General features: G+C 62.2%; 51 protein-coding genes (2 of these 51 cut by a window edge). 24 read left to right on the forward strand and 27 right to left on the reverse strand.

Going from position 1 to position 49,383, the window contains the following annotated elements:
• Positions 1-500: the 5' portion of a KpsF/GutQ family sugar-phosphate isomerase gene (locus R3F07_04710; GenBank protein ID MEZ5275663.1), read on the reverse strand. Its footprint begins 490 nt before the window's first position; 500 of the gene's 990 nt are visible here — the first part of the coding sequence; its start codon is at positions 498-500; the stop codon falls past the left edge of the window.
• An 81-nt stretch (positions 501-581) separates the two neighbouring features.
• Here R3F07_04710 and R3F07_04715 point away from each other — a divergent pair, with 81 nt between their 5' ends.
• Entirely contained in the window at positions 582-1,346 is a 765-nt protein-coding gene (locus R3F07_04715) for a LysM peptidoglycan-binding domain-containing protein (GenBank protein ID MEZ5275664.1), read from the forward strand.
• Between the two features lie 32 nt (positions 1,347-1,378).
• Here the strand turns inward: R3F07_04715 and R3F07_04720 are convergent, their stop codons facing one another.
• From R3F07_04720 to R3F07_04745, 6 genes are all read right to left on the reverse strand, one after another.
• Complete coding sequence (locus tag R3F07_04720) at positions 1,379-2,794, reverse strand: hypothetical protein (GenBank protein ID MEZ5275665.1); 1,416 nt, start codon at positions 2,792-2,794, stop codon at positions 1,379-1,381.
• Complete coding sequence (locus tag R3F07_04725) at positions 2,791-3,084, reverse strand: hypothetical protein (protein ID MEZ5275666.1); 294 nt, start codon at positions 3,082-3,084, stop codon at positions 2,791-2,793. Before R3F07_04725 ends, R3F07_04720 begins: the two co-directional genes overlap by 4 nt.
• A gap of 13 nt (positions 3,085-3,097) precedes the next feature.
• Positions 3,098-4,147 (reverse strand): Gfo/Idh/MocA family oxidoreductase, encoded by a 1,050-nt coding sequence (locus tag R3F07_04730; protein ID MEZ5275667.1) that lies wholly within the window; start codon positions 4,145-4,147, stop codon positions 3,098-3,100.
• A gap of 4 nt (positions 4,148-4,151) precedes the next feature.
• Positions 4,152-5,180, reverse strand: a complete 1,029-nt coding sequence (locus R3F07_04735) for a cobalamin-independent methionine synthase II family protein (protein ID MEZ5275668.1) — start codon at positions 5,178-5,180, stop codon at positions 4,152-4,154.
• A gap of 31 nt (positions 5,181-5,211) precedes the next feature.
• A complete protein-coding gene (locus R3F07_04740) occupies positions 5,212-5,397 on the reverse strand; it encodes a hypothetical protein (GenBank protein ID MEZ5275669.1) in 186 nt (61 codons plus the stop codon).
• 73 nt (positions 5,398-5,470) lie between these two features.
• A complete protein-coding gene (locus R3F07_04745) occupies positions 5,471-6,130 on the reverse strand; it encodes an arylesterase (GenBank protein MEZ5275670.1) in 660 nt (219 codons plus the stop codon).
• Positions 6,131-6,158: 28 nt separating this feature from the next.
• Here R3F07_04745 and R3F07_04750 point away from each other — a divergent pair, with 28 nt between their 5' ends.
• Both R3F07_04750 and R3F07_04755 read left to right on the forward strand, forming a co-directional pair.
• On the forward strand, positions 6,159-6,839 hold the full coding sequence (locus tag R3F07_04750; GenBank protein ID MEZ5275671.1) for an ABC transporter ATP-binding protein: 681 nt from the start codon (positions 6,159-6,161) through the stop codon (positions 6,837-6,839).
• Complete coding sequence (locus tag R3F07_04755; GenBank protein ID MEZ5275672.1) at positions 6,836-9,373, forward strand: FtsX-like permease family protein; 2,538 nt, start codon at positions 6,836-6,838, stop codon at positions 9,371-9,373. The genes R3F07_04750 and R3F07_04755 overlap by 4 nt, the downstream gene beginning before the upstream one ends.
• A 432-nt stretch (positions 9,374-9,805) precedes the next feature.
• Here the strand turns inward: R3F07_04755 and R3F07_04760 are convergent, their stop codons facing one another.
• The 3 genes from R3F07_04760 to R3F07_04770 form a co-directional block, all read right to left on the reverse strand.
• Positions 9,806-10,354, reverse strand: coding sequence for an NUDIX hydrolase (locus tag R3F07_04760; GenBank protein ID MEZ5275673.1), 549 nt, complete (start codon positions 10,352-10,354; stop codon positions 9,806-9,808).
• A gap of 53 nt (positions 10,355-10,407) precedes the next feature.
• Positions 10,408-11,472: a DNA polymerase IV gene (gene dinB, locus R3F07_04765; protein ID MEZ5275674.1), complete on the reverse strand. Its 1,065-nt coding sequence runs from the start codon at positions 11,470-11,472 to the stop codon at positions 10,408-10,410.
• Between the two features lie 79 nt (positions 11,473-11,551).
• Positions 11,552-12,082, reverse strand: coding sequence for a PAS domain S-box protein (locus R3F07_04770; GenBank protein ID MEZ5275675.1), 531 nt, complete (start codon positions 12,080-12,082; stop codon positions 11,552-11,554).
• 48 nt (positions 12,083-12,130) lie between these two features.
• Here R3F07_04770 and R3F07_04775 point away from each other — a divergent pair, with 48 nt between their 5' ends.
• The 4 genes from R3F07_04775 to R3F07_04790 all read left to right on the forward strand — a co-directional run bounded on the left by R3F07_04775 (position 12,131) and on the right by R3F07_04790 (position 14,939).
• Positions 12,131-12,952, forward strand: coding sequence for an RNA methyltransferase (locus R3F07_04775; GenBank protein ID MEZ5275676.1), 822 nt, complete (start codon positions 12,131-12,133; stop codon positions 12,950-12,952).
• A gap of 107 nt (positions 12,953-13,059) precedes the next feature.
• Positions 13,060-13,572 carry a sigma-70 family RNA polymerase sigma factor gene (locus tag R3F07_04780; protein MEZ5275677.1) on the forward strand — a complete coding sequence of 171 codons (513 nt, stop codon included), beginning with the start codon at positions 13,060-13,062 and terminating at the stop codon, positions 13,570-13,572.
• A complete protein-coding gene (locus tag R3F07_04785) occupies positions 13,559-14,035 on the forward strand; it encodes a hypothetical protein (GenBank protein MEZ5275678.1) in 477 nt (158 codons plus the stop codon). Before R3F07_04780 ends, R3F07_04785 begins: the two co-directional genes overlap by 14 nt.
• A gap of 16 nt (positions 14,036-14,051) precedes the next feature.
• A complete protein-coding gene (locus tag R3F07_04790) occupies positions 14,052-14,939 on the forward strand; it encodes a PDZ domain-containing protein (protein MEZ5275679.1) in 888 nt (295 codons plus the stop codon).
• 130 nt (positions 14,940-15,069) lie between these two features.
• Here R3F07_04790 and R3F07_04795 read toward each other — a convergent pair whose 3' ends face one another.
• Together R3F07_04795 and R3F07_04800 are read right to left on the reverse strand one after the other, a co-directional pair.
• Positions 15,070-15,315, reverse strand: coding sequence for a hypothetical protein (locus R3F07_04795; protein MEZ5275680.1), 246 nt, complete (start codon positions 15,313-15,315; stop codon positions 15,070-15,072).
• Between the two features lie 83 nt (positions 15,316-15,398).
• Positions 15,399-16,316 carry an aldo/keto reductase gene (locus R3F07_04800; protein MEZ5275681.1) on the reverse strand — a complete coding sequence of 306 codons (918 nt, stop codon included), beginning with the start codon at positions 16,314-16,316 and terminating at the stop codon, positions 15,399-15,401.
• A gap of 158 nt (positions 16,317-16,474) precedes the next feature.
• On the opposite strand from R3F07_04800, the gene R3F07_04805 reads away from it, so the two are divergent.
• Positions 16,475-16,795: a hypothetical protein gene (locus R3F07_04805; GenBank protein ID MEZ5275682.1), complete on the forward strand. Its 321-nt coding sequence runs from the start codon at positions 16,475-16,477 to the stop codon at positions 16,793-16,795.
• Between the two features lie 7 nt (positions 16,796-16,802).
• Positions 16,803-18,458 carry an AarF/UbiB family protein gene (locus R3F07_04810; protein MEZ5275683.1) on the forward strand — a complete coding sequence of 552 codons (1,656 nt, stop codon included), beginning with the start codon at positions 16,803-16,805 and terminating at the stop codon, positions 18,456-18,458.
• Between the two features lie 10 nt (positions 18,459-18,468).
• On the opposite strand, the gene gdhA is transcribed toward R3F07_04810, so the two are convergent.
• Entirely contained in the window at positions 18,469-19,806 is a 1,338-nt protein-coding gene (gene gdhA, locus R3F07_04815; GenBank protein MEZ5275684.1) for an NADP-specific glutamate dehydrogenase, read from the reverse strand.
• A gap of 94 nt (positions 19,807-19,900) precedes the next feature.
• Positions 19,901-20,707 (reverse strand): MBL fold metallo-hydrolase, encoded by an 807-nt coding sequence (locus R3F07_04820; protein ID MEZ5275685.1) that lies wholly within the window; start codon positions 20,705-20,707, stop codon positions 19,901-19,903.
• Positions 20,708-20,873: 166 nt separating this feature from the next.
• Between R3F07_04820 and R3F07_04825 the strand changes: the two genes are divergently transcribed.
• The 3 genes from R3F07_04825 to R3F07_04835 all read left to right on the forward strand — a co-directional run bounded on the left by R3F07_04825 (position 20,874) and on the right by R3F07_04835 (position 23,152).
• Positions 20,874-21,359 carry a 6-carboxytetrahydropterin synthase gene (locus R3F07_04825; protein ID MEZ5275686.1) on the forward strand — a complete coding sequence of 162 codons (486 nt, stop codon included), beginning with the start codon at positions 20,874-20,876 and terminating at the stop codon, positions 21,357-21,359.
• A 75-nt stretch (positions 21,360-21,434) separates the two neighbouring features.
• Complete coding sequence (folE2, locus tag R3F07_04830; GenBank protein MEZ5275687.1) at positions 21,435-22,415, forward strand: GTP cyclohydrolase FolE2; 981 nt, start codon at positions 21,435-21,437, stop codon at positions 22,413-22,415.
• A 14-nt stretch (positions 22,416-22,429) separates the two neighbouring features.
• Complete coding sequence (locus tag R3F07_04835; protein MEZ5275688.1) at positions 22,430-23,152, forward strand: SDR family oxidoreductase; 723 nt, start codon at positions 22,430-22,432, stop codon at positions 23,150-23,152.
• A 159-nt stretch (positions 23,153-23,311) separates the two neighbouring features.
• Here R3F07_04835 and R3F07_04840 read toward each other — a convergent pair whose 3' ends face one another.
• From R3F07_04840 to R3F07_04850, 3 genes are all read right to left on the reverse strand, one after another.
• The gene (locus R3F07_04840; GenBank protein ID MEZ5275689.1) at positions 23,312-24,007 is read right to left on the reverse strand and encodes a lipid-binding SYLF domain-containing protein; all 696 of its coding nucleotides are present in this window, start codon (positions 24,005-24,007) and stop codon (positions 23,312-23,314) included.
• Positions 24,008-24,205: 198 nt separating this feature from the next.
• Positions 24,206-25,990 carry a 4-hydroxy-3-methylbut-2-enyl diphosphate reductase gene (locus R3F07_04845; GenBank protein MEZ5275690.1) on the reverse strand — a complete coding sequence of 595 codons (1,785 nt, stop codon included), beginning with the start codon at positions 25,988-25,990 and terminating at the stop codon, positions 24,206-24,208.
• Between the two features lie 17 nt (positions 25,991-26,007).
• Positions 26,008-26,169, reverse strand: a complete 162-nt coding sequence (locus R3F07_04850) for a hypothetical protein (GenBank protein ID MEZ5275691.1) — start codon at positions 26,167-26,169, stop codon at positions 26,008-26,010.
• Between R3F07_04850 and R3F07_04855 the strand changes: the two genes are divergently transcribed.
• The gene (locus R3F07_04855) at positions 26,152-27,102 is read left to right on the forward strand and encodes an NAD-dependent epimerase/dehydratase family protein (GenBank protein MEZ5275692.1); all 951 of its coding nucleotides are present in this window, start codon (positions 26,152-26,154) and stop codon (positions 27,100-27,102) included. The genes R3F07_04850 and R3F07_04855 overlap by 18 nt on opposite strands.
• 19 nt (positions 27,103-27,121) lie before the next feature.
• Here R3F07_04855 and R3F07_04860 read toward each other — a convergent pair whose 3' ends face one another.
• The 4 genes from R3F07_04860 to R3F07_04875 all read right to left on the reverse strand — a co-directional run bounded on the left by R3F07_04860 (position 27,122) and on the right by R3F07_04875 (position 30,183).
• Positions 27,122-27,811, reverse strand: a complete 690-nt coding sequence (locus tag R3F07_04860; protein MEZ5275693.1) for a DUF3313 domain-containing protein — start codon at positions 27,809-27,811, stop codon at positions 27,122-27,124.
• A gap of 111 nt (positions 27,812-27,922) precedes the next feature.
• A complete protein-coding gene (locus tag R3F07_04865; protein MEZ5275694.1) occupies positions 27,923-28,162 on the reverse strand; it encodes a CDGSH iron-sulfur domain-containing protein in 240 nt (79 codons plus the stop codon).
• Positions 28,163-28,228: 66 nt separating this feature from the next.
• Entirely contained in the window at positions 28,229-29,920 is a 1,692-nt protein-coding gene (locus tag R3F07_04870) for a sodium:solute symporter family protein (protein ID MEZ5275695.1), read from the reverse strand.
• Complete coding sequence (locus tag R3F07_04875) at positions 29,917-30,183, reverse strand: DUF4212 domain-containing protein (GenBank protein MEZ5275696.1); 267 nt, start codon at positions 30,181-30,183, stop codon at positions 29,917-29,919. The genes R3F07_04870 and R3F07_04875 overlap by 4 nt, the downstream gene beginning before the upstream one ends.
• A 111-nt stretch (positions 30,184-30,294) precedes the next feature.
• Between R3F07_04875 and R3F07_04880 the strand changes: the two genes are divergently transcribed.
• The gene (locus R3F07_04880) at positions 30,295-32,079 is read left to right on the forward strand and encodes a chloride channel protein (GenBank protein MEZ5275697.1); all 1,785 of its coding nucleotides are present in this window, start codon (positions 30,295-30,297) and stop codon (positions 32,077-32,079) included.
• 32 nt (positions 32,080-32,111) lie between these two features.
• On the opposite strand, the gene R3F07_04885 is transcribed toward R3F07_04880, so the two are convergent.
• Positions 32,112-33,035 carry an aldose epimerase gene (locus R3F07_04885; protein MEZ5275698.1) on the reverse strand — a complete coding sequence of 308 codons (924 nt, stop codon included), beginning with the start codon at positions 33,033-33,035 and terminating at the stop codon, positions 32,112-32,114.
• A gap of 114 nt (positions 33,036-33,149) precedes the next feature.
• Here R3F07_04885 and R3F07_04890 point away from each other — a divergent pair, with 114 nt between their 5' ends.
• The 4 genes from R3F07_04890 to R3F07_04905 all read left to right on the forward strand — a co-directional run bounded on the left by R3F07_04890 (position 33,150) and on the right by R3F07_04905 (position 36,755).
• Complete coding sequence (locus R3F07_04890) at positions 33,150-34,610, forward strand: hypothetical protein (protein ID MEZ5275699.1); 1,461 nt, start codon at positions 33,150-33,152, stop codon at positions 34,608-34,610.
• Positions 34,607-35,071, forward strand: a complete 465-nt coding sequence (locus R3F07_04895; GenBank protein MEZ5275700.1) for an NfeD family protein — start codon at positions 34,607-34,609, stop codon at positions 35,069-35,071. The genes R3F07_04890 and R3F07_04895 overlap by 4 nt, the downstream gene beginning before the upstream one ends.
• Complete coding sequence (gene floA / locus R3F07_04900) at positions 35,068-36,075, forward strand: flotillin-like protein FloA (protein ID MEZ5275701.1); 1,008 nt, start codon at positions 35,068-35,070, stop codon at positions 36,073-36,075. Before R3F07_04895 ends, floA begins: the two co-directional genes overlap by 4 nt.
• Before the next feature lie 71 nt (positions 36,076-36,146).
• Complete coding sequence (locus R3F07_04905; protein ID MEZ5275702.1) at positions 36,147-36,755, forward strand: hypothetical protein; 609 nt, start codon at positions 36,147-36,149, stop codon at positions 36,753-36,755.
• Between the two features lie 172 nt (positions 36,756-36,927).
• Here the strand turns inward: R3F07_04905 and R3F07_04910 are convergent, their stop codons facing one another.
• Both R3F07_04910 and R3F07_04915 read right to left on the reverse strand, forming a co-directional pair.
• Positions 36,928-37,734 carry a helix-turn-helix domain-containing protein gene (locus R3F07_04910; GenBank protein MEZ5275703.1) on the reverse strand — a complete coding sequence of 269 codons (807 nt, stop codon included), beginning with the start codon at positions 37,732-37,734 and terminating at the stop codon, positions 36,928-36,930.
• A 112-nt stretch (positions 37,735-37,846) separates the two neighbouring features.
• Positions 37,847-40,258 (reverse strand): DNA translocase FtsK, encoded by a 2,412-nt coding sequence (locus R3F07_04915; GenBank protein MEZ5275704.1) that lies wholly within the window; start codon positions 40,256-40,258, stop codon positions 37,847-37,849.
• Positions 40,259-40,445: 187 nt separating this feature from the next.
• Here R3F07_04915 and R3F07_04920 point away from each other — a divergent pair, with 187 nt between their 5' ends.
• The 6 genes from R3F07_04920 to R3F07_04945 all read left to right on the forward strand — a co-directional run bounded on the left by R3F07_04920 (position 40,446) and on the right by R3F07_04945 (position 45,564).
• Positions 40,446-41,393, forward strand: coding sequence for a type I phosphomannose isomerase catalytic subunit (locus R3F07_04920; GenBank protein ID MEZ5275705.1), 948 nt, complete (start codon positions 40,446-40,448; stop codon positions 41,391-41,393).
• A complete protein-coding gene (locus R3F07_04925; protein ID MEZ5275706.1) occupies positions 41,386-42,198 on the forward strand; it encodes a hypothetical protein in 813 nt (270 codons plus the stop codon). The genes R3F07_04920 and R3F07_04925 overlap by 8 nt, the downstream gene beginning before the upstream one ends.
• A gap of 18 nt (positions 42,199-42,216) precedes the next feature.
• The gene (locus R3F07_04930) at positions 42,217-42,828 is read left to right on the forward strand and encodes a nucleotide exchange factor GrpE (GenBank protein ID MEZ5275707.1); all 612 of its coding nucleotides are present in this window, start codon (positions 42,217-42,219) and stop codon (positions 42,826-42,828) included.
• Between the two features lie 84 nt (positions 42,829-42,912).
• Positions 42,913-44,052, forward strand: coding sequence for a molecular chaperone DnaJ (gene dnaJ / locus R3F07_04935; GenBank protein ID MEZ5275708.1), 1,140 nt, complete (start codon positions 42,913-42,915; stop codon positions 44,050-44,052).
• A 56-nt stretch (positions 44,053-44,108) separates the two neighbouring features.
• A complete protein-coding gene (gene purN, locus R3F07_04940; GenBank protein ID MEZ5275709.1) occupies positions 44,109-44,681 on the forward strand; it encodes a phosphoribosylglycinamide formyltransferase in 573 nt (190 codons plus the stop codon).
• Between the two features lie 13 nt (positions 44,682-44,694).
• Positions 44,695-45,564: a 50S ribosomal protein L11 methyltransferase gene (locus R3F07_04945; GenBank protein MEZ5275710.1), complete on the forward strand. Its 870-nt coding sequence runs from the start codon at positions 44,695-44,697 to the stop codon at positions 45,562-45,564.
• Between the two features lie 64 nt (positions 45,565-45,628).
• Here the strand turns inward: R3F07_04945 and R3F07_04950 are convergent, their stop codons facing one another.
• The 3 genes from R3F07_04950 to R3F07_04960 all read right to left on the reverse strand — a co-directional run.
• Complete coding sequence (locus R3F07_04950) at positions 45,629-48,220, reverse strand: TonB-dependent receptor plug domain-containing protein (GenBank protein MEZ5275711.1); 2,592 nt, start codon at positions 48,218-48,220, stop codon at positions 45,629-45,631.
• 329 nt (positions 48,221-48,549) lie between these two features.
• Positions 48,550-49,005 (reverse strand): hypothetical protein, encoded by a 456-nt coding sequence (locus R3F07_04955; protein MEZ5275712.1) that lies wholly within the window; start codon positions 49,003-49,005, stop codon positions 48,550-48,552.
• Positions 49,006-49,051: 46 nt separating this feature from the next.
• Positions 49,052-49,383, reverse strand: partial view of an Asp23/Gls24 family envelope stress response protein gene (locus tag R3F07_04960; protein ID MEZ5275713.1) — the 3' portion only. Its footprint extends 115 nt past the window's final position; 332 of the gene's 447 nt are visible here — the last part of the coding sequence; the start codon falls outside the window, past its right edge — the gene reads right to left on this strand; its stop codon occupies positions 49,052-49,054.

The following is a 49,383-nucleotide window of genomic DNA, read 5'->3' on the forward strand; positions in this document are numbered from 1 at the left end:
ATGGCAGCCACCGTGCTGGCGGTGGGGGCGAGTGAGAGGGGGCAGGCCTCGCGCGGCACCACATAGGCGAGGACATGATCGCAGGCACCGGCCAGGGTGGATTCCGGATGCGAGGTGATCGCCACGCTGGCCAGCCCGAAGCGTTTGATCAGTGGAACGAGCCGGAGGAGTTCCTCTGATTCGCCGCTGTTGCTGAGGAGGAGGCAGATATCGCCCTCCTGACAGAGACCAAGGTCGCCGTGCAGGGCATTGACCGGGTCGAGGAAGCAGGAGGGTGCCCCGATCGAGTTGAAGGTGCCGACGCATTTTCGTGCGATATGGGCGGATTTGCCGAGCCCGGAGAAGATCAGCTTGCGTCCGGCGTCCAGGACGTGGTTGAGGGCGCCGATGATCTCGGCGAAGTGATGATCAAGGGATCGCGCGGTTGCCTCAAGAGCGAGAGCTTCGGTCGTAATACAGTCCTTTCCGCGGCGGATGGCGGATGCGGGATCGAGCGGCATCCTGGCTTTTCTATCGGGATTCTTGCACATGGAAAGGAGTTTTCGTTGTCACCCGGCACGGGAAGCGCAAGGTTGGGGTCCATGCGATTTGTTCGAGAGAGCCCCACGGCGTGGGTGTTTCTGGTAATGCTCCTGCTGCTGGCGGGATGTCGCGACCGCAGTGGATTGGAAATCACTTCTGAAACGGATGAACCGCATTATCGCCGGGGAATCCAGATGTTGCGCTCGGGCCAGAACCAGGTGGCACTGGAGGCGTTCCTCAAGGTGATTGAGAAGCGAAACGGGGATGCGCCCGAGTCCCATCTGGAGGTCGGCCAGATCTACCTGAATCATATTCAAGACCCGATCGCCGCCATCTATCATTTTCGCAAGTACCTCGAATTGAGGCCGAACAGCCCGCAATCCCCGATGGTCCGGGAGTTGATCGACACCTCGAAGAAACAGTTTGCCCGTCAGCTTCCGGGCCAACCACTCGATGACTATTACCAGCACGCCGATCTCCTGGACCTCGTCGAGAGGCTTCAACTCGAGAACAAGCAGATGAAGGCGCAACTGGCGGCCATTCAGGCGGAACCGTTGCCATCGGCCGAGCCCCCGCGGACCACGACGGGCCCGGCCCTGCGATCCGGGACAACCCGTGCGGCCGAACCGGTCCGGGCGGCCCCGACAACTCCAACCCGCGCGGGCGGGACGCGTCACGTGGTGGCCCGGGGCGACACCCTCTATTCAATTTCCAAGCGTTATTATGGAAGTGGAAACCGCTGGCGTGAGATCTACACCGCAAACCGTTCGATCATGTCGTCAGAGACGGATCTCAAGGTGGGGTCGGAACTGATCATACCCTGAAGACGCAGCGGCCGGCTCCGGGAGATCCCCGTTCAGATTGGTTCGGCGAAGGATTCCAGGTCGGGTCTGAAGGCGCAGCCGAACGGGGCGTTGAGAACGCTGCGGGTGTGGACCCGACCCGCTGAAAGGGCGAGGCGGGCGGGCTGGCCGGGCTCGCGACGATAGAGATCGCCGTGGTGGCGGATCATGTCGGCCTGGAGGGTGTCTGGAAACGCAGCCAGTCCGGCGAAGTAGTGGTGACCGTTGCGCTCAATGCTGTCGATGCCGAGGGTGGCCTGGACGGCCAGGTCCTGGAGGAGGGCGACCGGGCCGATATTGGAGAGGTCCTCGCCGCTCATCATGAGATTCGTCCGACCTTGGAGAACGTGGAATCGGATGAGGCAACGATTGGCGATGCCCTTGAAGACGCCTTTACAGTTCTTGTGACTGGTGCCGGCGTAGCCGAGCTCGAGAGCCTTGGGCAGGCTGTCGAGAGCGGCGTCGGATTCATCGATGATGATCGGGCAGGGGGTGCCGTCCGGTCGGGCGGCTTCCCGGATCGGTTCCTCGAGGGCGATGGCCCGATGAAGGGGCTGCTCGATGAAGAGCATTCTTGAAAGCAGGCCGCCGAGCGCCGGATCCTTCCGGAGGTCCGTCCAGAAACCGGCAAAGGAGGCCCCGGTTCGAAAGCTCTCGTTCCCGTCGAGCGAGGCCCGGTAGTCCGGAGAAGCGGAGCGATCGAGGATCCGTGCGATTTCCCGGAGCCGGGGGATATCCCGGTCCGGATCGCCCTGCACCTTGATCTTGAAGTGGGTCAGCCCGTAGGCGCGGATGGAGGCCTCGAGTGACTGGGGGAGCCCGTCGGAAAGGCGCTCGCCGTCAGGGATGTCGGACTCGCGGAGCGGGTCGGACAAACCGACGGTATGACGGGCATGAACGGTCTCGGGAGGATGGTCCGGCAGGAATTCCCCCGGGCTGCGTTCTGTCAGTGGATTGTGGATACGACCGAGCTCGATCCCGAGCCGGTTCTCCCGGACGGCCCGGGGGAAGGGAATACCCTGCCCGCGACACCAGGCGTCCACCAGGGCCCGCTCGACCAGGGTGACGCCGAAATGGGCAAGAAGCGGGGGAATGCCGCGGGTCGGCGCCCAGGCAGCCTGTTCCCGGTAGAGTTCCATCCAGAACGCAAAGGGAGAAGCGGCCTTCCGGCCGGCCGCCAGTCCGATGGCGTGGCGGAGGACTTCGAGCATCTCATCGATTTCCTCCAGCGGATCCCTTTCGGGGTCCTTGGTGAACCATTTTGGCGGCAGGTGGTCCGCGCTTATACCGAGGCTTCGGCCCGAGGGGGTCTCCAGATGGAGCCGGAGGAACACGTGGGGGACATCCACCATGGTGGCGATTCCATAGCGGAAGGGCATCCGCGTCCGGAGTTGCTTCCGGAAGAGCTCGATCCTGTCGACCCGTATCATGAGGCGGTTGGAGTGAAGGACGCTTCGAAGGCGCGCATGGCCTGGATCTCGCGGGGCAGGTGGACCTCGGCCGGTTCCCAATTGATCCACTCGCCGCTCAGGTACCCCGAGCAACCATCGGTGATCAATGAGCGGAAGACGGTGGCCAGATCATATTCTCCGGCCCCAAAGGGGCGGAACTCCAGTGCGTCCGGGTTGTTCATCCCGTCGTAACCGTATTCTCGGGCGAGTCCGATCATCTGCCCGAGATCGGCCGTGGGGCAGGAAAAGGACATGAAGGCGAATTTCATCGAATTGGGTCGATCAGTGAACGGGTTGTTCCAGTCCGCCCCGGGCGGCAGAGGCATAGATGGAATCGGTGATCCGGGCGGCGGTCAGAGCATGGTTGAGCGGAGTCATTGGTGGGCACCCGTTCCGGATGGAATTCACAAAGTCGGTAACCGGTCCGGCGTGCATGGCCGCGTGGTCAACCGGCTCCTCCCCGATGATCTCCGTCTTAAGCGTGCCGTCGGCGTTCGCCGTCACCAGCGAGACCTCGATGTCCTTGTCGCCGATGCGGACGGTCAGGGTGCCCTGATCTCCGCTGAAGGACCAGTCGAAGACCCGCCGTCCCGGATGAAACTCGGCCCGCTCGTAATCGAGAACCGTGCCATTTGCGCCATGGATCTGGGCGATGACATGAGTCTCGGCATCGGACCCCGGGGCAATCCACCCGGCCCATGGCGCGGGCACGCCGAAGGTCCGGGCACATGCGGTTTCCGGGCTGAAGGACCATCCGAGGACCCCGAGGACGAAATCAAGGTCGTAGGAACCCCAATTGACGAGGATGCCGCCACCGTTCAATCGGCGGATCAGCCGCCACGGCGGCGGATTTTCCGGTCGAGTGGGGGCTGGCGGAAAGAGGGCCTGAACCCGGATGGTGCGGAGTCGGCCGATCCGGCCGTTTCGCAGGGCCTCCTGCACCAGGGGAGCCGTTCGGATGAAACGGAATCGGCACGAGCAACAGGCGGCGATCCGGTCCCCCTGGAGGGCGAGCAGTTCCCGGACCTCCCCGGCATTCATGGCGACCGGCTTCTCCAGGAGGAGATGCTTGCCCTGTTCGAGGACGCGGCGGGCGAGGGCGGCGCGAACCCCGGTGGGCACGGCCAGGATGATACCGTCGATGGCCGGATCTTCAATCAGTTCATCAGCTCGGGTGGTGAAGCGGTCGACGGCAAATGCCGCGGCTGCGTCGCGGGCGAGCGTCTCGTCGAGATCGGCCACGGCGGCCACACAGGCACCGTCGAGGGCACGGGCCGCTTCCAGGTGCTTGCGACCGATTACCCCGCATCCGACCAAGCCAAGCCGTATCATGGGGTCAGCGTCCGAGGTAAAGATCGCGGCCCCGGGTGAGGGCTTCGAGTTTCCGGTCGGCGATGGAACGCTTCAACATCCAGAATCCGCAATCCGGATGGACCCAGCGGATCCGCCCCTCTCCGGCCTTCTTTTCGGCGGCCTCGATGGCGGCGGCGATTTCGTCGGCTGTTTCGATGTGGTTGACCTTGATGTCGATCACCCCGATCCCGAGCGCGATCCCGGCATCGATATCCTTGAGCGCGTTCAGGTCGCTTTTCGGCCGGTGGGCCAGCTCAAGGACGAGGTGGTTGGTGTGGAGGCTGTTCAGGAAGGCGGTCAGTGCTTTCCAGGTGCCTCCCTGAATGGTCTGCCCTCCGTAGTTGCCGAAGCAGAAGTGAACCGCACGCTCGCCATCGAACGCATCGAGAACCCGGTTCATGGCGGCGGCCGCGAGGGGTCCGTCGGATGGATTGCCCGGGATGTTGGCCTCGTCCACCTGAAGACAGTCACAGGGCAGGCCGCGGACCTGTTCGGCCAGGACATCGGCGATTGCCATGGTCAGGGCCTCGAAGTCCCCGTAGTGGCGGTCGAGCAGGGTTCGGGAGAGCATGTAGGGGCTCGTCACAGTGAACTTGAAGGGCCCTCCGGCCACATCGGCGGCTCTCTGGCAATCGGCCAGAAGGTTGAGGCTGCCGCCTTCGAGCGGTCCCGTGACCACGCCCGCGGGCTTCCGGCGAAATCCCATCGACTGCTTCCTGGTGAATTCCTCGGTATGGCTGCGACCGACCTCGGACATGACGCCTTCCATCGGTCGGATGAAGTACTCGATCATCCCATTGGTGTCGGGATGGTTGGTATCGAATCGATAGAGTTCGCCGTCAGTCGGCAGATCGACGCCGGTCTGTCGCTGCGTGTCGAAGACCACTCGGGTCGCATCGATCACGGCCTGCTCGCTGGGAAGAGCGGAAAGCCACTCCGGGACAGGATAGGATCCGACCGTTGTGGTCAGGATTCGGTTCTTGGAGGGAAGGCGGAGGTTTTTCTTCTTCATAAAGGGTCGGGGCGTTCAGGGTCCCGAGCATTCAGGTGTGGTCTTCGGAGGGCAAGCCGTCAGTCGCGGGATCGGAGCGCGGTTTCGCGTCCGTAAACAGACCGTGAATCAGCCCTTCAGGGCAGGCATGGGATTTTTCCTGATTGAAAATCAGGGTTTTCTTGCTACGGTGGAAGATCTGCAAGGCGCGTTGATTTCTTATTAGGGGAGGTATCATCGCGATTTGCTTTGCTGATGTTCGAACGAGACGGGGCGCCTTTTCGAGGGCGCCCCGTCGAGTTTTCCGGAGATCACGGTTTTTCCGTCGTCCCGGGTGCGTTTCCAAGCGAGCCGATGAGCACCGGCCAGACATTGTCTGCGACGATCGCATGTCCGTCGGGATTGGGGTGGATGCCGTCCGGCAGATTCAGTTCGGGCTCTCCCCCCACGCCTTCCAGCAGGAAGGGAATGAGTGCGACACCTGATTCGCGGGCGATTTCGGGAAAGATCTCCCGAAAGGCGGCGGTGAAGGTTGCTCCCATATTGGGTGGTGACTCCATCCCGGCCAGAATAAGGCGGGCCTTCGGGTAGCGTTCGTGGACCTTCCGGAGAATCCCTTCAAGGTTGCGGCGGCTTTCGTCTATCGGGATGCCCCGGAGGCCGTCGTTGCCGCCGAGCGCGAGGACAAAGACATCGATCGGCCGGCGGAGGAACCAGTCAATCCGCCGCAGACCGGCGGCAGTGGTCTCCCCGCTCAATCCGCCGTTGACGACCCGGTGTGGATATCCGGCTGCATGGAGCCGCGCCTCAATCAGCGCCGGATAGGCCTGGTCGGGATCCACGCCGTAGCCGGCGGTCAGGCTGTCGCCGAAAAAGAGGATGGCGGGAGCCGCCTCGTCTGCCCTCAGGTTGGGGACAATGACGAGGACGGCGTTGATAATGATGAAGAATAGGGGATGGTGGATCGTCATTCCGAACAGGGATGCGTTTTTTCAAGAGATGAATTCCATACTGAATGTCGAGTCGGTGACCAAAGTTTACCGTTCAGGCGGGCGGGACCTGGTCGTGCTGGAGGGGATCGATTTTGCCGTGGAGGCCGGTTCCTCCTGTGCCATCGTGGGTCCGTCCGGCAGCGGGAAGACCACCCTTCTGGGCATCTGTGCCGGGTTGGATGATCCCAGCGCCGGCGCGGTTTTGCTGGACGGTGTCTCCCTGGGCGGACTGAACGAGGATGGCCGGGCCGCCCTGCGCAACCGATCTGTTGGTTTCGTTTTTCAGAGCTTTCATCTCATCCCCACCTTGACTGCGCTGGAAAACGTGATGGTGCCTTTGGAACTCCGCGGTGAAGGTGGCGCGGCTGGTCGTGCCCGTGCCCTCCTGGGCGAAGTGGGACTGGGCGACCGCTGCGGTCACTTCCCGGTTCAATTGTCGGGCGGTGAGCAGCAACGGGTGGCTCTGGCGCGCGCCTTCATCAACCGCCCCCGCATCCTCTTTGCCGATGAACCGACCGGCAATCTTGATGGGGAAACGGCCGAGCGGGTGACGGAATTGCTCTTTCGTCTCAATGCGGAAGCCGGGACGACCCTGATCCTTGTCACCCACGATTTTGAGCTGGCCGGTCGGACCGACCGGACGATCCGGCTGCGCAACGGGCGGATGGAGGGTCCGCCGGCGGGATGAAGCGGCTCTGGTGGATCGCCATCATGGCCTGGCGCGATACCCGTTCATCGCGGCGGCACCTCCTCCTCTATGCCTTTGCCATCGTGCTTGGGGTGGCGGCCCTCGTCTCCATCGCCTCGTTTGGGGAGAATCTGCGCCGTGCGCTCGAGGACCAGTCGCGGGCCTTGCTGGGAGCCGACCTGGTTGTCTCTTCCAGCGATCCCTTCGATGCGGAGGACGAGGCGGTTTTCACCGCTCTCGGCGGGGAACAGGCCCGCGAGATCGCGTTCTCGTCGATGATCCTCTTCCCCGAAACCGGTCAGTCCCGATTGGTGTCGGTTCATGCGGTGGAAAAGGGTTTCCCGTTCTATGGAGTTCTGAAAACCGATCCGGAATCCGCTGCGGAAGCCTTCCGGATCGGACCCCGGGTGGTGGCGGAGGAGAGTCTGCTCCTGCAGTTCGGGGTGGGCCGCGGGAGCGAGGTGCAACTGGGTACCGGGCGGTTCCGGATCGAAGGCGCCGTCTTGAGCGTGCCGGGGGAATCTCCCGGGGCCGGGCTGGTTGCGCCCCGGGTTTTCCTTCCCCTCGATCTATTGGAACAGACCGATCTTTTGCGCAAGGGAAGCCGGGTGACTTACCGGGTCCATTTTCGTTTTGATGATGGACTGGTCATGGCGGATCGGCTGCAACCCTGGTGGCCGCGCTTGAAGGAATTGGAGTTGTCCACGCGCACGGTCAGCGACCGTCAACGCAGTCTGGGTCGATCCTATGACAACCTGAACCGCTTCCTGGAGTTGATCGGCATCGTCGCGCTCCTGTTGGGTTGTGTCGGGGTGGCCAGCGGGATCCATGTCTTTATCCGGGAAAAGCTGACCTCGGTGGCGGTCCTCCGTTGTCTGGGTGCGCCCGCTCGACTGACGGTCGCGGTCCACCTCGTCCAGGCGGCGGGGATCGGGTTGACCGGGGCGCTCCTCGGGGCGGCCCTGGCCGGGGTGGTTCTGCGGATCCTTCCCGGGGTGGTCGGAGAATTCCTGGTCGTTGAGGTTGCCGGTGGCCTTTCCGGTTCGGCGGTCCTGCAGGGTCTGCTGGTCGGCGTCGGCATGACCGTGCTCTTCGCACTCTTTCCCCTGCTCCAGGTCCGCCGGGTTTCCCCCCTTCTCGCATTGAGGGCTTCCGTCGAGCCGACGCGGCGCTTCTGGCGGGATCCGGTTTCCCTGTTCCTCGCCCTGGTCCTTCTGGCCGGGGTTTGCGGCTTCATCCTTCTGCGGGTGGAGCGGTTGCGGCATGGCGCGGCCTTCTCCGTGGGAATCCTCGTCACCTTCGGCCTGCTCACCCTGGTCGGCTGGTTGCTGATGAAGGCGGCCCGTCATCTCGTGCCGCGGCGGGCACCCTACGTCGTCCGGCAGGGACTCGCCAATCTCCACCGGCCCAATAACCGGACCCTGCTGGTCATCCTGGCCCTGGGTCTCGGCACCTTTCTCGTGACCACCCTGAGCCTCCTCCAGGGAATGCTGGTCGGACAGATCGATGGCACCGTGGCCGAAGACGAGTCGAACATGATTCTCTTCGACATCCAGCCGGATCAGCGTGACGGAGTGGCCGGGTTGCTTGAGGCAAACCGGGCGCCCCTGATCGAGGAGGCACCCGTGGTGACGATGCGGCTGACCGCGATCAACGGCCGAACGGTCGATGAAATCCGCAAGGACCGGGAGCGCGGGGTGCCGCGCTGGGTGCTCTACCGTGAATACCGATCGACCTTCCGCTCCTCCCTCAGCCCGACCGAGAAGCTTGTATCCGGAGAATGGATTCAGGAGTGGACGGGGGATCCGGTCTCGGAGCCGGTTCCGATCTCGCTGGAGGCCGGCATCGCCGAGGATATGAAGGTGGGTCTCGGCGACCGGCTGGACTTCGATCTTCAGGGGGTTCCGGTCGGGTGTGTCGTCAGGAGTCTGCGGGAGGTCGACTGGAAACGGGTCCGCCCGAATTTCTTCGTCGTCTTCCCGGTCGGCCCGATCGATGCCGCGCCCTGGTTCATGATCATGTCGACCCGGGTGGCGGACAGCCGGGCATCGGCCGACCTCCAGCGTCAACTGGTCGAGACCTACCCCAATGTTTCGGCCATCGACCTCCGGCTCATCCTCGAGACGGTCAACGGCATCCTGGAGAAGATGTCCCTTGTCTTCCGGGTCCTTTCGCTTTTCACCGTCGCGACCGGCCTCATCGTCCTGGCGGGCTCGGTCCTGGCCGGGCGGTTTCAGCGGTTGCGGGAAAACGTGCTGCTGCGGACTCTGGGAGCCTCCCGCCGGCAGGTTGGGTGGATCGAGGTGGCGGAATACGCCCTGCTCGGCCTGTTGGCCGCCGGCACCGGCTCGATGCTGGCCTGGTTTGGCGCATGGGCCGTCGGCCGCTTCGTCTTTGACCTGGGGGGCCTTCCCGGGCTCGGACCGGCTCTCGCCGCCTGCGGGATCGTGCCGGCGCTGACCGTGCTGATCGGCTGGCTGACCGGGATCCGTTCCCTCAATCACCCTCCGCTGGAAGTCCTGAGGGGAGAGTGAGACGGGGAAGGTGCGAAGCCTCCGGCTTCCATGTGGACCTGTTGTATCCGGAGATCAACAAACCGCAGGATTCCAGTATCGCGCCCCGCCGAGGGGCATGATCCTGGTTCTGTCCCGAACCCCTTTGCGGTCGGCCGGGGCCTACGGACCCGCCGTCGAAGAGCATCGATGGCGCGCCCAGCGGTCACGCCCTACCGCCAGATCGGTCACATCAGCCAGCGTGACCGCCGGGCGCGCCGTTCCCGGTTGCTGCGGTCTATCGCGGAAATGAAAACATTACGTAGTATACTACGTTTGGTTTTTGATTGAAAAACCCTACGGTTCATGCTACGGTTTGTTCGGTGTGGCCGTCGCGCTCCGCCACGGTTCCGATGGTCCGGGCCGTCCGTCGGGGGCACCGCCCTGGAATGTCTTCCCGGTGACGTCGGCTGCCTAATCCGGCAATCCCGGCGCCACCGCCAGCCATTTTGTCCGCATGCGCAGGAGGGAGGGATCGGGGTCGTAATCCTCGAGTCGATCGATGGGCGCCCAGGCGACTTCGTGGGATTCCTCGCTCACGACCAGGGATTGGTCTCCGGTCAGCCGGAAGGCGTAACGAATGTCGTAATGGTGGTGGGCGGGGGTCGTTCCGTGTCCGGGAATGGGATGGATATCCAGGTCGAAGGGCAGCGGCCCGCAACGGACCAGATCGGAGAGGCCGGTTTCTTCGAGGACTTCGCGACGGGCGCTCAGCTCGGTTTCGGCGCACCCGTCGACATGTCCGCCGGGCTGGAGCCAGCGGTCGAGTTTGCGATGATGCACCAGCAGGACCATGGACCGGGTTGAGTCGACAACCCAGGCCGAGGCGGTGACATGACCGACCTGGAGGGAGCGTTCCAGGCAGTCGGGGTGGGCCTTGACGAATCGGATGAAGCGTTCACGAATGGCCGGGTCGTCCGGGTGGGTGGGTTCGCAGGACTGGAGAAGCTCGAGCAGGGGCATGGAGTGCGGGTGGTGCGGTGGGGGCAGAGGAGGATCAGGTTCCGTCCCGAGACTCAATCCTCAAAGAGATTGTCGAATTCGAGCTGGATGGCGGTCGGTGCCGCCGGTCCGGGTTCGGCGAAGCGCACGCCGACTCCGAGCAGGCGGACGGGTTGTCCGCTGCGGCCAAAACCCTCGGCCAGAAGGTGGGCGAAAGTGTCGAGGGTGGGTTCGAGACCGGTTCGCTCCACGGTTGTCCGGCTGAAGTCGGCGAACTTGAGTTTGACGAATGCCTTGGCGACCGGTGGCCCGTCCCGGTGGTGGCGGAGGTCGTCGAGCAGCTCCTCAACCATCGGTTCAAGGCGGGTCTGACATTCCCCGAGGGTCTCCAGGTCGACCCGGAAGGTCCTTTCAGTGCTGAGGGACTTGCGTTCACGGTTGGTTTCGACCTCCCGATCGTCCCGGCCGCGACAGAGGTCATAGAGCTCGGTTCCGAACCGGCCGAAGAGCTGTTGCAGTTCGAGGGCCGTCATCTGCTGCATCTCGCCGCAAGTGGTGATGCCCAGTGATTGGAGCCGGGCGGCGGCGACCGGACCGATCCCCCAGACGCGTCTGACCGGGAGGGTCTGCATGAAGGCGGCGACATCCTCCGGCCGGATTTCATGCTGGCCGTTGGGTTTGTTCCAGTCGCTGGCAATCTTGGCGAGGAGCTTGTTCGTGGCTATTCCGGCGGAAGCGGTCAGGCCGGTGGTCCGGTAGATTCTCCGGCGGAGCTCTCCGGCCACTTCGGCGGCGGGACGAGGGAGGTGGGAGACATCGAGATAGGCCTCGTCGAGGGAAAGCGGCTCGATCAGTGAGGTGTAATCCTGCATCAGCGAACGGACCCGGCGGGATTCGTAGCGGTAGGCGTCGAAACGGACAGGGACAACGATCAGGTGGGGGCATTTCTGCAGTGCCATGAACGTCGGCATGGCCGAACGGACTCCAAAGGCCCGGGCTTCGTAATTGCAGGTCGTCAGCACGCCCCGGCGATCGCGGTCTCCCCCCACTGCTACCGGATGACCGCGAAGCTCGGGATGGTCGCGGACCTCGATAGCCGCGTAGAAACAGTCCATATCGAGGTGGATGATCTTGCGCATTCGGTCTGGTCGGCCTTTGCAGGATGACACGGCGGACCGGTGCCGATCAAGTCCGCGGACGGGCCGGCGTTGCGAGGTTTCAGACGGATTGAGGCGCCTGGGTCGGGTCGACCAGACCGATCAGGGCGGTGTAGAGCTCGGCCACCTGGTGTTCGAGAGAATGTTCCCGGTTGTGAGCCCTGGTCACTTCCCTCTCAATCGCGATGAATCCGTCGACCTCGCCGGTTTGGTTTCGCAGCGGGGTGATCCGCAGGGACACCCAGTAGGGCCTTCCATCCTGGTGGTAGTTGAGCAGTTCGGCGTTGACCGGGCGCCGTTCGCGAATGGCGGATCGGACCCGTGCCACCGTTTCCGGATCGGTCTCGGGACCCTGTAGAAAGGAACCGGGCTTGCGGTTCCTGACCGCGGAGCGGGAATGGCCGCAGAGGTCGTGAAAGGCCTGGTTGGTCCAGGTGATGCGGCCCTCGGCATCGGTCAGGACGACCGTGTCGGGCAGGTTTTCTGCGACTTCCCTGAAAGCAGTTCGCTCCAGTATGGAGGTTGTCTCCGGATGAGGGGTTCGGGTAGAACAGCTGGGATGGTAACCTTGACCCGACCGGGCTGCAACAATTTCCGAACCTTTTCGGCCGTCTTCCGGTGAACGGAGAGATTCCCTGTCATGTTGTCAAAGGCTTCGGTTCAGAAACTACGCGGTTATTCCCGCAAGAAGCTGCGGGTGGCGGAGGGACGTTGCCTGGTCGAAGGCTGGCGCTCGCTCGAGGCCGCGTTGGATGCGGGTATAGCCATCGAGTGGCTGCTGGAAACCGGGGGGCGGACGATCGAGGCAGACCGGGTGGGCCTGCTCGAGCGGCTGCGTGAACGGGCGGTCAGGGTGGAGGTTGCTTCGAGTGCGCAGATGCGCCAGATCACCCATTCGGTGACGCCCCCCGAGTTGGCGGGGTTGGTGTCCTGGTCGCCTCGTGGCCCCGTGGAGTTGGGCACCGGGATAACGACTGGTGCGGTTTCCTGCGGGGTGAGCGGACCGCTCGTCGTGGTGGTTGCGGACGGGGTGGGTGATCCGGGAAACCTGGGCACGCTTATCCGGACGGCCGACTGGTTCGGAGCAGCCGGTTTCTTCGCAGGTCCGGGATCGGTGGAGTTGACCAACCCGAAGGTGGTTCAGGCAACCATGGGGTCGCTCTTCCAGCTTCCTGTCGGAACGGGTGACTCGACGGTCGATTTCATCGAAGCCCTGCGGGTGGATGGATTTTCCGTGGCCAGCCTCGAACTGGGAGGAGCGACGGATGTTCGGTCGATCAACTGGCCGGACAAGCTGGTCCTGGTGGTGGGAAATGAGGCTCGCGGCGTGTCGCCTGAGGTCCGCGCGAGGGCTGACTTTCGGGCCATGATTCCCCGCTTTGGCCATGCGGAGTCCCTCAACGCCGCCGCTTCGGTTGCCGTCGTGCTGGGTCAGATCAGGTTGGGCGGTAGGTCCGGATAGCTGAAACCGGCCTGGAGCCGCGGATTGAAGGAACCCGACAGATCATCGGTTGGTCAGACAAATTGCGGGCTCGGCGGCGTTACAGGGGCAGTCGACGCAAATGACCAATGGCTGATCCCTACAGAAACGGAACCTGGAAGAGCTGGTTTGACGCCTACGGGTCGAAGCTGGTGCTTTATGCCCGCCAGTGGGTGCAGACGCCGGCGGATGCCGAGGACGTGGTTCAGGACGGGTTTGTCCGCTTCTGGAAATCCGACGCACGAAAGGACGTCGACGCCGTGGCGCTTCTTTACGCTTCCGTACGACGGGCCGGCCTGGACCATCTGCGCAAGAACCGCAGGAGGAGCGCCCGCGAGGAACGCTCCCAGGTCGGCGAGGATACCTGCCTTCCGGCGTCCAAGACCGGCCTCGAGGAGCGGGAGCGGGCGGATGCCGTGGAGACCGCACTCCGGGGTCTGCCCGGGGATCAGCGCGAGGTGGTCGTCCTGAAGATCTGGGGGGAACTCACCTTTCAGCAGATTGCCACCGCCATGGAGATACCTGCCAATACGGCGGCATCCCGCTACCGCTATGCCCTGACCGCCCTGCGGAAAAATCTGAACTCCGATGTCATTACCTGATCTGGACTCCGAACTTGAAGCCCAACTTCGAAGGCTTCGTCCGCCACCGGTCAGCCCTCGCCTGGAGGCGGAGATCGCGCGACGGCTGGGGCCAGTCCGCCGGTTCCCGCGTCGTCCCGGGCGCCTGGTCACCCTGGTCGCGCCCTTGGCCGCGGCCGCGGCGGTGTGGCTTTTCATGCCCCCCGATCGTTTGCCGGTGGAAGAGGCCGCGATGGGCGATCCTGCTCCGGCCGGCGACGTTTCGAAGCCCGAACCGGGAATCTTTTTGCCTGTTCGCGCCTTCAACCGTCTTTACGATGCCCGATATGTGGGGGTTGTGACCGGACCGGACGGCCAGCCTGCCCGGCAGGTTGTCTATCGCTATCTCGACACCGTGACCTGGCAGAATGATTCCACCCGGGCGACCTTCGAGATGACCGTGCCTCGGGACGAGGTCTACTTTATCGATACACCGCAAATCTGAAGACCCTGGATTAATCATGAGAACATACAAACGAACAGTCGCGGCGATCCTCGGCAGCGGGATCGTCATTACCTGGGGGCTGGCCAACGAGGATGGGGACCGGAATTCCAGCGCCTCCACCTCCTTTGATTCCAGCGCCTCAACGTCGGTCAACGCCACCGCGACTCACGACCCGGTTCCGACCGAACCGGTAACCTTCCTGGGTGTCGAAGTCCGGGAGGTCGACCCTGTCCTGGTCGACCATCTCGACCTCGACGAGGGTGTCGGACTGGTGGTGGAGCGGGTGACCGACGACAGCCCGGCCTCACGGGCCGGTCTTCAGGAGAACGATATCCTGGTGAAGATGGGCGACCAGTTGCTCATCACCCCACGTCAGTTCACCGTCCTTGTGCGCCGCGAGAGACCGGACGCTGAGGTGGCATTTGAAATCCTCCGCAAAGGCAAGCGGTCGACGATTCGGGCTGCGCTTGAGACCCGTGAGGTGCCCATCCGAAGGGCTTTCGACTGGATCCAGGGTACTCGTCTGCCGGTCTTCGACCTGCCGCTTCCGCCGGTGCCGCCTGAAGCCGGGCACTTCGAGGATATCATTAACGACGAGCTTGTTCCTTTTGAGAGCGGCGCAGGCCGCAGGATCGTCGCGATCGATCCGAGGCGGAAGATGGTCTTCAGGGACAGAGCGGGTACAGTGGAGGTGGAGATCGACGGCCCCGAGAGAGTCGTCGTGATCAAGGACGATCAGGGAAACGTGGTTTACCAAGGCGATGGTTCGCCCGACCATCACCTGCCGCCGGAGGTCAAAGCCCGTATGGAAAAACTGGATGTGCGGGTGGAGGGTGATCTGGATCGTTTGCCGCACCCGCCGATCATCGACGTGATCAAGAACCCCGCGGCCCCGACAATCTGACCCGGTCCACGGGGGACGCGTCGCCTTCTCCAGGCGATCTGGGGGATTCTCGCACCCGCCTGGCGGCAAGAAAACAGAACGGGGCGGACCCGTGTGAGTCCGCCCCGTTTGGTTTTCTGGTTTCAAGTCCCTAGCCGGCCTGCGGTGCGCGGGCGCGGATGCGGGGAGTCCGGACTCGGGTCAGCCGACCGAAGAGGCCGGCGACTGATGAACGGACCCGTGTTAGCAGGGTGTTCTCGGACGATTCTTCCGTGCGGACGGTGCGCTCTTCCCGATCAGGGGCCTGCAGGTCGGTTGCCTGGTAGGCCATGAACAGGGAGGCTCCGCCGTGATGGCTCGGAAAAACCGCCTGTATGAACGTAGTCTTCTGTTTCATTGTCAGTAAGAGGATCGACCGGCATGCGATCGGATCCTCTGCGCTGACAACGAATCAGAAGGAGGGGGAAGCTGGCCGATGAATCAGGCCAGGTCAAGTCCGGTCTTTTCCATGGCGGTCAGATCCTGACCGGAGGCTTTCACCTGCTGGAGGACCTGCTCCGGGCTCTTGGCGCCGGGGATGACGGAGGTGACAGCCGGGTGATGGAGCACGCCGACGAGGGCGGCCTCCGTCCAGGTTCGGTTCTCGGCCAGGGCGGCATACGACTTCATGGCTTCGAGCTTGCGAAGATAGCCTGCCCGGCCTTCGCCCTCGTTCCAGCCGGAACGCACGGAATCCGTAAAGACCGAATCGGAGTCGTATTTTCCGGTCAGGATGCCCTGGGCGAGGGGACCGCGGATCAGGGTGGCGATGCGATGCTCCAGACAATAGGGAAGAAGGTCCTTCTCCGGCGATCGGTTGAGCAGGCTGTAGTCGAGTTGACAGCTGGTGCATTGGCCTTCGCGGTTGAAGCGCTCGAGCACATCGAGACGATTGGTCGAGATGCCGTAAGCACGGATTTTGCCCGCCCGGGTCAGGCGTTCGAAGGCTTCGAGGAAGACGTCAGGTTCCCCGAGGTCTCCGATATGGCATTGGTAGAGGTCGATCACATCGGTCTTCAGGCGATAAAGACTGGCGTCGCAGCAGGCCACGACGTGCAGCGGGTGGGTGTAGCCGAAGGGGTGGCCGAGGCGCCGTGCCCAGTTGCCAACCTTGGTGGCGATGACGACCTCGTCGCGGACGCTGGACAGGGCTTCGCCGACGATGCTCTCGCTGGTGCCCGGTTCGAGCCCATAGGCGTCGGCGGTGTCGAAGAAATTGATTCCCTGCTCGAGGGCGGTCCTCACGGTCTTGAGCGCAGTGCCTCGGTCGACCTCCCCATACTGACCTCCAAGCCCCCAGCAGCCCAGGCCGATTTCACTGATCTTCCATCCGGTTCTGGCAATCGCACGAGTTTTCATACTCGCACCCATCCCATGACCCATTCGTGAGATGGCAAACCATTCCCGTCCTTTTGTGGGGAACTGCGCTCCGGAGCGGGTTCCTGACGGGTGGACGGGATCCGTGCAATCCGTTGTTTGCGGTTTGCGGTTGGCCGAAATTGGGTCAAGCTGATGGGATGATCGACCTAATCCGAAAGACATTTCTGGCGGGCGTGGGCGCTGTGGTCATGACGCGCGAGAAGATCGAGGAATCGATGGCCGACCTGGTCGAAAAGGGCAAGATTTCGGCCAAGGACGCCAGGGAGGTGGCTGAAAAACTCGCGGCTGACGGCAAGCGCGAGTTTGAGACGGTCTCCGATGACGTGCAGAAGCGGGTCAAGGAGATGCTCGAGCAGATGGGCGTGGGGCAAAAGGACAAGATCGGGGATCTGGAGAAGCGTCTGCTCGCTCTCGAAATCGAGGTCCAGAACCTGACCCACAAGGTCAAATCGCTGTAACGGGCGCGTGAAGCCCTTCGAGCTGTTTTCCAACGCGGTCCGGGCCAAGGAGATCGCGGCCGTTCTGGTGCGGAACGGCTTCGCCGATCTTCTGCAGCGCGCCAACCCGCCTCCGTGGTTGCTTCACCTGCTGGACTCCAGTCCGCGTCCCCGTCGCAGTATCTGGGAGCGGGTCCGCATCGTGGCGGAAGAACTGGGGCCGACTTCGGTCAAGCTCGGACAAATGATGAGCATGCGTCCGGACCTCTTTCCGGAAGAATTGGTCCATGAACTGCGCAAGCTGCAGGATGCGGTCCGGGCGGAGCCCTTTGAGGTCATGGGACCGGTCCTCGAGGAGGACCTGGGCATGCCGATCGATGAATTCTTCTCCGAATTTGACCGCACCCCGGTGGCGAGTGCCTCGATCGGTCAGGTCTACCGTGCGCGGATGCGATCCAGCGGGGTGGAAGTGGCGGTCAAGGTGCAGCGGCCGTCCATCGCCCGGCGGATCGAGGCGGATTTCGACATCCTTTACTGGTTTGCCGAGAAGGTGCACGAGGGCGTGGCGGACCTCAAACCCTACGACCTCCCGGGCATCCTCCAGGAGCTGCGCCGTGCGGTCAACCGCGAGCTCGATTACCGCAACGAGGCACGCAACGCGCTCTTCTTTAATATCCAAAATCCGGATACCGAGCATGTCTTCGCCCCGAGAGTCTACGAGGATTACTCGACCGAAACGATCCTCATCACCGAGTGGGTGGACGGGGTCCGGATCGAGGATCTGCCCGTCCCCTCGGAGCTGGCCTCGTCCATCGCCCTGCACGGTGCGCATTCACTCTTCAACCAGGTCCTCATCCAGGGTTTCTTTCACGCCGATCCGCATGCGGGGAATCTCAAGGTCACGCGTGACGGGCGGCTCTGCTTTCTCGACTGGGGCCAGGCCGGCCAGCTGACCCGGCAGATGCGGTTCGACCTGATCGACCTCTTCGGTGCTTTCCTCAAGGGCGATGCGGAGCAGGTTGCGCGGATCGCCGCCGACCTGCCGCGATCGAGCGGCCGCTTCAATCGCTCGGCCATCGAGAAGGAGATCATGTTTGCCATCCGGGAAAACTTCAATCCCGAGACGGGCAAGGGGCAGGTCGGCCGGGCCCTTCTGCGGATGTTCCACATCTTCGGCCAGAACGGGATTGCGGTGGGCCGGGACTACTCGCTCATGGCCAAGGCGATCCTCTCGATCGAGGAAGCCGGTTTGACTCTCGAGCCAGGCTTCAGTTTCAACCGGGTCTTTCAGCCGGTGCTGGCGGACGTCCATCGGGAGCGTCGCCGGCCGTTCGGCGTGCTCAAGGGGCTTCAACGCTCCTTCATGGTCGGGCTGACCCGGATGCAGGACATCCCGGCCGAGTTGCACCGCATCCTCAAGCGGATTGAGTCGGATGACATCACGGTCAATTTCCAGCATCGAGGGCTCGAGGACCTGGATGAAGCGCTCAATGAGGCTTCGAACAAAATCACGCTCGGGGTGATCCTGGCCGCCCTGCTGGTCGCTTCCTCCCTCATCATCACGACCGGGATCAAACCCCTGCTCTTCGGCTACCCGGCGCTCGGAATGGTCGGTTACCTCCTGTCCGCCATCGTGGGAATCTGGACGGTTTACGACATTCTGCGCAGCGGAAAGAAGCGCTGAAATCCGGGCGCTAGACCACGCCGTAGGCCTTGACCGCCTCGGCCACCCGGAGGAAACCGGCCACGTTGGCTCCGAAGGCGTAATCCTCCTTGCGGTGGTAGCGCAGGGCCACCCGGGCGCAGTCGTTGTGGATGGAAGCCATGATCTTCTTGAGTTGCTGGTCGACCGTGCGGAAAGTCCACTGTTCCTGGGAGGCGTTCTGGCGCATCTCGAGGGCGGAGACGGCCACGCCGCCGGCATTGGCGGCCTTGGCCGGTCCATAGAGCATGCCGGCCTTTCGGAAGACCTCGATCGCGTCCGGGGTGGAGGGCATATTGGCTCCCTCAGCCACCAGTTGGCACTTATGCCCGGCCAGGGCTTCGGCATCCTTCTGGTTGAGCTCGTTCTGGGTGGCGCAGGGGAAGGCCATGTCGCAGGGGATTTCCCAGATGCGGGCGTCCGGTCGAAACTCGGCCCGGGGGCGACGCTTGACGTATTCGCTGATCCGCAGGCGTTCGATCTCCTTGACTGCCTTGAGGATGTCGAAATCGATCCCGTCGGGATCGTAGGCGACGCCGCTCGAGTCGGAGCAGGCGACCACTCTGGCCCCGAGATCGTTCAGTTTCCGGATGCAGTAGAGGGCGACATTGCCCGAGCCGGAAACCAGGCAGGTCTTGCCCTCGATTTTCTGATTCCGGGTCTTGAGCATCTCTGCGGCAAAGTAAACGGTGCCGAAACCGGTGGCCTCCTTGCGGCCGAGCGATCCGCCCAGGCCCGGTTCCTTTCCGGTGAGGACGCCCGGTTCGAACCGGTTGGTCAGTTTCTTGTATTGGCCGAACAGATATCCGATTTCCCTTGAGCCGACCCCGATGTCGCCGGCCGGGACATCGGTCTGGAAGCCGACGTAGCGGAAGAGCTCGCTCATGAAGGCCTGGCAGAAGCGCATGATCTCACAGTCGGACTTTCCCTTGGGATCGAAGTCCGCGCCGCCCTTGCCCCCACCGATGGAGAGCCCCGTCAGGCTGTTCTTGAATATCTGCTCAAAGGCGAGGAACTTGATCGTCCCGAGATCGACGGAGGGGTGAAAGCGGAGTCCGCCCTTGTAGGGTCCGAGGGCGCTGCTGAAGCCGAGCCGATAGCCGCGATTGACCTGGATGTCCCCGTTGTCGTCCTGCCAGGCCACCCGGAAAATGATCTGCCGCTCCGGCTCGGTCAGGCGTTCCAGGATGGCGGTCTCCTCGATCTCGGGGTGTTCGGCCAGCACCGGTTCGAGTGAAGCGAGCACTTCGTGGACAGCCTGAAGGAAAAGAGGCTCCTGTGGGTTTCGTTTCCTGACGGTTTTGAAGACACTGGAGAGATAGCCTTTCATGGGATTACCTGGGGAAATTTCGCCGGCTTATGGAAGAAAGAATGGAGGTTCCGGATGCTGATTGGCAGGGAATAGTACGGCTCACTCGCTGTCGTCAGGCCAGTTGAAGCACCGGCATGACCGCACCGTCGGGTGCGACCGTGGCGAGGCTGTAGGCACGGTTCCCTGAAGTCCTCAATTCGGAAAAAGTCCGGTCGACCGCCTCCAGGCTGTTGCAGTCCCGGCTGAGGTGGGCGAGGAAGACGTGTTTCCAGGCGGGGTCGGGACAATCCCGGAGCAGGTCGCGGGCGGCCTCGTTGGAAAGGTGGCCGTGGCGTCCGGTGATTCTCTGTTTGACCGACCATGGCCGGCGGGTGTCGGCCTTGAGCATCTCGAGATCGTGATTGGATTCGAGAACGAGAATGTCGGCCTGGCGGATCCGCTCGCGGACCAGCTCGGTGGCGTAGCCGAGATCGGTCAGCCAGGCGATGCTCTGCACCGGACCGAAGAGATCCCCGTTGCCATGGCTGAAAAGGTAGCCGACTGGATCGTGGGCATCGTGGGGAACGGAAAAGCTCTCGATGGTGAGGTCTTGAAAGGTGAAGCGGGAACCGGTTTCGAAGACCCGCCAGTCCGGTCTGGCCTTGAGTTTGGGGCTGATCGCATGGGCGGTGCCTCGATTGGCGAAAACGGGTAGGGAACGCTTGCGACAGAGACCGCTCAGACCGGTCGTGTGGTCGCCATGCTCGTGGGTCAGGAAGACGGCGTCGATGGACTCGATCGATTCACCGGTCTCGGCGAGGAGGGCGGCGATGCGCCGCGCAGAAAAGCCCGCGTCGATGAGGATGCGGGTATTCTCGGTCGCGATGAAGGCGCAGTTGCCGGAACTGCTGCTGCCGAGGATACTGAATCGAAAAGGCATTGCCCGCTGACAAAACAAAGTCCAGCCGGCCAGGCAACGGAAAACGGGGAGTCCGGGCATCCCTTTCACAGTCTGGGACGAAGGATTGGGGCGGTCTCCGGGACAAAGTCCCTTCCGCGATGTCGCATTGACCGCTCCCTGATCCTGGGTATTAGTCTCTTCTTTCATGCCTTCCCGCGCACCTCAGTCCGTATCGGTCGACCATGGCCCCAGCCGTTCCCTGGAAGGGACGGTCGTGGTGACCCGGCGCGCCCATTTCAATGCCGCGCACCGGCTGGAAAACACGGAGCGGTCGGAACGGTGGAACCGCAAGACTTTCGGGCCCTGCAACCACCCGAACTGGCACGGGCACAATTACGTTCTGGAAGTCTCCGTGATCGGCCGTCCACACCCGTCGACCGGCTACGTGATTGATCTGGGCGAGTTGAAGGCGATCATCGAGCGCGAGATCACCGACAAGTGCGATCACCGCAATCTCAACCTCGATGTCGATTTTCTCCGGGGGATCATCCCCTCAGCCGAGAATCTGGCCATCGCCTTCTGGAACCAGCTTGAGCCGCAGATCCGCCAGGGCCGTCTGCACCGCGTCTGTCTCTGGGAAACCGAACGCAACCGGGCGGAATACTCCGGCCCTCACAACCCTCCAAACTGAAGAAACTCGGCTGCGAGCCGATCAGCCGAAGCGGTTATCGTCACCAACCGCGTTTGTTGAAACGAAAAACGATCGATGAAAAAGAAGCAAAAAACAATGTACCTCCACCAGACCGCCGGTGGGGCTCCGCAGCCGATCAAGCGCGCCTACGACGACGATTTCAAGGTGTCCGAATCCTATCGGGACGGATTGCCGGATATGAACGACGCGGTCGATTCGATCCAGGGCGCCCATGTGCCGATCCAGCAGGTCGGGGTATCGAATTTCAGACTCCCGCTCAAGTTTGCGGTGAAGGGTGGGGAGCCGGTTGTCCTGGAAACCAGCGTATCGGGTACGGTTTCCCTGGAGGCCAATCTCAAGGGGATCAACATGTCGCGGATCATGCGGTCCTTTTATGACTACAGGGAGAGGCTCTTTACCCCGGATACGGTCAAGGTCATCCTGACGGCCTATATCCGGAAAGTGGACGCCTTTGACGCGCGAATCCGGCTGAGTTTTTCTTATCCCATTCTGCAGAAGAGTCTGCGCAGCGAGAATCAGGGCTACCAGTATTATGACGCCGTCTTTGAGGGAGTGATGAGTCGCGACGGATCCTTTCGCCGCTTCATCCATCTGGACTTCGTCTATTCCTCGGCCTGTCCCTGTTCGGCGGAACTGGCTGAGCACGCCCGCGATACCCGGGGAGTTTACAGCATTCCACACAGCCAGCGCAGCAAAGCGCGGATCTCCGTCGAGATTGCGGAAGGTCGCAAGCTGGCGATCGAAGACCTCCAGAAGCATTGCCTGAAGGCCCTGCGGACCGAGACGCAGGTGATCGTCAAACGGGAGGATGAACAGGCCTTTGCCGAAATGAACGGTGCCTATATCAAGTTCGTCGAGGACGCCGCCCGCCTGGTTTATGAGCAGTTGGCGGCCGATTCGCGGATTCGCGATTTCCAGGTCGCCTGTTCCCACCTGGAGTCCCTCCATTCCCATGACGCGGTCTCGGTCATCTGTCGAGGGGTCCCGGGCGGATTCAAGGCGGACTTCACCGATTTTCAATCGTTGGTCTGCTGACGGCTTCCCGAACGATGTCCGACCCGAAGGAGCACCCGCCTGTCATTGTCATCACGGGCGCCAGCCAGGGTATCGGCGCGGCTCTGGCGGATGTATTTGCCCGGGAGACGGGCTGTCGTCTGGCCCTGCTGGCCCGGAATCGGGACCGCCTGGAGGTGGTGGCCGCGGCCTGTCGGTCGTTCGGCAGGGAGACCCTGGTGTTTGCATGTGACGTGACGGACGCGGCGGCGGTCGAAGCGGTCTCCCGGCAGGTTCTCGATCAATGGGGAGCGCCCCACGTCCTGATCAACAATGCCGGTCGCTTTATCGGAGCATCCTTTCTGGAAACCTCGATCGGGCAATTCGACGACTTGATCGCGGCCAATCTGCGGACCGTTTTTCTGGTATCGAAGGCCTTTGTCCCGGCGATGGTGGCGGAGGGGCGGGGCCATGTCTTCAATATGTCGTCGATCGCCGGTTTGGATGCCTATCCCGGGGGAACCGCCTATGGTGCCGCCAAGTTTGGAGTGACCGGGCTCAGCCGGGTGATGCGACGGGAATTGATGGATCACGGCATCAGGGTGACCACGGTTTTTCCCGGAGCCACCTTCACGCCTTCGTGGGATGGATCCGGAGTATCCGCGGAGGTGATGATGCCGGCGGAGGATGTGGCCCGTTCGTTCTTCGACGCGTGGAAGATGAGTTCCCGCACGGTGGTGGAGGAGATCATCCTGCGTCCGATCGGCGGCGATCTTTAGGTGGAGCGTCCTTCTCCGTCCGTCGGCTGGTGAGGGCTGAAGCCGAACTGATTTCGACACGGCGCCGAGTTGGCGTCTCCCGTGTTCATGAGGTCACCTGGACACACCAACGAGTCCTCATCCCGAGGCGACGAACCGGAGTGGACTTCCGGGTGATGCCTATTCCCGCTCGAAGGCGCGCAGGCGTGCCATCAGCGGCTGGGCCGGAGGGGGCACGCGCAGCCAGGTGCTGAGCAGGACTTCAGGTGAGGAGTAATTCGTGTTGTAGAAGGCCTTGTTCGCCTTGTCGTCGACGGAGACCCATCCACCCTTGACGGTGGCGCCGGCAAACAGGCCGGAAGCTGCGGAATAGACGAGGACTTCGGCTTTGAAGAGATCGAAATTCTCGGTGTTCTTTCCGACCGGTCCGGCGACCGCCTTGGCATCGACGCCGACATTGAACCGTCCGGTGTAGGCCCTGGTGACGGCATCGTCGGACATGAGCAGATAGATGTTATTGACTTCGGTGTAGCCGGCCTGGAGTCCGAAGCTGGCCTGTCCGGCGGTCACGAATCCGGGAGTGCCCCATTGGCCGGTCTGGGGAATGCGGATGACCATGACGCCGGTTCCTCCCTGGCCGCCGAAGATGAGACCGCCTCGATATTGGTTGAGGATGATGATGCCCTTGGCCTGGCGCAGGATCTCGCGTGGAATCGTCGTCTCGGCATTCATCATGATCAACTCGAGAACGTACTCGGCCGTGGTCATCCGGTCGGCCAGTTTTTCGGTGTACGGTTTCTTTTCACCGCCGTAGGTGACCGACGCGAGGGCGACCGAGAGGAAGATGAGGAGGAGGGAACGCAGGTTCGTCTTCATTTGAAATTGAGGATCAAGGAGTGAGGACAGTCGAATTCGACCAAAAAAGCAATGGCTAAGACCGCCTCTAGGCCGTCCCTTTTGCAGGGCCCGTCGACAGGCCATTGATGAATCGTGCCTGAAGACGGATCGTCGTAGATGGGAAGGTCTTCAGGATTTGTTCTGTCATGAAGACCTCCAGACAGATCGGCTGTTCCTTCATCCGGCATCAATCCTGCCGCCGGGCGGAAATCGTTGAGTGACTTCGCGGAGGACCTCTTCGTTCGACCGGAGTTTCCCGGGGCCGACCAGAACGTTGAGGCGTTCGATGATTTTCTGGATGATTCCGTCCGGGCAGGAAGCCCCTCCGGTGATGAGGATGGTGAGCGGTTCCGGCGCGGCGGGAAAGGTCAGGTTTTCGGTCCTGCCGCCCGCAGGATCGCCGGAATTGGCGGGGAAATGGTAGTGATCCACGGAGTCGAGGGAATGGATATCACGTTCCGACTGGATATAGACTGCCCGCGGGCCGAGTTGCCGGGTGCAGAGTCGGTAGAGCTGATAGGTATTGGAACTGTTGCGACCGCCGACGACGATCGCCCGGTCGGGCTTGAGGGCGAGAGCCTTTCCGAGGGCGTCCTGGTTGACCTGGGTGGCGTAGCAAAGGGTGTCGCCGCGGCTCTGGCCGTAGAGGTGGTCGCGAATCCGGTCCGGACCGAACTTGCGTGCAAGGATTCCCTCGAAGTAGTCGATGATGGCCACGGTTTCGTTGCGCAGAAGTGTGGTCTGATTGACCACGGCAATCCGGTTGAGGTGCCGGGTCGGGTCAAACCCGTCGGTGTGACGACCGGCGAAAAAGCTCAGTTCCTGCCGCAGAAGAGCGGGATCGGTTTCGAGGATCATCCGCCCGATCCGCCGGGCCTCGTCCAGGTTGCGGACAATCAGGGCGGGAGCGTTCTGAGCCGTATTGGAGAAAGTGGCCTTGGTTTCTTCGTGCTCTGATTTTCCGTGAATGATGACCGTATAGCCGTCGTGTCCGACCGTGCGGGCGACCTTCCATACTTTTTCCACAAGCATGCAGGTGGCGTCGTGGGCATGAACGGCAATTCCCCGGGTGATCAGGCGGCGTTTGTCCTCGTTGGTCGCGCCGAAGGCCGGGATGATGACAATATCGTCGCTCGTCAGGCTGTCCCAGTAGAGTCGGCCGGATTCGGGATCGGGCAGCGGGACGCCCCGGTCGGTCTGAAGGTAGCGCAGGCCGCGCATCCGGAGGTCCTCGTTGACGAAGGGATTATGGATGAGCTCGCTCAACATGAAGACCCGGCGGTCGGGGTATTGGCCGAGGGTTTCATAGGCGCGCTCGATTGCGTTCTGAACGCCGAGACAGAAGCCAAAGTGACTGGGCAGGATGTAGCGGATTGCGCCGAAATCGAGCAGGGCCGGTTCGGCCGAGGTGCGTTCGCGGCTGCGCTTGACCTGCTTGATCGCCTCGCAAAGCGGGCTGAGGTAAAGTCCCCGGGCCCGGGAATCGAGGAGGTAGGCATCCCGGTTGCGTTGCCGGTCGGTCCTGAAGCGATAGATGTAGTCGCGATCCGTGAGATCGAGGTATCCGATGCGGACGGCATGGGAATGCAATTCGGGGATCATCGCCTTGATCAGAGGCGAGACCGCGTCGGTCCGGGTGGAGAGGGCGGTCAGTTCGTCGATGGAGAACGAGTTTGCCTCCGATTGATCGGGGTCGCGGTGTGGCGAATGACCCGCGTAGCGGGCAAAGAAGACCTCGACCCGACCGATTTCCGGATCGGAGAAGCTGAACCCCCGGGTGACCGGGGCGGGCTGACCGCTGAAGATCTCGACCTGCCGGGCGGCCGCCATCTCCACCTCACCGGAAGGAACCCTGGATTGAAAATGAGTCGGCATCCAGGGCCCACCGGATTCGCCCTGCCGGAGGAGGAGCCGGTTCTGCGGGTCGAAGAGGAGGATAACGAGAGAGGTGTGGGTGCCCATATCCGGCATGTGTTCGGTCAGTCTGTTTCGCGGAGCGTGGTGGCGTCGAGCGAAACCATCTTGAGTGCCAGTTTGCCCAAGGCGTCTTCCGTCTCAAGTGAGGTCTCGACTTTAGGGAGGCCCTCGTCTTGGATTTCGAGTCGAAAGGCAGGGTGATTGACGTGAACAATCCGTGGCATGTCGTCCTGGGAGGCGGACCCCTGGGCATGGGGGTGGCCGATCGTCTGATTCGCCAGGGACGTCCGGTCCGGGTGGCGACTCTTTCCAGCGATCCCGATCTTCCCGGTGCGGAGTGTGTCCATCTGGACGCGTCGGATGCCGACCGGGTTCACCGGATCTGCGCGGATGCGGCCGTCCTGTATTTCTGCGCGAGTCCCCCTGGAGATGCTCCGGATGAATTGGTTCTCATGGTTCAGGGAGTGACCGCCGGGCTTGCCCGCGCCGGGTGCCGGCTGGTTTACGCTGAGTCGCTTCTGGCCTGCGGGCCGTGCGATCCTCATTTTCAGGAGACCGGCCGGCACCACCCGGTCGGACCGGAAGGGCGGGCGCGGGCTGCCGCGGTGGCGCATATCATGGAGTCCCACCGTATGGGCCGACTGGGTGTCGACGTGGTCCGATCGTCGGATTTCTTCGGTCCCAAGGTGACCCGTGGTTATCTGGGGGAGCGTGTCTTCGGGCCGGCCATTCGGGGTGGGTCGATCCTTCTCCGGGGAGATCCTGAAGCCCGACACGACTTCTCCTATGTGGACGACTTTGCCCGGGCCATGGTGGGGATTGGTGGAGAGGCCGGAGCTTTCGGTCGGATCTGGCATACCCCACCGGTGGTGCCTTCCCGGACCAATCGGGAAATGATCGACAGGATCATCGAGCTGGCGGGGTCGGGAGCGACCCGCCATTTCCTGCCTGAATGGCTGGCGTCACTGGAAGCCGGGCTCAGCCGACAGGCCCGGCGGCACCAGGAGTCGGCATTCTTGAGGAATCAGCCCGTCGTTGTGCAGGCGACCCGACTCAAGATGCGGTTCGGCTTTACCGCCACCCCGACCGACGAAGCGATCGGAGCGACCATCGAGTGGTATGGAAAACAGTGGCCGGGACGCAAATCGTCGGCCTGATCGGCTCGGCGGACCCCCGTCAGTTTTCCAAGGTCGGCGTAGCGGATTTCATGGCCCCACTCTCCATCTCACTGGATAGGCCATCAAACCAATTGATGTACATCTCCTTTTCCCTGGAGAGATCGTCCTTGGCGATGGTGAAACGTACTCCGCCCATCTGGTCGACCATGGCGAGGAAGCGGTGACCGGTCTGCGAATCGGCCAATTCGAGTTCCACAACGGCCCGGCCGATGTCGGCTACCTGCACATCGCGACTGTTGATTCCCTCCGGAGAGGAGACGTCGGTGATGGCGGTGCGGACGCGAAGCGTCTTGGGACCCGCGACGGGGACCTTCATGAACCGGTCCTTCAATTTCTGATTGAGCCACTCGTTGAGGTATTGAGTCAGCCGTTCCTTTTCCGCCGCGGTCAGATCGAGGCCGGGTTTCAGGTAGGCGAAGGAGACCGGATCAATGACCACCTTGCCGTAGTCCTTGAGGTCGGCTTCAGGATCGATGTAGATCTTGCGTCCAACAACCGCGAATTCCGGTGCCTTGGCCAGCTTGAGAGCGGAATAATCCCCAAGGAAGCCGCTCTCGGGAAGATTCGGGATCTGGTAGGTGATCTGTCCTCCGGGGACTGGATTATCCGGCGTCGTGCAACCGGAAGTGATCAGAAGCGCCGCGGCGGCCGCGGCGGAGACGATGAGGACTCGCGAAGAATGGAACATGTTAATGGCGTTTGAAGATTTGACCGTTTCTCATTTGAGCAGGCGATACCGGGCAGGCAAGCCCGGTTTTCGATTCGGAGCCGAACGAAAACGGATTCCTGGTGGCTGCCTTCAGGCCAGGTTCTTGTGACTTCCGTCACAGAGCGGGGATCCGGCGGTGTGCTTGCAGTTGCACAGGGCAACGCGTTTCTTTTCGGTCACGGTGTATTCCACCGGTTCGAAGCCGCTGCCGGCGTGGGATCCGTCGCACCAGGGCTGATCCTTGGAACGGCCGCAGGCACACCACCAATAGGTTCCGGTCTCGAGTTCGAGAACGGTCGGGCGTTTTGAAGGGATTTCAGGTTGGTTCATGAGGAAAAAGGAGGCAGGGTCGGGCTTTCGCGGTGTCGCCCGATCATGGATCAATGCGCTTCCGGATCAATGGAATTCGACACTCTCTTCATCGAGGATGGCGGCGAGCCCGGGATGGTCGGGTGAACGCAGCGATTCCACCATGTCCTGGATTTCCTGAGGCGGAGGCGTGGTCAGGCGGGAAACGGTCAGGGTGGCCGCGAAATTCAGGAGCATGCCGGCGGTGCCGATACCCTCTGCCGAAATCCCGAGCCAGGGGGTCATCCCGAAGTACTTGACTGCCGTGATGTAGAAGGTGGTGAAACCGAGTCCGACAATCATGCCGGTGATGGCGCCCGCGCGGTTGGTGCGCTTGTCGAAAATGCCGAGAACGATGATGGGGAAGAAACTGGCCGCGGCCAGGCCGAAGGCGAAGGCCACCACCTGGGCCACGAATCCCATCGGGTGAATGCCGAACCAGCCCGCGATGAAAACGGCCACGAGGATCATGAACCGGCCGACAAGGACGCGCTGCTTCTCGGTGGCCCGCGGATTGACCAGTCGATAATAGAGGTCGTGGGCGATGGAGCTAGAAATCACCAGAAGCAGGCCGGAGGCGGTTGAGAGGGCCGCGGCCAGCCCCCCCGCGGCCACCAGGGCGATGACCCACGGGGCAAGCGCCGCCACTTCGGGGGTCGACAGGACGATGATATCCCGGTCGATGGTGACTTCGCTCAGCGCGGAGTCGGCGCTCAACTGGATGCGACCATCGCCGTTCTTGTCGTCGAACTTCAGGAGCCCGGTATTCTCCCACTTGCCGACCCAATCGGTCGCCTGGATCTCTTCGATCGGCCGGTCGTGAAGGCTGGTGATGAGATTGAAGCGGGCGAAAGCGGCCAGGGCCGGTGCCGCCGTGTAGAGCAGGGCGATGAAGAGCAGGGCCCAGAAAGCCGAATAGCGTGCTGCCCGGACGGACTTGACCGTGTAAAAGCGCACGATGACGTGGGGAAGGCCGGCTGTTCCCACCATCAGGGCGATCGTGATGAAAAGGACATCCTGGATCGGCTTGTTGGCAAAGGGCGTGGTGTATTCGGCAAAGCCGAGATCGACCTGGAGCTGATTGAGCCGCTCGACGATGTCGCTGGTCGTGAAGGCGATCTGGGGCACGGGATTGCCGGTCAGCATCCAGGCGAGTGCCACTGCCGGGATGAGATAGGCGATGATCAGCACGGTGTATTGGGCGACCTGGGTCCAGGTGATCCCTTTCATGCCGCCGAGAACCGCGAAGAATGCCACGATGATCATTCCGATGATGACACCGTGGTTGATGTCGACCTGAAGAAAACGGCTGAAGACGATGCCGACCCCTCGCATCTGGCCCGCCACGTAGGTGACGGAGACAAATACGGCGCAGATGACGGCGACCACTCGCGCGACCTTCGAGTAGTAACGGTCGCCGACGAAATCGGGGACGGTGTACTTGCCGAATTTCCGCAGGAATGGGGCCAGGAGCAGGGCGAGCAGGACATACCCGCCGGTCCATCCCATCAGGTAGATCGACCCGTCGTAGCCGAGGGTCGAGATCAGGCCGGCCATCGAAATGAAGGATGCGGCCGACATCCAGTCGGCCGCCGTGGCCGCCCCATTGGCGATCGCGGGCACGCCTTGACCGGCCACATAGAAGCCCGAGGTGTCCCTGACCCTTGCCCACCAGCCGATATAGAGGTAAACGAAAAAGGTCAGGCTGACCAGGAGGTAGGTCCAGGCTTCGACTGTCATTTCTCAGCGTCCTCCCGGTCTTTGCCGTAGCGGTGGTCGAGGGTGTCCATCCGCCGGGCGAAGATGTAGATCAGCGCCACGAATACGAGGATGGATCCCTGTTGCGCCATCCAGAATCCGGCGGGCAGTCGGCCGACAGAAAAAGCGTTGAGCGGTCTGACGAAGAGGATGCCGGCTCCGATCGAGACGAGAGCCCAGATGGCGAGAAGGATGAGAATGAGGCGGATGGTGGAACGCCAGTAGCCGTTTTCGGGTGGGGGCACGGGGTAGGGGGGACAGGGAGTGGGGGGAGACCGGGACGGAGCGGAAACTTGAAAAGATTCGCGGAACGGCGCAATGCTCTTTTCTTTCTGCCGTTCAAAACCTTTCCGTTCATGCCGCACTCCCGCCGCTTCTACTACAAACAGCTCCGCCGCCGATTGGCAGAGGGGTTTGAGCGGCTGACTCTCGGGCAGTTGCGTCAGTTCTATTTTCTCGCCCTGATGGTCGGCATTTTGAGCGGTTTGTCGGCCGTGGCTTTTCACAAGTCGATCGATTGGATGGATCACCATCTGATCAAACGGGCCTCCATCGCCGACGGGCCATGGGTCTGGATCGGTTTGATCCTGTTGCCGGCGTTGGGCGGGCTGCTTGCGGGATTTCTCGTGCGCTACTGGGCGCCGGAGGCGGCGGGCAGCGGCATCCCTCAGACCAAGGCGGCCTACTACATCAAGTTCGGACGGATCCGATTCCGGACCGCGGTCAGCAAATTCGTTCTGGGCGCGCTGAGCATCGGCACGGGCAGCAGTCTGGGGCGTGAGGGACCGACCGTGCAGATCAGCGCCGCCCTCGCTTCATGGCTCGGTCGCTGGCTGGGTCTTCCGCCCAAAATCGTCATGCGCCTGATTCCCCTCGGGGCGGCCGGCGGGATCGCAGCGGCCTTCAATACGCCGCTTTCCGCCATCATGTTCGCGATCGAGGAGATCATGGGCGACCTGAAGCACCGGGCTCTTGCGGCGATCGTTCTGGTTGCGGTCATCGCCGCCGTCATCGAGCGGGGCCTGCTGGGCTCGAGTTCGCTCTTTGCGGTGCCCAGTCACGTGGATTTCCGGCCGATCGAGTTGATCTGGAGTCTCTTTCTCGGGATCCTCGCCGGGGTGTTTTCGCATCTCTTCGTCGGCTTGCTGTTGCGGATCCGACAGAGGGTGCGGCAGGTCCGGGGACGATTTACCTGGGCCTTGCCGGCTGTCGGCGGTCTCGCCACCGGATTGATCGGAACGGCGGTGTTTGCCTGGTCCGGTCATCTCGGGATCTTCGGAATCGGCTACGAGGATCTCTCGCTCGCTCTCTTCGGCAAGCTCGGGCTCGCGCTGCTCATCGTCCTTTTCATCGGCAAATTCCTCGCCACGGTCCTGTGCTACTCGACGGGAGGGGTCGGAGGCATCTTCGCCCCGACGCTTTTCCTCGGCGCCATGCTGGGTGGCGCACTGGCCACCGGGCTCGATCTGATCCCGGGGATTCCGCCGATCCAGACCGGTTCGCTTGCCCTGATCGGGATGGGGGCGATGTTTGCCGGGATCATCCGGGCTCCGGTCACCTCGATCCTCATCATTTTTGAGCTGACCGGGGATTACGCGCTCATCCTGCCGATCATGCTGGCCAATCTGATTGCCTACGCACTGGCCTCCCGCTGGCGGAAGATCCCGATCTATGAAGCCCTCCTGCTGCAGGACGGCATCAATCTCCGTCAGTTCCCGATCCTTCGCCCGACCGCCAACTGGCAGAACCTTCCGGTCAATACGATCATGACAAACGACGCGGTGACCCTGCGCAAGGACGAGATGCTGCCCGAAGCGTTTGCGGAGATCAAGGGCCGGACCTTCATGCTCTTCCCGGTGGTTGACTCAATGGGCCGCTACAGCGGCATGGTTCATCGAAAGGGAATCACCAATGTGGTGGAAGCGCATCCCGAACGGACGGTTGGTGACGTCCTGATCACGCCGGAGATTCCGATCTGCCATCCCGATCAACCCATTCGTGAGGTCGTCGGCCTTTTCGTCAAATCCGCGCACACCACGCTTCCGGTAATCAGCCGGGTCCAGCCGGGGCGCCTCCTGGGGGTGGTCACCCTCCACGACATCACCCGCCAGCAGTTCCTCAACGAATCGCAGGGGGAGTGAGGCGCACTCTTGAGACGGCCCTTGAGGCTGTCTCAGTCGATGAAGACCTCGACGCTGAAGACGCCGGTGCATCCCGGTTCAACCCAATGCAGACCGAGGCCCGTCTCGGGGCTGTTCGGGGGGCCCATCCACGGCTCGACACAGTAATAGGGGACTTCGGGGCCGCCGGTCCAGGTGACGACGGTCATTTCGCGGGTCGGTTTGGCCTGGGAGCCGATCTTCAGACGGAGGCGGCTTCCTGTTTCCGTGTCCTTCACCGTCACCCTGTCGGATGTCAGGTCGGTATGGATACGGTCGATCAGGCCGGGCGCGTCGAGGGTCTCGGGTCCCGGGTGGTGATCGGGTACGGGCTCGAGCAGGCCCCGGGTGTTCTGGCGCCACGCTTTCCGCGCGGGGACCCGGATCCGGTAGTCCTTGCGGTGTCCGCCGTCCCTCCAGGGAATGGCAAAATAGAAATGATGCCCGGCCGACCAGGGCAGTCGGCGGCTTCCGAGATTCTTCAGGCGGAACTCGACGGAGAGCGCGAGTTCCTGGAAACGGTAGGCCACGGTGAACTCGTAGTCGAAGGGGTAGGCTTCGGCGGTCTCCGCATCCGGCTCGAAAACTGCGGTGAAACCGTGTTCATCCGCGCGGGAGAGGGCGAATCTCCCCTGGCGGGCAATGCCGTGCATCGGCATGGGGCGGACGGTTCCGTCCGGGTCCTTCCATTGATGAATGGTCCCCTGGTGAAAAGTCCTCGCCGAGAAAGGGAAGAGGATGGGGTTGCCGCCGCGGGCTTGAGCGATCCCGTCGAGGGACTCCATCTCGGGCCAGTGAATAATGTCCCGGAAAGACCCGTCGGCCAGCCTCAGGTGCCAGTTCATCAGACGGGCACCGCTTTCCGGGAAAGCAAGGAAGGTCGAGTTCCCCACCTGCCATCGACCGATCCGGCGTCCGAGATAGTCAATCCTCTCCATCAAAGGGCAGGCAAACCGGATACGGGGGCCGCCGCAATCCTATTTGCGGATCAACTGATCACCTTCTCTTGCCTTTCGCATTGTTCATCCTACCATGATGCCATTCCCTCTTCAATGAAGGTTCCTGTTCTGATTCTTCTCGTCTTCCCGTTCATGTTCCTGTCCGCATTGCGGGCGGAAGAGGCCCCTGCGGAGGAGTCCCCGGCGGAATCGGTTGAACCGGTACCGGACTTGACCGAGCCCGGGGAGGTGCCGCCCAAGGTCTATGTCATCCCGATCGAAGGGCAGATCGGCAAGCCGACCCTGTATATCGTGCGCCGGGGGGTGAAGGAGGCGATAGAAGCGAAAGCGGGCACCATCATTCTTGATATGGAGACGCCGGGAGGCGATCTCGCCTCGACTCTTGAGATCATGACCATTCTCGATCGCTTCGAGGGATTGACCGTGACCTACATCAACAGCGAAGCCGTCTCGGCCGGGGCGTTCATCTCGGCCGCCACCGACGAGATCCACTTCGCCCCGGATGGTGTCATCGGAGCGGCGGCGCCGGTTCAGTCGACCGGACAGGAGATCGACGAGACCATGAAGCTGAAGATCGAGAGTTATCTCAAGGCGAAGATCCGTTCGATCACGGAGGACCACCCGATGCGTGGTGAGGTCATCTCGGCCATGGTGGATCCGGAGTTTGAATTGAAGATCGGAGACGAGATCATCAAGCCGAAGGGGGAACTCCTCAGCCTGACCGCGAACGAGGCGATGAAGGAATACGGGGATCCCCCGCTCCCCCTGCTCGGGGCGGGCATCAATCCGACGGTCGAGGATCTGATCGAGAAGCTGACCGGGACCAAAGCCTACGAAAGGCGGGATTTTGAGGTCACCTGGTCAATCAATCTGGCCCGATGGCTGACGGTGATGAGTCCGCTCTTTCTCGGATTGGGCTCACTCCTGCTCTTCATCGAGTTCAAGACGCCGGGATTCGGCGTCTTCGGGATCGGCGGTCTTCTCCTGATCGGTCTGGTCTTTTTCGGTCACCATGTCGCCGGACTTTCCGGCAATGAGGGGTTCCTCATCTTCCTGCTGGGTTTTCTCCTGGTCATCGTGGAAATCATTTTCTTCCCGGGGTTGATCGTGCCGGCCGCACTCGGCGCGATCCTCATGCTGGGAAGCCTGATCTGGGGCATGACGGACGTCTGGCCCAGCGGGAGCTTCGAACCAAGCTGGGACCTCCTGACCACACCTCTCTTCAATCTGGCAGCGGGTCTGGCCATCGCCTTGGTCTTCGGTCTTCTCTTTGCCCGGTTTCTGCCGAAATCCGTCTTCTGGAGCCGGTTGGTTCTGGCAGCGGAGAACCGCGGCAGCGCGTCCGGAGTGGCCGCCAACGAGTCACCCGCCGGCGGACCTGCTCCGGGCAGTCTGGCCACGGCGGTCACGGACCTCTTCCCGAGCGGCCAGATCGAGTTCGAGGGCCGGCGCTTTGACGCCCACCTCGAGGTGGGCACGGTCGGGCGTGGAGGGACCGTCCGGGTCATTCGGTATGCGGATTTCGCCTACATCGTGGAGGCCGCCGAATCATGAGCACCATCCTCGCCCTTTTCGCTCTCGGGAGCCTTCTCATCTTTTTCGAAATTTTCCTGCCGGGCGGAATCCTCGGAGTCGCCGGCGGCCTGGCCATTCTCGCAGGGAGCGCCATCGCCTTCATGGATTACGGATCCGACGGCGGAACGCTGGCGGTTGTCGCGGGAGTCGCCCTCTTGATCTGCAGCCTGATCATCGAGTTCAAGTTTCTCCCGAAGACGCGGCTGGGTCGGCGGCTTTTTCTCTCGAAGGCGGATTCCGGAGCATCCCAACCGCCGATTGCCTCGGACGATGTCGTCGGCCGGGAGTGCCAGGCCGAGACCACCCTGGCTCCATCCGGAGTGGTTGTCCTTGACGGGAAGCGCTATGAGGCCTTCTCTCAAGGAGGCTACGTCGAGCGGGGGAGTCTGCTCATCGTCAAGGGAATGGATAATTTTCGCCTGATTGTCTCAAAACCATGAACCTGAACCTCATCATACTTGTCGCCATCAGCGTCCTCGGCCTGGTCGTCGCGCTCTGGTTTTTCGCTTTCTTCTTTGTCTGGCTCCGGGCCGCACTGGCCGGCGCCTACGTCAGCCCGGTCACCCTGGTCGCGATGCGCCTGCGGCAGGTGCCTTACGGGGTGGTCGTCGATGCCCGGGTCACCGCGCTCAAGGCCGGGATCGACCTGACGGCCGATGAGCTGGAGGCCCATTATCTGGCCGGCGGCAGCCTCATTCCGACGGTTCAGGCGATCATTGCAGCGCAGAAGGCCCGGATCTCGCTCGATTGGACGCGGGCCTGTGCCATCGACCTGGCGACGAAGGGGTCGGGCAAATCGGTTGTTGAAGCGGTGCGTACTTCGGTTGATCCGAAGGTGATCGATTGCCCGAATCCGGAGATGGGCCGAGCGACGATCGACGGAGTGGCGAAGGACGGCATTCAGGTCAAGGTGCGGGCGCGGGTCACGGTGCGGACCAACCTCGATCGCTTTGTCGGCGGGGCCAAGGAGGAGACGATCATCGCCCGGGTGGGCGAAGGCATTGTCACCACAATCGGTTCCTCCGAGTCCTACAAGACGGTTCTCGAGAGTCCCGACTCCATTTCCAAGGTTGTCCTCAAACGCGGTCTCGATGTCGGATCGGCCTTTGAGATTCTCTCCATTGATATTGCGGACGTTGATGTCGGTGAGAACGTGGGTGCGAAGTTGCAGGAAGCCCAAGCCGAGGCGAACAAGAGAATGGCCCAGGCCCAGGCGGAAATCCGACGGGCGGCGGCGGTCGCCCTGGAGCAGGAAATGAAAGCCCGGGTTCAGGAAATGCAGGCGAAGGTGGTCGAGGCGGAGGCGCAGGTCCCGCTTGCCATGGCCGAGGCTTTCCGGTCCGGCAATCTCGGCATCATGGACTACTACCGCATGCAGAATATCCGTTCGGATACCGATATGCGCGACTCGATTGCCCGGACGGACGAAGGAGAATCCAAGTAGGATTCACGATTGACTGCCCGGCGCGTTGAAATGGGCCGGGCAGCCGGCACAATCACCTGGAAACATCCCGAATGGACTGGCTGATCGAAAACTTCGGCAAGCTGCTCCCCATCATCCTGATGGTGATCTATTTCTGGGTGAATGCGAAAAAGAAGGGCTCCGAAGAAGACGAGCCCGGCGGCGGTGAAGCCGATGCGGATCAGGCGGAACGGGCGAGAACCATCCAGGAGGAGATCCGTCGGCGGATCCTGGAGCGCCAACAGGGAGCCGCACCCAGGCCGCGGGTCGCTCCTCCGGTTCCGGTGGAAGAGGGCCTGCATCAGGCGCAGACCGCGGCGGAGCGAAGCGGGGAAACCTGGTCGGCTCAACCGGCCGGAGAAGTCTACGAACGGGCGAAGCCGCAGGGTGACTACGCCCAGGTGCTGGAGCGCCAGAGGCAATTGGCGGAGCGTCTCGAGCAGGCCCGTCGCCTGACGTCCCGCAACCTGGAGGCACGCGACCGGAGCCTTGCGGCGTCCGCGATGACAACCTCACCGGTCCGGCAGGCCCCGGAAGCGGTCGGGACAAGCGTCAACCCGCTTCGAAAGACGCTGCTCGGCGATCTGAGTGACCGGAAGGGCCTGCGTCGGGCCGTCATTCTGCGTGAAGTACTCGGGAAGCCGGTCGGGATGCGTTCCTGATAAGCGCACCGGACAGTCTCTGCCTGGTGAAAGAAGCCGCCTCAAGACCGCGGGTCTTGGGGCCTCTCGATTGAGCCGTCACGGCTGCCCGGTCGTCGGACACCACACCAGCCGGATCCGGCGCCTTCCGATGGATACGGGGAAATCTGTCGGCCTTGGACGAACCCAGGGATCAGTTGAAGGTCGATCGACCGATACCGTCGGTGGGCATCCGGAATCGCTGTCCGCCTTTCTCGACGAGCAGGTTGGCTCCGGCTGTGTAGGTGATGAGGATGGTCCCCCGCTTGGTCACCGAACGGGTTTCGCCCCGGGCGAGGGGGCCCTGGAAGAGAACGTCGCCCCCATCAATCTCGGTCACCTTGACCCGGACTTCCTCCAGGGCGATCAGGTTGATCGTCTCGCTGTCCACTGCAGTCACGGTTCCGTTTTCGTTGTCGGCCCGGGAGTTTCCTCCCGATCCCACAATCGCCTGAATGACCCAGACGAGGACGGCGATAGCCAGAATCCCGCTCAGAATGATACCGCCGATTTTGAGGTAGACCGTGTTGTCCAGACGGACAAGGTCCTTCCAATCGCCGCGGGAGCCGGCCGGAGGGCCCGGGGGCTTGGGCGCAGCGGCAGGCCGGCTTGGTTCGGGATGGGGGTCGTTCTCTTCGTGAGAATGGCTCGGCTCAGGTGGCTTTGGTCGTTCCTGAATCTCCATCCGGCCGAAGAGCTCGCGCGTTTCCTTTCTCGACTTCGTTTCGCCAAGAAGGGTGGACGTGTAGTCGGTGACGATCGTTTCCGGATTGATCCGTAGAAAGCGGGCATAATTCCGCAGGAAACCGCGCACATAGATCTCCGGAAGGTTGATGTCGAAGTTGCTCTCCTCGAAGCGCGCGAGAAAATCGCTGCGGATCTTGGTGGTTTCCGCGGCTTCGCGAATGGATATGCCCCGCCGTTTGCGGGCTTCTTCGAGACGTTCTCCGATCGATTGCATGGGTATGACTGAGAGCGGAAGTATACAGGCTTGCGGACATTAGGCGATGCCGAATTCCCACGGATTTCAATCCCGGAACGCACCCGTCGGCGCAAAAGACGCCTCTCAGGGCCTACAGCTCGTCGAGATCGATGAGGATGTCCCGCGGGGTCGATCCGTTTTCCGGTCCGACCACCCCCTTGGCTTCGAGGACCTCCATCAGACGGGCGGCGCGGTTGTAACCGATTCGCAGGCGGCGCTGAAGCATCGACGTGGACGCTCTCTTGGTCGAACGGAGAACATCGAGGGCGGGCTCGTACATTTCGTCGTCGGTCTCGAGATCACCGGCATCATCGTCGCCGGGCTCGTCGATCTGGCGTTGCACATCCTCGGCGAAATCCGGCGGACCATTCTGCTTGAGGAAGTCCACCACCCGGGTGAGTTCGTCGTCCGAGACGAGTGACCCCTGGGCACGGACAATCTTGGCGGTGCCCGGCGGCGAGAAAAGCATATCGCCCCGTCCGATGAGTTGATCGGCGCCACCCGTGTCGAGAATCGTGCGGCTGTCGACCTTGGACGCGACCTGGAATGCGATCCGGCAGGGCAGGTTGGCTTTGATCACTCCGGTGATGACATTGACCGAAGGGCGCTGGGTGGCGATGATGAGGTGGATGCCGGCGGCGCGGGCCAGCTGGGCGAGTCGGGCGATGCCGGTCTCGATGTCCGCCGGGGCGACCATCATCAGGTCGGCCAGTTCGTCGATGATGACCACGATATAGGGCATCTTCTCCGGAATCTCCAGTTCACCCGAGCGCGGCACCTCGAGCCCGAGACCGTCGCGGTCGCTCTCAAGTTCGGAGGAGGAGGGAGCAGCCGGGGTTTCCTGTTCGAGTTTCTTGCGGCCGTTGAAACCGGCGATGTTGCGAACCCCCACTTTGGCGAAAATCTGGTAGCGCTTCTCCATCTCGGTCAGAAGCCACTTGAGCGCCCCGGGCACCTTTTTCGGGTCGGTCACGACCGGAATAAGCATATGGGGGAGGTCGTTGAACTGCTTCATCTCGACGATCTTGGGATCGACCATGATGAAGCGGAGATCCTCAGGGCTGGAGTGGTAGAGGAGTGACGTAATGATACTGTTGATACAAATGGTCTTGCCGGACCCGGTCGCGCCCGCGATGAGCAGGTGGGGCATCCGGGTCAGGTCCGAGATGAGCGGCTTGCCTCCCACGTCGCGGCCAAGACCGATGGGGATTTCCGCGCCCGCATGGGCCCAGTTTTCCGACTCGATGATTTCGCGGATGCCGACGGGGGTCGGGGTCTTGTTGGGGACTTCGACGCCGACGCAGCCCTTGCCCGGGACGGGAGCGAGGATGCGGACAGACTGGGCCCGCATGCCCAGGGCAATATTCTTGTCGAGGCCGGCGATCTTTTCGACCCTCACGCCCGGGGCCGGGTAGACTTCGTAGCGGGTGATGACCGGTCCGACGTGAATCTCGCCAAGCGAGACTTCGACGCCGAATTCCCTGAGGGTGCGCTGGAGAACTTCGGCATTGGCGGAGTGTTCTTCCTCGTTATTGCCCGTGGCCAGCGGATCGACCCCTTCATTCAGCAGGTCGAGGGTGGGGAAGACGTAACTGCCCTTGCGCAGCGGTCGATTGGCGGGGGCCTTGCGGGTCTTTTCGGGCTCGACGATGATGACGCCGGGATGGCCCTTCTTCTTTCGGGGAAAATCTGCGGACTCTTCTCCCGGAGCGATCGGGGGCGGCGTGCTTTCAGCCGGCGGTTCGGGCTTTTCCCGTTTGGGCAGGCTGAATTTTCCGGCGGTGGGTGAACCGGCAAGGGAGGCGCCTTCGGCGGTCGCCGGCCGAGGTGCGGCCTTTGCCGATTGCTTTTCCCGCCGGCGCGCTTCCCTGGCCTGCCGCTTCAGCTCGCGACGTTCGGCCCGGCGCTCCTTTCGGGTCGTCCGCCACTGGTGAAAGCTTTCGAAGAAGCCGTCAACCTGGGCGCCGAAGTCCCGGGTGAAGACGAAGAACCAGGCCATGCCATAGGCGGCCAGGAAGATCGTGAATGAACCGAAGGTGCCCAGCAGGTCGGCCAGGAGGCGATTGTAGATGAGATCGCCCACCATGCCGCCGGCGTCCTGCGGATAAATGCTTCGGTCGACCAGATTCTTGGGCATCGAGGCCAGGCCGCAGGCCGCGATGATACAGACAATCATGGCCGTGATGCGGGAGAGGGCGACCCGCTTGACCCGCCGAACCAGGATCCAGCTCGTCCAGAACAGGAAGAGGGGGACCAGCCAGCTGGCGATTCCGATCAGGGAGAATGCGTAATAGGATACATCCGAGCCGAAGAGTCCGACCAGATTGGTGTCGGTCGGGGTCGTGGTGATCTGACTGCTCTGTTCGGCCCGGTAATCAATGAAGGAAACCAGCAGGAGGACAGCGACGACAAAGCAGAGGACGGCCCAGAACCACTTGGCGCGGTTGCGGGGTGCCTGAAAAGTTGGAACGCTTTTTGGGTTGGAACTCTCCTTCTTGGCCATTTGAGTAGCTTGAGGGCACTTTGGTGAACTCGCCGACTTCCTCCGATTGAATCAAAGTGCCTTCTAAATAAGTTACGGCCGCGGAGGGAAGTCAATGAAGGGCTTTAGGCCGGTCCCGCCACGTTCTCCCGGTCTCGGATGTAATCAACCCATTTCAACGTCTTCTTTTCAGTCTTTTTTTACCCGCATGTTCACGTCCATCCTACGATTCCAGCCGCTCTACCAGGAACGGGTCTGGGGAGCCCGGACCCTGGCAGACCGCATGGGGCGGTCGCTGCCTCCGGGTCGACCGATCGGTGAGAGCTGGGAGATTGTCGACCGGCCGGAAGCCCAGTCGGTCGTTGTGGACGGTCCCTTCGCCGGAATGAGCCTTCGAGCCCTGATCGAGGCGCACGGCGATCAGCTGATGGGTCCGGCCTACGATCGCGACCGGCCGTTCCCGATTCTGGTCAAATGGCTGGATTGCGCGGACCGGCTCAGTCTTCAGGTGCATCCGCCGGCCGCTGTGGCGGACCAACTCGGCGGAGAGCCGAAGACGGAAAACTGGTACATCGCGTCCGCCCGTCCCGGAGCCCACCTCATCGTTGGTTTGAAAAACGGAGTCACCCGGGAAGCATTTGAATCCGCCATGGCCAACTCCACCCTCGAGCAGGTCGTCCATCGGTTTCCGGTCTCCGAGGGCGATTCGATCTTGGTCGAAAGCGGTCGACTGCATGCGATCGATGCGGGCAACCTCATTCTGGAAATCCAACAGAACTCCGATACCACCTACCGGGTCTACGATTGGGGTCGAACCGGGCTCGATGGAAAGCCCCGCCAGTTGCATGTCGGGCAATCGATGCGGAGTATCGATTTCGGGGACTTTGAACCGCAGCCCCTGAGATTTGAGGCGGGGGATGCGGTCCTGGCCGAATGTCGGGAATTCCGGATTCGCCGATTTACCCGGAACCCGGGTTCTTTTCTTCGCCTGACAGCGGGCGAAGAGCCCAGGATCCTGAGTGTGATCGCCGGTCGGGTCCGGATCGCCGAGCGGACGCTGCGGGAGGGCGACAACGTGATTCTGCCGTGGTCGGGCGATTTTGCTCTTGAGGCTGAGGCAACCGCGACCTTCCTGCTGACTGACCATTTTGCCTAAGCTTCCACACAGTTCCACGATTCTCTCCGGCTCACCCTGCGCCGGTGGGATCCTGCGCAGTGTCGTGGTTGGGGTCGTTTTTCTTGGGGCGGTTCTGACCCTGGCCTGGATGCTCCTGGGCCGATTCGCCTTCGAACGTGAACTGGCGGTGCGGACGGGATTTCCGGTGGAAATCGAGAGGTTCTACTGCAATCCGTTCAGAGGGGAGATCCGGGCTAATGCGATTTCCTTCGGGAACCCGCCGGGATTTCCCAATTCGCTTTTTCTGCGGGTGTCCGGGCTCGATCTGACAATCAAACCGTTGTCCGTGCGTGGCGAAGCTCTTGAGATACCCGAGCTCTCACTAGTCGTCGATCAACTGAGTCTGGTTGTCACAGAGACGGGACAGATGAACACACGCGTCTTCAGTGACGCCCTGGATGGGCCGGGCACGACCGGAGACGGTGTTTCCAGTGGGCAGACGGAAAAGAGTTTCATTATTGAACACCTTCTGATTGAGATTCAAGAAGTTGATATTGAAGACCTTAGCTCCGGTTCGGTTTTTGTCCGGCGTTATCGTCCGGCCATTCGCCGCGAGTTCGAGAATGTGAGGGATCTGGACGTGGTGGTCCGAACCCTGCTGGGGGATCTCCTGCAGGCGGGCCTGGAGGCCTACGCACCGGACGTCCTGACGGTCATCCCGGCCCGGCTGGCCGGGCCGGCCGGACCGGTTTTTCTCCAGGGTGACGAAAGAATCAAGGCGACCATGGATTCGGTGATCGAGCTTTTGAAGAATCGCTTTGATTCGCCGGCCGAAGAACCGTAGAGCCTTAAAGTTTATTCGATGACGAAAGCCAAGCAAGAGCACGAACAAGAGATCGAGACCACCGGTCAGGTGGCCAAATCCACGCAGGGGGATGTCCCGGGTGATTCGGATGCGCTCGAAGTGGTCGAAGGCGCGGAACCCACGCTCGAGCAGCAACTCGAGGCAGCGCGGGCCGAGGTGGAAGCCAACCGGAATCTTCACCTTCGGGCGGTGGCGGATCTCGAGAATTACCGGCGTCGGAGCGTCCGCGAGCGGGAGGAACTGCGCCAGTTCGCCACGTCCAGCCTGGTCGAGGACCTGCTGCCGATTCTCGACAACCTGGCCCTCGGCATAGCCTCGGCCCGCCAGGAAGCGGATCCGAAGGCGGTGGCGGATGGAGTTTCCATGGTCCTGGACCAGTTCAAGGGCGTCCTCAACCGGTCGGGTCTGGTCGAAATCAATCCGGCTCCGGGCGACGCCTTCGATCCCCATCAGCACGAGTCGCTGGCCCATCAGCCCAGCGATTCGGTGGCCGCCGAAGCCATTCTCCAGGTTGTCAGGGTGGGTTATTCCCTCAACGGTCGCCTTCTCCGGGCTGCCTCCGTCATCCTGTCCAGTGGCCCGGCCGCTGGGAAGAACGACCGGTCATGACGATTCCCACTACTGAACCGGGGGGACGGGTTCCCGTTCGGCACTTGAACCGACATCTCACGGTCCGGCAGACCGAACGAACGCATGAGCAGGGTTAAGGAAGACTATTACGAACTCCTCGGGGTCAGCCGGCAGGCGACAGCCGACGAGATCAAGAAAGCCTACCGCAAGCTGGCGGTTAAGCACCATCCGGACAAGAATCCGGGAAACAAGGATGCCGAGGAGATGTTCAAGAAGATCTCCGAAGCCTACGAGGTGCTCAAGGACGAGAACAAGCGGGCGGCTTACGACCGCTACGGTCATGCCGCCTTTCAGCAGGGCGCCGGTCGCGCGGGCGGCGCCGGCGGCTTCCATGATCCCTTTGATATCTTTCGGGAGGTCTTCAACAGCGGCGGCGGGGGCGGCGGGATTTTCGATGAATTCTTCGGCGGCGGAGGGGGCGGTGGAGCCCAGCACGGTGGTGATCTCCGCTACGACCTCGAGATCGGCCTGGAGGAAGCGGCCAGCGGGGTGGAGAAGGAGATCTCCTTCCGCAAGCCGGTGGCCTGTGATGCCTGCCATGGCTCGGGTGCGGAGCCCGGGTCGCAATCCGTTCGCTGCACAACCTGCCAGGGAAGCGGGCAGGTGACCAGCTCGCGCGGCTTCTTCTCCTTTCGTCAGACATGTCCCCATTGCAACGGAGCCGGAGTGCGGATCGAGAAGCCCTGCCGGCGCTGCTCCGGTGAAGGGAGGGTCAATGCCAGTACCAAGATCAAGGTCCGGATTCCGGCCGGAGTGGATACCGGATCCAAGTTGCGCTCCGCCGGAAACGGCGAAGCGGGAGCAATGGGAGGGCCTCCCGGCGACCTCTACATCGTCCTCCATGTTGCCGATCACGACGTTTTCGAGCGGCAGGGTGACGACCTTTTCTGCGAGATCCCGATCAAGTTCACCCTTGCGACCCTCGGCGGGACCATCCAGGTGCCCACGCTCTTCGGCCGCGCAACCCTGAAGATCCCTCCAGCCACCCAGAGCGGAACCACCTTCCGTCTGAAAGGAAAGGGCATGCCCAACCTGCGGGGTGGCTACTCAGGCGACCAGCTGATCCGGGTCCACGTGGAGGTTCCGACCTCACTGAGTTCCGAACAGCGCAAGAAACTCGAGGAGTTTGCGGTGGCCTGTGGCGACGCCGATGAACCGGTCGCCAAATCCTTCATCGACAAGGCCAAGCGGTTTTTCGGCTGAACGGAACCGGGTTTGCACTCGCCAAACCGTCCGGGGATAGCAGACATTGATGCGTGATGCGTGTGGTCATTCTCGGTTCCGGTCGCGGCTCCAATGCGGAGGCCATTCTTGAGGCTCAGGCAGACGGGAGACTGGGACGGGCCCGGGTTGTCCATCTTTTCACGGATCAGGCGCAGGCGCGGATTCTGGAGCTCGGTCCCCGCTTTGGCGTGCCGGCTTCCTTCATCGATCCCGCTCCCTTCCGGACCAAGCTGGAAGGCGAAGGTGAACGCCGCTACATCGAGGCGATCGGATCCTGCCGGCCCGACCTGATTGTTCTGGCCGGTTTCATGCGGGTCCTGAAAGCGGGTTTCCTTCGAGCCTTTTCCGGCAAGATCATCAACCTGCACCCCAGCCTCCTCCCAAGCTTCCCGGGTCTCGACGGAATTGGTCAGGCTTTCCGGCACGGTGTCAAAGTGACGGGATGCACCGTTCACCGGGTCAACGAGGAGGTGGATGCGGGGCAGATCATTGATCAGACGGCGGTGCGGGTGGAGGCGAGGGACACCTTGGAGACGCTCAGCGAGAAGATCCACCGGGCCGAACACACCCTGCTGCCGGCGGTGATCGCCCGTTTGAGTGAGGGGTGAGAAATCCCTATCTATGGCCATTCACGAATGTCGAGTCGCCGTGAGAGCGGAGTTGGGAGCGGATCTGGAGGATTTCCTTAACGAGAACGAGGAGAGTGGCTGGATGTTGATCGAGGATCCGGTCGCCGGGTTGGCCGTTTTGAAGGGCTTTTTCGAGTCGAAGGACGAGGCGACCCGGGCCTGGTCCGGATTGGCCGATCGGGTGAAGCCCTTCCTGAAGCCAGGTGACCCGGTCTTCAGCGAACTGGCGGATCAGGATTGGAGACTCAGCTATCGGGAACATTTCAAAGCGTGGCATTCCGGCCCGATTCACTGGGTGCCGGTCTGGGAGAGGGAATCCTATGCGGTTCCTCCGGGCGACGTCGCCGTCTGGCTCGATCCGGGAATGGCCTTTGGGACCGGCAATCACGAGACCACCCGACTCTGCCTGAACCGGCTGATTGCCTTTGATCGATCGCGTTGGGCAGGAAGTGCAGTCATCGATGCGGGTTGTGGTTCGGGAATCCTCGCGATCTCGGCCGCCCGCCTCGGCTTTGGCCGGGTCCGCGGGTTTGACCTGGATCCGGAAGCGGTCGTCATCGCGCGCAAGAATGCGGATCTCAATGGCCTCGCGGATCGATTGGTTTTCTCTGAGGGTGATCTGGAATCCGGTCTGGCCGGCGTGCCTGCCGACGTCGTGCTGGCCAATATCCTTTCAGACGTCCTCGTGCGATTCGCGGACCGTCTGATACAGTCAGTCTTGCCCGGTGGCGTCCTCGTCCTCAGCGGCATCCTCTCGTCGGAGTTGCCCGAGGTCAGGGCGGCTTTCCGGGAACTCGCGCCCAACGCGCCGATCGAATCGGCCACCTTGGGCGAATGGGCGGACCTCCTCATCCGTCTTTGATCCCGGAAAAGAAAAAGGGGCGGCCCCGAAGAGCCGCCCCTTGAATTTCGATCAGTCCGCGGGTTCAGAACCTGAACTGCAGGCCGGCGTTCACGGTCAGTGGCGCCCCGAGGAAGGTTTCAGCACGCTGAGGGCTGTGTGACGGCGCACCGGGAACACCTTCGAAGCTGCTGTTGTCAGTCGCATCCGAGACATAAACCTCGTCAAAGAGGTTGAAGACGTGGAGGAAGACCGAAGTCTCGACATCGCCGAAGATGCGAACCGGCAGGCGGTAGGATCCGTGGAAGTCGAAGACGGTGAAGCTCGGGATCTCCCAGGCCTGTCCCCGATCGGTCTCATCCTGGCGGGACGACGGATCATAATCGGCCCAGTAACGGCTGTAAGTACGGCCCTGGAGCTTGAGGGAAAGGCCGTTGACGGGGAAGAATGTAACGGCATAGGCGAACTGGGTCTGCGGGGCGTCGCCCACCTGAAGATCCTTCAGATAGAGCTTGCCCGAATTGGGGACGGGATTGCCGGTGGTGATGTCGTACTCCTCGAACGGAGCATCCGCAACGTAAGTCCAGTCGCCAATCGAGACGGCGGCATCGAACCGCAGCCATTTCAGAGGCAACCAGGCGGCTTCGGCCTCGATCCCCTGGTAATCCGAATCGACCCCGCGCTGATAGGTGATCGTGTTGTTCTGTTCGCTGACCGAGGAAATCGTCCGGTCGCGCCATTGGGTCGAGTAGACATTGGCCGAGACATTGAACTTTCGGTCCTTGGTCTCGTAGCGCAGACCTGCTTCGAAGGAGGTGAATTCCTCGTTGATCGGATCGATCAGGGTGCCGGTCACGTCATCAATGGCGCCGTCGAAGATCGGTGCTTTGGTCACCCATCCGGCGTTGACGAACGCGCTCAATTGCGGAGTGAAGGCATAATTCACGCCGCCCTTGATCTGATGTCCGTCCAGGCCGTTGCTCTCGAGGGAATAGGCTTCACTGGAGCCGGCTGACGCGCGCCGGAAGTTGTCCGTGTAGCCATAATCAATCGTCGAGTAACCGTAGACGCCGAAGGCATGCAGCGGCCCGTTGCTGTACTGGCCCTGGACGAAGAGACCAAGCCAGTCGACCGTATTGGAGTTGTTGTAGTCAACCGTGTCGCCGAGCCCGAGCCGGGTGTCGTTGCCGTTGGCCCAGAACTCGCTTTCCTGACCGGGGGCGGGGAGGTAGTAGTCGCCGCCGAGCAGATCTCGGATTTCCCGGAAATGGTCGAGTGAGGCCGTTCGCCAGTCCACTCCGGCGGTCATGGTGAAGTTGTCGGAGAATTCCTGGGTCAGTTTGGAGACAATCCCGTACTGATCCTGGATGTTCACGCTGTTGCGCAGGATGGCCAGCGACTCGCCCGCATTCTTGTCGCGGTCATCCCGCACGGTGCGGGTGCCTTCGTTGGCCGCGATCGTCTTGTTCCAGTCGTAGGCGCTGCCGTAGAGCGGATCGGTATTGGGCAGAAAACCAAAAGCCCGCGAACTGCTCTGGAAACCGTAGACGTTGCTGGTATTGTAGAGCGTACCGGATCCACCACCGCGGCCGCCCGAGTAATAGAAGACGGTGGCCAGCTTGGTTTTCTCGGCAAGGGTGGAGTACCAATTGACGTTGATCTGGGGCTTGTGAAAGTAGTTCTCCCGTTCGTTCAGGAAACCGGCGTCCTGCCGACTGTGCTGGCCACCCCAGTAGTACTGTTGTCCGGTATAGCTCGAACTCACCGGAGCATAGTTGGGATTGAACTCGAGGCCGGAATCCACCGGCCCGCGGGTGAGGGCACCTTCGATGTCCGCCTCGGAGTAGCCGAGAGACCGGGCGTAGTCGGCGTCGTAGGCCGCGATGTTGGAGGCGAAGGTCCGCTGACCGTGCCGCTGGGGCGAACCGATGGCGAAGAGCTCGATCCGGTTGCGCTCGTTGATCAGGATGGTCGAGCCGAAATAGTAGCCGGTTCCTCTGGTCCATGTGCCGCGGGCGTAGCCGTCGCCGGTCTTGGCGACGAGGCCGACGGTGAAGGCAACTCTCTCCTTGAGCAGGCCGGTGCTCAGGACGATGGTCCCTTTCAGAAAGCCGTTGCTGCCGGCTTCCAGCTTGACCGAGCCACCGGCTTTTGAGGAAGCCGGATCGGTGATGATGTTCATGGTGCCACCGATCGAGGGAGTCGGCAGGGTCACGTTACTGAGTCCCCGCTGCATCTGGATGGTCGCTGTCACATCTCCCAGCCCGTCCCAGTTCGACCAGTAGAGCCAGCCGTTCTCGATGTCATTGGTTGGGACACCATTGATCAGGATCGAGACATTTCGCTGGTTGAAGCCGCGGACGTTGACCCGTGCGTCACCGGCGCCTCCGCTGTCGGTCGTCGCGTAGACTGACGGCGTCGTGTTCAGCACCAGCGGGATATCTCGGGAGCCCAACTCGGCCGCGATGGTCTCCTTCGACATTTCGGTAAAGGCCACCGGCGTCTCGCCGGGAATGGCCTGATCGGAGAACGTTTTCATGCTGGTGACCTCGAAAGCCTCGAGTTCGACCACCGGAGATTCGGGTTCGGTCGAGGCGGAAGCGGCCTCTTGGGCGTGCAGACCGGCCCAGCCGGTAGCGACGGTCGCGAACAGACCAATCGTGTTCTTCAGATTCATTCGGATTCAGGTTCGTTTGTGGTTTGCCTTCCGGCATCCCGAAGCGCACCGCGCGCATATCTGAATGCCGGGGTAGGCTCGAAGATTTGCGGGATCATCGGCCGGGATCAATGTCGCTTTTTGATTGTGAACAACTTTATTGGCCGAATTGACACTCCTGTAACCCGGAGGTGGTTGAACGCCGGGGACGGGAGGGCATCCAGGACTGGCGCGACAGCTCAGGACCAGCCCGGATCAAGAGTTTTCCTGATCGCCCATCCCCGGAAATGTGGGTGGAGCGAAGCTGGATGTTCTACCCGGGTGGGGATTCGGTTCGGCTCGGCGGGAAGTCAGTCTTCCTTCGGGCCCGGAGCCTTCAGCTCGGTCTCGGGCGGGGCTTTGGTCTTCTCGGCCGCGATTCCCACGACGACGAATTCCATCGAGCCCACATCGTCCATGCCGAGGTTTCCGGTCAGAACGGCGGTTATCTGCTGGCGCAGCCGATCCGAGAAATCGCGAATCCGTGCGGATTCGCGGAGTTGCAGCTGGATCCGTGTCTGCATGCGCCCGCCGCTTGTGCCCACCGCAACTTTGGCGCGGACAATTTCCGGAAACGATTCGCAGGTCCGGGCGATGACATCTTCAAGGGCCTTTCGGGCGATGGTGACGGATCCGTTGTCCGCGGTAAAGGCGGTCACCCGGTTCTTGGGGCGGCGGATCATCGACCAGAGAAGAACCACGAAGAACGCGGTGCAGAACGCAAAGATGACAATCGTCAGGTAGATGTCCGGTATTGCGGCGATCATGATTTGGGGAACGGGGAAGGCGATTGCCGTCCCCGTCGGAGAGCGGTCAATTGCTGTCGGCGTGGTCCTGGGATTCCCAGTCGTCGCTCCGGTCGGAACCGGACTTGGCGGCCGCGGATGGCATCTTGACTCCCTCGATGACCACATCGACCCGTTCAACCGGTTTTCCGGTCATGGTCGTGACCTGTTTGCTGACGGCAAGCTGGACTTCATAGGCCGTCTTGGCCAGTTCGGTGCCGAATTCCATGATGACCCGCAGCTCAATCAGGTAGTTGCCGTGTTCATTCTCGCTGACCCGGACTCCTCGATCGGATTCCTTCTTGGAGAAAAGATCGGCGATGCCGTCGACGAAGCCGCCTCCCACACCGCTGACGCCGT

The sequence above is a fragment of the Opitutaceae bacterium genome, from assembly GCA_041395105.1.
GTDB lineage: Bacteria > Verrucomicrobiota > Verrucomicrobiia > Opitutales > Opitutaceae > B12-G4.

Bases quoted from the DNA above. Each gene is read 5' to 3' on its own strand.
- R3F07_04715 (MEZ5275664.1), top strand. From the start codon at position 582: ATGCGATTTGTTCGAGAGAGCCCCACGGCGTGGGTGTTTCTGGTAATG.
- R3F07_04720 (MEZ5275665.1), bottom strand. From the start codon at position 2,794: ATGATACGGGTCGACAGGATCGAGCTCTTCCGGAAGCAACTCCGGACG.
- R3F07_04725 (MEZ5275666.1), bottom strand. From the start codon at position 3,084: ATGAAATTCGCCTTCATGTCCTTTTCCTGCCCCACGGCCGATCTCGGG.
- R3F07_04730 (MEZ5275667.1), bottom strand. From the start codon at position 4,147: ATGATACGGCTTGGCTTGGTCGGATGCGGGGTAATCGGTCGCAAGCAC.
- R3F07_04735 (MEZ5275668.1), bottom strand. From the start codon at position 5,180: ATGAAGAAGAAAAACCTCCGCCTTCCCTCCAAGAACCGAATCCTGACC.
- R3F07_04740 (MEZ5275669.1), bottom strand. From the start codon at position 5,397: ATGATACCTCCCCTAATAAGAAATCAACGCGCCTTGCAGATCTTCCAC.
- R3F07_04745 (MEZ5275670.1), bottom strand. From the start codon at position 6,130: ATGACGATCCACCATCCCCTATTCTTCATCATTATCAACGCCGTCCTC.
- R3F07_04750 (MEZ5275671.1), top strand. From the start codon at position 6,159: ATGAATTCCATACTGAATGTCGAGTCGGTGACCAAAGTTTACCGTTCA.
- R3F07_04755 (MEZ5275672.1), top strand. From the start codon at position 6,836: ATGAAGCGGCTCTGGTGGATCGCCATCATGGCCTGGCGCGATACCCGT.
- R3F07_04760 (MEZ5275673.1), bottom strand. From the start codon at position 10,354: ATGCCCCTGCTCGAGCTTCTCCAGTCCTGCGAACCCACCCACCCGGAC.
- dinB (MEZ5275674.1), bottom strand. From the start codon at position 11,472: ATGCGCAAGATCATCCACCTCGATATGGACTGTTTCTACGCGGCTATC.
- R3F07_04775 (MEZ5275676.1), top strand. From the start codon at position 12,131: ATGTTGTCAAAGGCTTCGGTTCAGAAACTACGCGGTTATTCCCGCAAG.
- R3F07_04780 (MEZ5275677.1), top strand. From the start codon at position 13,060: ATGGCTGATCCCTACAGAAACGGAACCTGGAAGAGCTGGTTTGACGCC.
- R3F07_04785 (MEZ5275678.1), top strand. From the start codon at position 13,559: ATGTCATTACCTGATCTGGACTCCGAACTTGAAGCCCAACTTCGAAGG.
- R3F07_04790 (MEZ5275679.1), top strand. From the start codon at position 14,052: ATGAGAACATACAAACGAACAGTCGCGGCGATCCTCGGCAGCGGGATC.
- R3F07_04795 (MEZ5275680.1), bottom strand. From the start codon at position 15,315: ATGAAACAGAAGACTACGTTCATACAGGCGGTTTTTCCGAGCCATCAC.
- R3F07_04800 (MEZ5275681.1), bottom strand. From the start codon at position 16,316: ATGAAAACTCGTGCGATTGCCAGAACCGGATGGAAGATCAGTGAAATC.
- R3F07_04805 (MEZ5275682.1), top strand. From the start codon at position 16,475: ATGATCGACCTAATCCGAAAGACATTTCTGGCGGGCGTGGGCGCTGTG.
- gdhA (MEZ5275684.1), bottom strand. From the start codon at position 19,806: ATGAAAGGCTATCTCTCCAGTGTCTTCAAAACCGTCAGGAAACGAAAC.
- R3F07_04820 (MEZ5275685.1), bottom strand. From the start codon at position 20,707: ATGCCTTTTCGATTCAGTATCCTCGGCAGCAGCAGTTCCGGCAACTGC.
- R3F07_04825 (MEZ5275686.1), top strand. From the start codon at position 20,874: ATGCCTTCCCGCGCACCTCAGTCCGTATCGGTCGACCATGGCCCCAGC.
- folE2 (MEZ5275687.1), top strand. From the start codon at position 21,435: ATGAAAAAGAAGCAAAAAACAATGTACCTCCACCAGACCGCCGGTGGG.
- R3F07_04835 (MEZ5275688.1), top strand. From the start codon at position 22,430: ATGTCCGACCCGAAGGAGCACCCGCCTGTCATTGTCATCACGGGCGCC.
- R3F07_04840 (MEZ5275689.1), bottom strand. From the start codon at position 24,007: ATGAAGACGAACCTGCGTTCCCTCCTCCTCATCTTCCTCTCGGTCGCC.
- R3F07_04845 (MEZ5275690.1), bottom strand. From the start codon at position 25,990: ATGGGCACCCACACCTCTCTCGTTATCCTCCTCTTCGACCCGCAGAAC.
- R3F07_04850 (MEZ5275691.1), bottom strand. From the start codon at position 26,169: ATGCCACGGATTGTTCACGTCAATCACCCTGCCTTTCGACTCGAAATC.
- R3F07_04860 (MEZ5275693.1), bottom strand. From the start codon at position 27,811: ATGTTCCATTCTTCGCGAGTCCTCATCGTCTCCGCCGCGGCCGCCGCG.
- R3F07_04865 (MEZ5275694.1), bottom strand. From the start codon at position 28,162: ATGAACCAACCTGAAATCCCTTCAAAACGCCCGACCGTTCTCGAACTC.
- R3F07_04870 (MEZ5275695.1), bottom strand. From the start codon at position 29,920: ATGACAGTCGAAGCCTGGACCTACCTCCTGGTCAGCCTGACCTTTTTC.
- R3F07_04880 (MEZ5275697.1), top strand. From the start codon at position 30,295: ATGCCGCACTCCCGCCGCTTCTACTACAAACAGCTCCGCCGCCGATTG.
- R3F07_04885 (MEZ5275698.1), bottom strand. From the start codon at position 33,035: ATGGAGAGGATTGACTATCTCGGACGCCGGATCGGTCGATGGCAGGTG.
- R3F07_04890 (MEZ5275699.1), top strand. From the start codon at position 33,150: ATGAAGGTTCCTGTTCTGATTCTTCTCGTCTTCCCGTTCATGTTCCTG.
- R3F07_04895 (MEZ5275700.1), top strand. From the start codon at position 34,607: ATGAGCACCATCCTCGCCCTTTTCGCTCTCGGGAGCCTTCTCATCTTT.
- floA (MEZ5275701.1), top strand. From the start codon at position 35,068: ATGAACCTGAACCTCATCATACTTGTCGCCATCAGCGTCCTCGGCCTG.
- R3F07_04905 (MEZ5275702.1), top strand. From the start codon at position 36,147: ATGGACTGGCTGATCGAAAACTTCGGCAAGCTGCTCCCCATCATCCTG.
- R3F07_04910 (MEZ5275703.1), bottom strand. From the start codon at position 37,734: ATGCAATCGATCGGAGAACGTCTCGAAGAAGCCCGCAAACGGCGGGGC.
- R3F07_04915 (MEZ5275704.1), bottom strand. From the start codon at position 40,258: ATGGCCAAGAAGGAGAGTTCCAACCCAAAAAGCGTTCCAACTTTTCAG.
- R3F07_04920 (MEZ5275705.1), top strand. From the start codon at position 40,446: ATGTTCACGTCCATCCTACGATTCCAGCCGCTCTACCAGGAACGGGTC.
- R3F07_04930 (MEZ5275707.1), top strand. From the start codon at position 42,217: ATGACGAAAGCCAAGCAAGAGCACGAACAAGAGATCGAGACCACCGGT.
- dnaJ (MEZ5275708.1), top strand. From the start codon at position 42,913: ATGAGCAGGGTTAAGGAAGACTATTACGAACTCCTCGGGGTCAGCCGG.
- purN (MEZ5275709.1), top strand. From the start codon at position 44,109: ATGCGTGTGGTCATTCTCGGTTCCGGTCGCGGCTCCAATGCGGAGGCC.
- R3F07_04945 (MEZ5275710.1), top strand. From the start codon at position 44,695: ATGGCCATTCACGAATGTCGAGTCGCCGTGAGAGCGGAGTTGGGAGCG.
- R3F07_04950 (MEZ5275711.1), bottom strand. From the start codon at position 48,220: ATGAATCTGAAGAACACGATTGGTCTGTTCGCGACCGTCGCTACCGGC.
- R3F07_04955 (MEZ5275712.1), bottom strand. From the start codon at position 49,005: ATGATCGCCGCAATACCGGACATCTACCTGACGATTGTCATCTTTGCG.